We start from the raw sequence: 40,925 nt of genomic DNA on the forward strand, positions 1-40,925 counted from the left end.
ACGGGGTATCAACATATCTGGCGTTGACTTTGGCACGCTGTTGAGTTCTCAAGGAACGGTCGCTTCCTTTGTACTCACCCTCTCGGGCTTTCCTCCGGGCTTCCCTTCGGTCTTGCGTTTCCGACTCTATCAGATCTTTTCTCGATCCGATTTCCTCGGTGCTTTCCAGGTTTCCGCTCTCGCGTTTCCCTTTCCGGCGGTTCCGACTTTATCAGAAGTTCTGAGTCGGAATTTCCACCCGGTCCGGGGCAACCGGATCCAGTCCATGAAGCACTGGGGTTCCCGGTCGGGCAGAGCCGTAAACGTACTGGAGCGGGGTCCCTCGACGCAAATCGAGGGACCCCGCTCCGGTTCGGTCAGACCTCCACGACCACCGGGAGGATCATCGGCCTGCGCCGATAGGTGTCCGAGACCCACTTGCCGAGGGTCCGGCGGATGAGTTGCTGTAGCTGGTGGGGCTCCACCACCCCGTCCTGGGCCGAGCGTTCCAGGACCTCCGAGATCTTCGGCAGGACGGCCGAGAAGGCGGAGTCTTCGATGCCGGAGCCACGAGCCTGCACATGGGGCCCGCCCGTGATCTTGCCCGTGGAGGAGTCGACGACCACGAAGACCGAGATGATGCCCTCGTCGCCGAGGATCTTCCGGTCCTTCAGGGCCGGCTCGCCGACGTCCCCGACCGAGAGGCCGTCGACGTACACGTAGCCCGCCTGGACCTTGCCGGCGATCTTGGCCTTGCCCGCGACGAGATCGACGACGACACCGTCCTCGGCGATGACGATCCGGTCGTGCGGGACACCGGTGAGGGCGCCGAGCTCCGCGTTGGCGCGCAGGTGCCGCCACTCGCCGTGGACCGGCATCAGGTTCTTCGGGCGGCAGATGTTGTAGAAGTACAGCAGCTCGCCCGCCGAGGCGTGCCCGGAGACGTGCACCTTGGCGTTGCCCTTGTGGACGACGTTGGCGCCCCAGCGGGTCAGGCCGTTGATGACGCGGTAGACCGCGTTCTCGTTCCCCGGGATGAGGGACGAGGCCAGGATGACCGTGTCGCCGTCGACGATGCGGATCTGGTGGTCGCGGTTGGCCATCCGGGACAGGGCCGCCATCGGCTCCCCCTGGGAGCCCGTGCAGACCAGGACCACATCGTGGTCGGGCAGGTCGTCGAGCGTCTTGACGTCCACGACCAGACCCGGCGGAACCTTCAGGTAGCCGAGGTCCCGCGCGATGCCCATGTTCCGGACCATGGAACGGCCGACGAAGGCGACCCGGCGGCCGTACTCGTGCGCCGCGTCCAGAATCTGCTGGATCCGGTGGACGTGACTGGCGAAACTCGCCACGATGATCCGCTTGCGGGCACCGGCGAAGACCTGGCGCAGCACGTTGGAGATGTCACGCTCGGGCGGGACGAAGCCCGGTACCTCGGCGTTCGTAGAGTCGGCGAGGAGCAGGTCGATGCCCTCCTCGCTGAGCCGTGCGAACGCGTGCAGATCGGTCAGACGGTTGTCCAGCGGAAGCTGGTCCATCTTGAAGTCGCCGGTGTGGACGACCATGCCGGCGGGGGTGCGGATGGCGACCGCGAGGGCGTCGGGGATGGAGTGGTTGACGGCGACGAACTCGCAGTCGAAGGGTCCGACGCGTTCGCGCTGGCCCTCGGCCACTTCCAGGGTGTAGGGGCGGATGCGGTGCTCCTGGAGCTTCGCCTCGATGAGGGCGAGGGTCAGCTTGGAGCCGATCAGCGGGATGTCCGGCTTCTCGCGGAGCAGGAAGGGGACGCCGCCGATGTGGTCCTCGTGGCCATGGGTGAGGACGATGCCCTCGATGTCGTCGAGGCGGTCCCGGATGGACGAGAAGTCCGGCAGGATCAGGTCGATTCCGGGCTGCTCCTCCTCGGGGAAGAGCACTCCGCAGTCGACGATCAGCAGGCGGCCGCCGTACTCGAAGACGGTCATGTTTCGGCCGATCTCACCGAGTCCGCCGAGCGGGGTGACCCGCAGGGCGCCTTCGGGGAGCTTCGGCGGCGGGGCGAGTTCAGGATGCGGATGACTCAAAAGACTCTCCTCACCACGCACGCCACGTACCGGTCGGGCACGTGGCGTGCGTGACGTTCGTGCATAAGCAGTTGTCGTTGTGTGGGGTGCGGGCACACCGGTGGTCCCGCTTATTCAGTTGTGAAGCCTTGCTGCGCGGACGGCCGCGCAAAGTCTGTTGTCAGAGCTGTACCCCGCCGGCAGCAAGATCGATCTTGAGCTGGGCGATCTCCTCGGCCGAACATTCGACCATCGGGGCGCGCAGCGGTCCGGAGGGCAGTCCCTGGAGGGCGAGCGCGGCCTTGGTCGTCATGACGCCCTGGGTGCGGAACATGCCGGTGTAGACCGGGAGCAGCTTCTGGTGGATCTCCGCCGCCTTCTGGACGTCGCCCGCGACGAAGGCGTCGACGAGGGTCCTGAGATCGGGGGTGACCACGTGGCCGACGACCGAGACGAAGCCGACGGCGCCGACGGAGAGCAGCGGCAGGTTGAGCATGTCGTCGCCGGAGTACCAGGCGAGGCCGGACTGGGCGATGGCCCAGCTGGCGCGGCCGAGGTCGCCCTTGGCGTCCTTGTTGGCGACGATCCTCGGGTGCTCGGCGAGACGGACGAACGTCTCGGTGTTGATGGGCACACCGCTGCGGCCCGGGATGTCGTAGAGCATCACGGGCAGCCCGGCGGCGTCGGCGACCGTCGTGAAGTGCCGGTACAGGCCCTCCTGCGGGGGCTTGTTGTAGTACGGCGTGACGACCAGCAGGCCGTGGGCTCCGACGCGCTCGGCCTGGCGGGCCAGCTCGATGCTGTGCTGGGTGTCGTTGGTGCCGACGCCGGCGACGACGTGGGCACGGTCGCCGACCGCCTCCAGTACGGCTCGTACGAGGTCCGCTTTCTCCGCGTCGCTGGTGGTGGGGGACTCGCCGGTGGTCCCGTTGATGATCAGGCCGTCGTTGCCTGCGTCCACCAGGTGGGTGGCAAGCCGCTGCGCGCCGTCGAGGTCGAGCGCGCCGTCCGCCGTGAAGGGCGTGACCATGGCGGTGAGGACCCGCCCGAAGGGGGTCTGCGGAGTGGAGGTCGGAGCCATGGGTTACACGCTACTCGGTGCTCACGGCGCGGTCTGCCCTCGGGGTGCGGGGAAAGTCCGGACAAATGCGGAGCCCGGCACTGCCTGCTCGGGGGTTCAAGCAGTGCCGGGTCCGTTTGATCAGGCTAGATGAACTTCTCTAAATGCCGCAATACGGACACCTCACGAGGCTGATCCGCACTGACGTGCCAAGCGGAGGCGCCCGAGCCTTGCGCCTACGATGAGACTCCGGCGCCGAAGCGGTGCAACCGCTGCCCGGCCCCTCAGCCAGGCGCAACGGCGTCGACGTGGGAGGATTGCGCCTCTCTGCCCCATTCTGAACTGGAGTGATCACCATGCACGCGGTCGAACCACAGGTGCATCTCATCGGCCGCCCGGAGCTCGACTACGACGAGATCGCGGCGTACCTGCAGGATGTCGGCGGAGAGAAGTGGCTGGAGCGCGTCGACCGCGGTGAGCTGGACGACGCACAGAACCTCGCTGAGTTCGCCGGCCGCATCTGCTACCGCTCCTGGGAGCCCGGCCTCAACCCGAACGTCACGCGTATCCGCGCGGACCAGGAGAAGTACCTCAAGAACATCCTGGCCAGCGCCCACGGATCGGTTCTGGAGCACGTCACCTTCAACTTCATCCTGCACAACGTCAGCCGCGTCGCCACCCACGAGTTGGTACGCCACCGGGCGGGTGTTGCGGTGTCCCAGGAGTCGCTGCGCTTTGTGCGTCTGGATGACCTGCCGTTCTGGTTTCCCGAGTGGGCCCAGCAGGATGCGGAACTCATGTCTCGCGCCGAAGGACTCCTGAAGGAGATGGAGAACTTCCAGCTCTGGATGGCGGACCACTTCGGCCTGGACGAGGAGGGTGTGCCCTTCGGCGAGAAGAAGGCCAAGACCTCCTTCATGCGCAGGTTCGCGCCCGAGGGTCTGGGAACGGGTCTGGTCTGGAGCGCGAACGTGCGCACCCTGAGGCATGTGATCGAGAACCGCACGGCGGCCGGGGCCGAGGAAGAGATCCGCCTCATCTTCGGAAAGGTGGGCGAGCTGATGGTCAAGGAGGCCCCGGCGCTCTTCGGTGACTACACGGTCGAGGACGGCGCCTGGATCCCGGGCTGGCGGAAGGTCTGACGCCAGGTCCCGTTCCACCGCACAAGACGGCCGGGCTCGTCCAGCACGATCGTGCTGGACGAGCCCGGCCGTCTTGTGCGGCAAGGCTCAACGAGACGCCGCCGGCTTCTCCCGAGAGGCTCCCTTCAACACAATTCCGTCGGCCAGAAGATTCGAAGCAGGCTCCTCCACGACCACCTCATACGTCTGCTCGACGCCGTCGCTCGCGATCATCACGACGGTCTGCGGCCTGGCGGCAGCGATCATCCCCGCCCGCCGGGCAAGCCTCTGCTCCTCGGCGTTCTTCACCGCGTGGCATGGCGCACAGATCGGAGACAGGTTGCGCTCGTCCAGCGCTTTCGACAGGTCAAGGACCACAGGAACGACGTGGTCCAACTCCAGCTCCGTCCTGGGAAAAGACAGGCCACACACGTAGCAGGCACCCAAGGGCCTGATCAGGCGGCTCCGTTGCATCGAGGTCCAGACTCCGATTCCTCGGCGCAGGCTGGGAGGGATCGCGGCCTCCGAAGGCCGCGGGACCTTGCCCGCCACCATGACGCGGGCGCCGACGGCCAGATCCTCCGCTCTGCACCAGCCCTCCGGGGTCAAGATCCCACTGCCGGCTCCGCACCTGAGCAGCCTCCCGTTGTCCGTGGCAAGGCGAAGAACAGGCTCCACACCCGCTGCTCGGACATCTACGATCCGGGCGCGCTCCGCCAGCAGTGTCCGTTCGCAGTAGGACCGAGCGTGGTTGCGACGTACTGACGCCAGCAGCCGCTGACGGTGGTTCGGGTTCCTTGCCCGGAACTCCGCGACCGCCCGCTCGGCCGCTTCGCGCTCCTCATGCAGCCCCAGCCACTGCACCTTCCCCCTGAATTTGACCTGCGCCTGCCACTTGCCGGTGCCGCCATGTCGTTGTACGCCGCCCTTGGCCACCGGGTCGGAGTCTCTGACACCTTGATGCCAGAGACGATGCAGCTCTCCCAACTGACGTCGGCGTAAATCCCCCTTCGGATTCGCCAGAGTGATCTCCGTGGCACCTGTAAGTCGCCCACCCGGGCACACGGCCCCCTCTGCGGGCTTGGGCCCCGTGGCTTCCCCGGACCGTGCGCCCATGCCACCGCTCACTTTCCGCTTCCTCCTGATCACCCAAATGGACTCAAGACCCTAAAGCGCCCCACTGACAACCGGGACGTTCGGTGGTTGGGTGCGACATCTTCACCGAACTTCGGTGAAGTTCTGTGAATTCGGGGCAACCGGGCACCTATCGCTTCGTTCGCTCGTCTGTGTCGGTGAGAGCGATTCGTTCGATCCCTCCCGCCCCCCGTCCCCGAGAGGAGACACCCCCGATGTTCAGCAGGCGTGAACCCGTCCCGTTCGCCTTCCTCGCCGAGACCGACAGGTTCCGCAGCAATGTCGCTCCGCCGCCCCGCCAGCGGTCGTCCGTGAGTCAGATAGCCGGGCGGTGGCTGCTCGGGCTCACCCTGGTGGCCGGGCTGGTGGGTGCCCTGGTCCTGGGCGTGCCGGCGCTGTCCACGCCGTCCAGTACGCAGACCCAGCAGTCACAGGCCTCTCAGGGGCACTCCCAGGGGCACTGACCCTTCCGGACCCCCGTGAGTGGTGGGCGGGGACACGGCCGGATAGCCTCACCGGGCACAGCCCACGCATGGATTGAGTGAGGACCAGCCGTGCCCCTGCCCTTCCTGACGGCCGACCGCACCTTCGACGCGGCACCCGACAGCGCGCTGCCGTACGACGACCGCGAGCGCTGGCGGCGCCCCTACCGGCCCGGTCCCTGGCGGGTGGGCGGGGCCGCCCTGTGGCTGCTGCTCGCCTCGTTCGTGCTGTTCGCGGCGGTCGCGCTGGCGCTGACCGACTCGCTCTCCTCCGCCGCCGTGGTGCTCTGCGTCGCGTTGCTGATCATCGCGGCCGCGCTGCGGATACTGCGCATGGGCGTGTGGGTGAGTTCGCGCGGGGTGCGAAAGGTGAGTCTGCTGTACACGCGGACGGTGCCGTGGAATCGGGTCGTCTCGGTGCGCACGGCGCAGCAGCCGGTGCGCTGGCTGGGGCTGCCGCGCACGGTGCAGGGGCAGGCGCTGACGCTCGTACGGAAGGACCGGCCGGCCGATGACACGGCTCCGCTGCTGACCACGCACGGGATGGACTTCGTGGGCCGGTCCTCGGCCTTCGACCGTGCGGCGGATGTCGTGGAGGCGTGGGCGGCCGAGTACCGGCGGAGCTGAGCGCGTGGGCGCGTGAGGCATGAGGAAGGGGCCGGTCCGCGGTGTGCGGACCGGCCCCTTCGCTTCGTCCTCGTCGGCTGGTGCTCGTCGGCTCGTGCGCCGTGGGGCTCAGGCTCCGACCGGCTTGCCGTCGTGCAGGGCGATGGCGCGTTGCATCGCCTTGCGGGCGCGCGGGGTGTCGCGGGCGTCGTGGTAGGCGACGGCGAGCCGGAACCAGCTGCGCCAGTCGTCGGGGGCGGCCTCGGTCTCGGCCTTGCGCTTGGCGAAGACCTCGTCGGCCGAGTCCCGGTCGATGCGGCCGCCGGGCGTGCGCTTGAGCTCGTCCATGGGCAGGCCGCCCTCGGCGTCCAGTTCGGTGGCGAGGGCGTTGGCCTTGCGGACGAACTGGGTGTTCTTCCACAGGAACCACAGGCCGATGACCGGCAGGATGAGCACCGCCACGCCGAAGGTGACGGTGAGGAGCGTGCCGGTCTGGATGAGCATCACGCCCCGGCTGCCGACCAGGACGAAGTAGAACACCAGGACGGCGGCCGTGACGGTGTAGGAGATCTTCGCGCGCATGTCAGGTGGTCTCGTATCAGCCCAGGTCGAGGAAGTTCTCCAGGCCGAAGGTCAGGCCGGGAGTCGTGACCACGCGGCGGGCGCCGAGCAGGATGCCCGGCATGAAGCTGCTGTGGTGGAGGGAGTCGTGGCGGACGGTGAGGGTCTCGCCCTCGCCGCCCAGCAGGACCTCCTGGTGGGCGAGGAGGCCGCGGAGGCGGATCGCGTGGACCGGAACGCCGTCGACGCTGGCTCCCCGTGCGCCGTCCAGGGCCGTGAGCGTGGCGTCCGGGGCGGGCGCGGTGCCGGCCTTGGCACGGGCCTCGGCGATGAGCTGGGCCGTGCGGGTGGCGGTGCCGGAGGGGGCGTCGACCTTGTTCGGGTGGTGGAGTTCGACGACCTCCACCGACTCGAAGTACGGGGCGGCGATCTGCGCGAACTTCATCGTCAGCACGGCGCCGATGGAGAAGTTCGGGGCGATGAGCACGCCGGTCTCCGGGGACTGGGCGAGCCAGCCCTTCAGCTGCGCGAGGCGTTCGTCGGTCCAGCCCGTCGTGCCGACGACGGCGTGGATGCCGTGGCGTACGCAGAAGTCGAGGTTGCCCATCACCGAGGCGGGGGTGGTGAGTTCGACGGCGACCTGGGCGCCGGACGCCTCCAGCACCTCCAGCTTGTCGCCCCGGCCGAGGGCGGCGACCAGCTCCAGGTCCTCGGCGGCCTCGACCGCCTTGACGGCCTCGGAGCCGATCCGGCCCTTGGCGCCGAGGACCGCCACGCGCAGCTTGCTCATCTTCTTCGTTCCTTACCGGTGGTGTGTCAGGCGACGGCGTCGTGCAGGCGTGCGGCCTGTTTGTCCTTCAGCGGGCCGATGACCGACAGCGACGGGCGCTGTCCCAGGATGTCGCGGGCGACGGAGCGGACCTCGTCCGGGGTCACGGCCGCTATCCGGGCCAGCATGTCGTCGACGGACATCTGCTCGCCCCAGCACAGCTCGCTCTTGCCGATGCGGTTCATCAGCGCGCCGGTGTCCTCCAGGCCGAGCACCGTGGAGCCCCGGAGCTGGCCGATGGCACGCCCTATCTCCTCGTCCGGCAGACCGTGCTCGGCGACCTGGTCGAGTTCGTCCCGGCAGATCTTGAGGACGTCGTGGACCTGCGAGGGACGGCAGCCGGCGTAGACGCCGAACAGGCCGCAGTCGGCGAAGCCCGAGGTGTAGGAGTACACGCTGTAGGCCAGGCCGCGCTTCTCGCGGACCTCCTGGAAGAGCCGGGAGGACATGCCGCCGCCGAGGGCGGTGTTGAGGACGCCGAGTGCCCAGCGGCGGTCGTCGGTGCGGGCGAGTCCGGGCATGCCGAGGACCACGTGTGCCTGCTCGGTCTTGCGGCCGAGGAGTTCGACGCGGCCCGCGGTGCGGATCGTACGGCTGCCGTCGCGCGGGGCGACGGGGGCGGCCGCCGCCGTCCTGAAGGCGCCGGCCTTCTCGAAGGCGGCGCGGACCTGTCGTACGACCTTGTTGTGGTCGACGTTGCCGGCCGCGGCGACCACCAGGTGGGTGGGGTCGTAGTGCTTCTTGTAGAAGCGGCGGATGCGGTCGGCGGTGAGGGCGTTGACGGTGTCGACGGTGCCGAGGACCGGGCGGCCGAGGGCGTTGTCGCCGAACATGGTGTGCGCGAACAGGTCGTGCACGCAGTCGCCGGGGTCGTCCTCGGTCATGGCGATCTCTTCGAGGATCGCGCCGCGCTCGACGTTCACGTCCTCTTCGCGGATGAGCGAGCCGGTCAGCATGTCGCAGACGACGTCTATGGCGAGCGGCAGGTCGGTGTCGAGCACGCGTGCGTAGTAGCACGTGTACTCCTTCGCCGTGAACGCGTTCATCTCGCCGCCGACGGCGTCGACGGCGGCGGAGATGTCCAGGGCGGAGCGGCGCGCGGTGCCCTTGAAGAGCAGGTGCTCCAGGTAGTGCGTGGCGCCGTTCAGGGCGGGGGTCTCGTCGCGGGAGCCGACGTTGGCCCAGATGCCGAAGGTCGCGGAGCGGACCGAGGGCAGGGTCTCGGTGACGATGCGCAGGCCGCCGGGGAGGGTGGTCTTGCGGACCGTGCCGATGCCGTTCTCGCCCTTGATCAGGGTTTGGGTACGGGCGACGGCCCGCGCCTCCGAGGAGGTGCGGGCCGTCGCCGTGGAGCTGCTCGACGTCACTTGTCGGTGTCGTCCTTCGCGTCCTCGGAGGAACCTTCCTCGCCCTCGATCACGGGGACGAGGGAGAGCTTGCCGCGGGAGTCGATCTCGGCGATCTCGACCTGGACCTTCTGGCCCACACCGAGGACGTCCTCGACGTTCTCCACGCGCTTGCCGCCGGCCAGCTTGCGGATCTGCGAGATGTGCAGCAGACCGTCCTTGCCGGGGAGGAGGGAGACGAAGGCGCCGAACGTCGTCGTCTTCACGACCGTGCCCAGGTAGCGCTCGCCGACCTCGGGCATCGTCGGGTTGGCGATGCCGTTGATGGTCGTACGGGCGGCCTCGGCGGACGGGCCGTCGGCGGCACCGATGTAGATGGTGCCGTCGTCCTCGATGGTGATCTCGGCGCCGGTGTCCTCCTGGATCTGGTTGATCATCTTGCCCTTGGGGCCGATGACCTCGCCGATCTTGTCCACGGGGATCTTGACGGTGATGATCCGCGGGGCGTTCGGGGACATCTCGTCCGGCTTGTCGATCGCTTCCATCATCACGTCGAGGATGTGGAGGCGGGCGTCCCGGGCCTGCTTCAGCGCGGCGGCCAGGACGGAGGCCGGGATGCCGTCCAGCTTGGTGTCGAGCTGGAGGGCGGTCACGAACTCCTTGGTGCCGGCGACCTTGAAGTCCATGTCACCGAAGGCGTCCTCCGCACCGAGGATGTCGGTGAGGGTGACGTAGTGCGTCTCGCCGTCGATGTCCTGGGAGATCAGGCCCATGGCGATACCGGCGACGGGGGCCTTCAGCGGCACACCGGCGTTCAGCAGCGACATGGTGGAGGCGCAGACCGAGCCCATGGACGTCGAGCCGTTGGAGCTCAGGGCCTCGGAGACCTGGCGGATCGCGTAGGGGAACTCCTCGCGCGTCGGCAGGACCGGCACGAGGGCGCGCTCGGCGAGGGCGCCGTGGCCGATCTCGCGGCGCTTCGGGGAGCCGACGCGGCCGGTCTCGCCGGTGGAGTACGGCGGGAAGTTGTAGTTGTGCATGTAGCGCTTGCGGGTCACCGGGGAGAGGGTGTCCAGCTGCTGCTCCATCCGGAGCATGTTGAGGGTGGTGACGCCCAGGATCTGGGTCTCGCCACGCTCGAACACCGCGGAACCGTGCACCCGCGGGATGGCCTCGACCTCGGCGGCGAGCGTGCGGATGTCCGTGACACCGCGGCCGTCGATGCGCTTCTTCTCCTTGATCACGCGCTCGCGGACCAGCTGCTTGGTGAGCGAGCGGTACGCGGCGGAGATCTCCTTCTCGCGGCCCTCGAACTCCGGGAGCAGCTTCTCGGCGGCCAGACCCTTGACGCGGTCCAGCTCGGCCTCGCGCTCCTGCTTGCCCGCGATGGTCAGCGCGGAGGCCAGCTCCGGGCGGACGGCGGCGGACAGCGCCTCCAGGACGTCGTCCTGGTAGTCGAGGAAGATCGGGAACTCGCCGGTCGGCTTGGCGGCCTTCGCGGCGAGGTCGGCCTGCGCCTTGCAGAGGACCTTGATGAAGGGCTTCGCGGCCTCCAGACCGGCGGCGACGACCTCCTCGGTGGGCGCCTCGGCGCCGCCCTTGACCAGCTGGATGGTCTTGTCGGTGGCCTCGGCCTCGACCATCATGATCGCGACGTCGCCGTCCTCCAGGGCGCGACCGGCGACCACCATGTCGAAGACGGCGTCCTCGAGCTCGGAGTGCGTCGGGAAGGCGACCCACTGGCCGTTGATCAGCGCGACGCGGACGCCGCCGATCGGGCCGGAGAAGGGCAGGCCGGCCAGCTGGGTGGACGCGGACGCGGCGTTGATCGCGACGACGTCGTACAGGTGGTCGGGGTTGAGCGCCATGATGGTGGCGACGACCTGGATCTCGTTGCGCAGGCCCTTCTTGAAGGACGGGCGCAGCGGGCGGTCGATCAGACGGCAGGTGAGGATCGCGTCCTCGCTCGGCCGGCCCTCACGGCGGAAGAAGGAACCCGGGATCTTGCCGGCGGCGTACATCCGCTCCTCGACGTCCACCGTGAGGGGGAAGAAGTCGAGCTGGTCCTTGGGGTTCTTGGAGGCGGTGGTGGCCGACAGCACCATGGTGTCGTCGTCCAGGTACGCCACGGCGGAGCCGGCGGCCTGCTTGGCCAGGCGGCCCGTCTCGAAGCGGATGGTGCGGGTACCGAAGGCGCCGTTGTCGATGACTGCCTCGGCGTAGTGGGTCTCGTTCTCCACTAGCGTTTTCTCCGTTACTTTCGTCTGCGTTACGTCTTTTGTCCCGGTCTGCCCGTGTGGCAGTGGGACGGTTGCGGAGAAGCGCGCCGTGCTGTGCGGGCCGGTCTTCGATCGAAGCACCCGGGGCTCGCTTCCCCCCGGGGGCCACTACCGAGGACCGGCGGCGGCTTGGGTGCGCCTCTCCTTGTTCGTCGTTCCTTGTTCGTGCTGTGTCGTGCGTATTGCGTTGTGCTACCACACTACAAAGCGTGAGTGACACTCCGCACGTTTCCGTACGTACGGCAAAGGGAGCGGCCCCGGGTTTCTCTCCGGGAACCGCTCCCTTCATGGCGTCTTACTTGGCGCCCGCCGCACCGCGGCGGATGCCCAGGCGGTCGACCAGCGCACGGAAGCGCTGGATGTCCTTCTTCGCCAGGTACTGAAGCAGGCGACGGCGCTGACCGACCAGGATCAGCAGACCACGACGGGAGTGGTGGTCGTGCTTGTGGGTCTTGAGGTGCTCGGTCAGGTCGGAGATCCGACGGGAGAGCAGAGCGACCTGGACCTCGGGGGAGCCGGTGTCACCCTCCTTGGTACCGAACTCGCCGATGATCTGCTTCTTCGTAGCGGCGTCGAGCGACACGCGTACTCCTCGTAGTCTGTGTGTTGCCACCGAGTGCTCCCGGTCTGCATCGCGGGAGAGCTTCCGTTACTCGGGAGGCGGGGATCCGCTGGGCGCTGCCTCCAGGGTCCGCGGGGGACTCCGGGGGTGCGTACACAAACGGCCGTCGTCAAGAGTACCAGTGCCGGTGACGGTCTCCGACCGGGGTCCGGGCCGTTGTCCACAGGCCCCGACGAGCGGGTACGACCGCCAGTAGTGTGACGGTCACAGCTTACGGACGTCGGGAAGGGGTCGCCGCGGGATGAGCGAGACGGCTGAGGAGACGAAGGCACGCAAGGAGCGGGAACGGGACGAGCTCTACGCGCTCGACATCTCGGGCGTCGAGTGGCACTGCGCGCCCGGTACCGAGCAGGACGAGGAGCGGGTGGAGATCGCCTACCTGCCCGAGGGCGCGGTGGCGATGCGGTCGTCGCTCGACCCGGACACCGTGCTGCGGTACACGGAGGCGGAGTGGCGGGCCTTCGTACTGGGCGCCCGTGACGGGGAGTTCGACCTGGAGCCGACGGAGCGCAACGGCGGCCTCGCCGCGCAGTGACCCGGCGCCCCCGCCGGCGGGCGGCACGCGCGCGTGCCGCCCGCCGGCGGGGGGTTCAGCCGGTCTCCGCGCCGCCGATGCCGAGCACGGAGAGCACCGCGGCCTGCGGGTGCTTGTCGTCGGCGGCGAGTTCCCGCTTCGCGAAGAACACCCGGCCCTGTTCCACCACGATGTCCGCCTGCGTCGGGTCGGCGAGTTCGCCCTCCTCGTCGGACGGCAGACCGAAGAGCAGGTACGGCGTCTGCCTGCCGGTCCGCGGGTCCCAGCTGAGCACGGCGGACGGCTCGATGTCGCTGAGGCTGGCGCGGAGGACCAGCAGCCGGTCACCGCTCATCCGCAGCGGGACGACGGGTTCCAGGGAGCGCCCGTCGAGCTTGCCCTCGGTCCTGCCGGTCCTCCGGTCGAAAGCGACGATCCAGTTCTCCGGCTGGTCGATCTCGGACTGGTCCTTGCTGGTGACGAAGACCCGGTCGGGTCCGACGACCACGCCGTCGCAGTTCTCGACGTCCCCGAAGAACCCCGCGGAGAAGTAGCGGTCGCCGCACTCGGGGTCGTAGGCGTCGCCGCCCATGGAGATGGTGGCGAGTTTGCCGCCGTCGTCGCCGTCGAGGGTGATGAGGTCGGTGACGAGGGTGTCCCCGGCCGCGACGGCGAGCACCGGCGGGTCGGCGGAGGGCAGGAAGACGTCCTGGACGCCGGCCGCCACCTTGTACGTCCACTCGGGTTCTCCGGTGCGCGGGGTGAGCCGCTGCACCCGGTACGTGGTGTCGGTCCCCTCGCCGCAGCTCTCCAGGGCGAGCAGCGCGCCGCCGCCGGCGAAGCCCTTGTCGACGCACCTGGCGCCGGTCGAGCTGTTCCACAGCCGCTTGCCGTGCGCCATGTCGTACGCCACCGAACCATGGCCCCAGGCCACCGCTACGACCCCCTCGGCCAGCGTGAGGTTCGTGTTGGTGACGTAGGCCTCGCGTGCCGAGGGCATCGTGGCCGTCCACAGCTTCTTGCCGGTGTCCAGGTCGAGGAAGACGACCTCGTCGCAGATGCCGGCGTCCTTGGTGCCCTTGCGCTTGGCGGGCTGCACCACGACCGCCGTGCGGCCGTCGGCGGTCACGTGGCCGGTGGTGGCGCAGAGGTGACCGTCGAGCTGGAGGGTCCAGGCCGTGTCGTCGGCGCCGGGTTCGATCCGCACGCCGATGATCTTCGTGCCGATGCCCTTGGCCAGGATCTTGCCGGTGGCCCAGGTGCCGGGGGCGTAACGCGGGCTGGGATCGCTCTCCTTGGGGAGGTTCTCCTCGTAGTGGTCGACCACCACCTGCCCCTCGGGCGAGGCCGGAGCCTTCTCGACGGTCTGCCGTATCGCGTCCGGGGCCGGGGCGGCGGCCCGCGGGGCGCCGGAGGACGTGCCGCCGCCCCCGGTCAGCAGCAGCGTGCCGCCCACGGCCAGCGCGACGGCCACGGCGGCCGCCAGCACCCCGGACAGACGTCTGCGCCGCTTCCGGCGCTCGCCGTCGGCGGCCAGCGCGGACTGTGTGTAGACGGATGGAGGTGGGCCGAAGCTCACGCCGAACAGTTCCTTCCTTCTCTGCTGCGCGCTACGCGCACGGCAGAACTCCCGGGAAGGTCGCGGCATGTGCCGTGCACACCTCGCACTCCCCCGTCCCCCGTGGCGTCCGCGCGCAATGCCCCGCTTTGCGGGGCCGGTTCAGCTGTGCTCACGCGAACACCCGCTCACCCTATCTCCCGGCGAACCGTCAACTGATGCCCGAACTGAAGGTACTTGCCCGTTTTGTTCATCGATTGTTCGGCAATTCGAAAGCCGCGCAGACCACTTCCGGGCAGGGTGTGACCAGGTGGACGTCCGTCGAGAGGCGGACGGGCCTGCCGAGGTGCGGCTCGTGGTGATTAGGCTTGGAGTGGGGGTGCGACGTCAGGACCGTGAACACGACGTCGGTCCCCCGAGGGGGAGAGCCGGTGGATCGGACTACCTCACACGAATACGGATGCTGAGAACGACACGACACGGTCGTCGCGCCGGCACGGCATGAGGGTGCTCGACCACACCAGGAGGAACTGTGAGCAGCGATCGGGACGGGAACCGCGGGGGCTGGGCCACACCCGGCGACGACCAGCCCGACGCGGAGTCCCTCAACGAGATGACGGGCGAGTTCACGATCGACTACGCGCCGCCCGCCTGGTACACGCAGAACGCCGCGGGGGGTCCCGGCGGCGCCGAGGGCCCCGGCGGTGCCGAGAGTTCCGGCGGGCCGGGGGCGGGCTCCCCGTCCGGTGCCGGTACGACACCTGCCGGTGCCCCTCGTTCGCCGTTCCCGCCGGGGGCGCCGATCCCCGGGCTGACGCCTCCTCCGCATGCCCAGCAGGCGGGCCGGACGCCGGGACCAGGAGTCGCGTTCAACCCGCCGCCGGCTCCGCCCGCCCCGGCGTCCGGGCCGGGAACCGCGCCGTACACACCTCCGCCGACCTCGACTCCGGGTGCGCCGTTCACACCGCCACCCGCGGCGACACCCGGAGCGCCGTTCACACCACCGGCCGCCTCGCATCCCGGCGGGCCCGTGACGCCTTCGGCGGCTCAGGCGGCTCCGGCACCAGGGGCACCGCGCTCGTCCGCGCCCGCGGCGACGCCCGGGGCACCCTTCACGCCACCGCCCGCGTCAACTCCCGGAGCGCCGTTCACACCTGCGCCCGTGTCAACGCCGGGGGCGCCCTTCACCCCCGCGCCCGCGGCGACGCCCGGGGCAGCCTTCACCCCGCCGCCGGCGGCCACTCCGGGAGCGCCCTTCACCCCGCCGGCCACCACGACACCGGCCGCGCCGTTCACGCCGCCCGCGCCGCCGACACCGCCTGCCGGGCCCGTCGTGCCGGCCGCCTCTGCCGTGCCGCCCGCCGGGAGCCCGGTGGCCGTGCCGCAGCTGCCAGTGGGCTTCGAGCCGCAGCGTCCTGCCGCCGAAGAGCAGGGACCTGAGCTCGGACCGGAGGCGGACAACGGCGACCTGGAGAGCGGCGCCACGATGCGGTTCTCCGCGGTCGCCCTCAAGCGTGAGATCGCCGAGGCAGCCGAGCAGCCGGCCGCCGAACAGACCCGGGCCCCCGCGGCCGACACCGAGGACGAAGACGCGGCCGACGCGGCCGAATCCGAGGCCGCCGTGGCCGCACTTCCGGTGGGCGCCCACGACGAGACCGAGAGCGCGGACGAGGACGAGCACGACGAGGACGAGGACGAGGGGACGGTCGCGGGGGCGGCCGAGGAAGCCGAGGCGTCCGAACCCGTCGGCCGGCACGACTCGCTGCGCCTCGTCACCGACGACGTGAGCGACTCCGAGGACGAGCCGTCGGCCGACGCGCGCGACGAGAACGAGGACCCGAGCGACGAGTCCGTCGCCGACGGCGCCCCTGAGATCGCCGGTGGGGCCGAGGCGGACGAGCCCGCCCAGGAAGCCGCCCCGGCCGGGGACGCCGAGGAGGCTGAGGAGACCGAGGAGGCCCACGCGGCGGGGTCGCGGGACGCGGTCGTCGACACCGACGCCGGCACCGGCGCCGAGACCGGGGCCGAGGCCGAGGCCGGGGCCCGCGGTGAAGCCCGCACCGCGCCCGAAGCGGCCGCCGACGGCGACGAACTGGCCGCCGAGCAGTCGGCCGAACCCGAGCCTGTCACCGAGCCCGTCACCGAGCCCGAGGACACCGCGCCGGCACCTCAGAACGCCGTGCCCGCACCCCGGAACGCCGAAGCCCCAGCCCCCGCACCCACCCCCGCACCGCCTGCCCCGCAGGACGCACCCCCGGCCCCCGAGGACGCCGTGCCCACCGCCTGGGCTCCGCCGCCGACGCCGCCGACGCCTCTGACGCCCCCTGCCGCGGTACCGCCGTTGCCGCCGTCGTACCAGCCCGCGGCGCCCGCGCCCGCCGCCCAGTGGCCCGCGCAGCCGGCCGCGGCGCCGGAGCCCACGCCCGGTCAGCCACAGCCGCTCCCCCAGCCCGCCGCCGCGCAGGGCCCCGCGAGCGTGCCCGGGCAGCAGTCGCCGTTCCAGCCGCAGGCGCCGCAGCCCGCACCCGCCGCCTGGCAGCAGCCCCCGGCCCAACAGCCCGGCGCACAGCCCCCGGCCCAACAGCCCGCGCAGCCCCCGGTGCCCCCGGCCCAGCCCGGCGGCTACGGCTTCCCGCAGCCGGGTGCGCCCGTGCCGCCGCAGGCACCGGACGGCTACGGCTTCCCGCCCCCCGGCCGGCCGCAGGCCCCGCAGCCTCCCGCCCCGGAGGCACAGGGAGGCTACGGCTACCCGGGCGCACCCGTGCCTCCGGTCGCCCAGGCCCCCGCCCCGAGCGGCTACGGCTTCCCGCAGCCCGGTCAGCCCGTGCCGCAGGCGGAGGCCCCGGCTCCGCAGCAGCCGCACGCCGCCGCCCAGGACCCGCGCGCCGCCCAGCCCGCTCCGCCGGCTCAGGCGCCGCAGCCCGGGCAGGAGGCGCACGCGCCCCAGCCGCCCGTCGACCCCCGTGCCGGGACCGCCTGGCCGCAGCCCATCCAGCACGACCAACGGCAGATGACCAACCCCGGTGCCGCGCCGCTGGGTTACACCGCCGCCGTGGAGCTGTCCTCCGACCGGCTGCTCAACAACAAGAAGCAGAAGGCGAAGAGCGGCCGGCCCGCCGCCGCGTCCTCCCGGTTCAAGATCGGCGGCAAGAAGGAGGAGGCCGAGCGGCAGCGGAAGCTGGAGCTGATCCGTACGCCGGTGCTCTCCTGCTACCGGATAGCGGTGATCAGCCTCAAGGGCGGTGTCGGCAAGACCACCACGACCACCGCGCTCGGCTCGACCCTCGCCACCGAGCGGCAGGACAAGATCCTCGCCATCGACGCCAACCCGGACGCGGGCACGCTGGGCCGCCGGGTGCGCCGGGAGACCGGGGCCACCATCCGTGACCTGGTCCAGGCCATCCCGTACCTCAACTCGTACATGGACATCCGCCGGTTCACCTCGCAGGCGCCGTCCGGCCTGGAGATCATCGCCAACGACGTCGACCCGGCCGTCTCGACCACGTTCAACGACGAGGACTACCGGCGCGCGATCGACGTGCTCGGCAGGCAGTACCCGATCATCCTCACCGACTCCGGCACCGGTCTGCTGTACAGCGCCATGCGCGGGGTGCTCGACCTCGCCGACCAGCTGATCATCATCTCGACGCCGTCGGTGGACGGTGCGAGCAGCGCGAGCACCACGCTGGACTGGCTGTCCGCGCACGGGTACGCCGATCTCGTCTCCCGGTCCATCACGGTCATCTCCGGGGTCCGCGAGACCGGAAAGATGATCAAGGTCGAGGACATCGTGCAGCACTTCGAGACGCGCTGCCGGGGTGTCGTGGTCGTCCCCTTCGACGAGCACCTGGCCGCCGGCGCCGAGGTCGACCTCGACATGATGCGGCCGAAGGTGCGGGAGTCGTACTTCAACCTGGCGGCGATGGTCGCCGAGGACTTCGTACGGCACCAGCAGATGCACGGTCTGTGGACCAGCGACGGCAATCCGCCGCCGGTGGCCGCCCCGCCGATGCCGGGTCAGCCGATGTCCGGCCCCGGCCAGCAGTACTACGCGCCGGGCCGGCCCCAGCCGCAGCCGTACGCGCCCGGACAGCCGTATCCGCAGCAGCCTGCGCAGCCCTACCCGCCCCAGCAGGGTCAGCCTCCGCAGAGCCCGCCCCCGCAGCAGGAGCTGTACGGCGGCCCGCAGCCCGGCCACCCCGGCGGCCCGCAGCCGACGGCCCAGCCCTACCCGCCGCAGCCGGGTCCGCAGCCGGGCCAGCCGTATCCCCCGCAGGCGCAGCCCCAGCCGGGCTACGGCTACCCGCAGCCGGGCGCTCAGCCGCCCGTTCCTCCGGCCCCGCCCGGTGGCTACGGATTCCCGCAGCCGGGACAGCCCTCGCCGCAGGACCAGGCACCGCAAGCACCGCAGGCACCCCAGCAGCCCCAGCAGCAGGGGCAGCAGGGGCAGCAGGGGCAGCCTCCGCAGCCGGGGCAGCCTCCGCAGCAGTAGCGGGAACGCCGAAGGGCGGCCGGTGTCACGTCACACCGGCCGCCCTTCGGCGTATGTCCAGCCGGACCGCCGCTAGACCTCCTCGGCCTCCTCGGCCGCCACCAGCTCCCGGCAGCGCTTGACGTCCTCGGCCATCTGCTCCAGCAGGGCCTCCAGGGAGTCGAACTTGGCCTGGCCGCGGACGTAGGCCAGGAAGTCCACGGCGACGTGCAGCCCGTACAGGTCGAGGCCGACGCGGTCGATGGCGTACGCCTCCACCGTGCGCTCGGTGCCGTCGAACTGCGGGTTGGTGCCGACGGAGATCGCGGCCGGCATCGCCTCGCCCTGGGCGTGCAGGAACCCGGCGTAGACGCCGTCGGCCGGGATCGCGGTGTGCGGGAGCGTCTCCACGTTGGCGGTGGGGAAGCCCAGCTCGCGGCCGCGCTGGGCGCCGCGCACGACCACGCCCTCCACACGGTGCGGGCGGCCCAGGATCTCGCGGGCGCCCGCCATGTCGCCCTCGGCGACCAGCCGCCGGGTCAGCGTCGAGGAGAACGGCTCGCCGCCACCCGCCTCACCGCGCACGAACAGGTCGACGACCTCGACCTCGAAGTCGTACACCTTGCCCTGCTCGATCAGGAACTCGACGTTCCCCGCGGCCTTGTGGCCGAAGCGGAAGTTGGGGCCCTCGACGACCGCCTTGGCATGCAGCCGGTCGACCAGCACCTTCACCACGAAGTCGGCGGCCGACAGCCGCGAGAACTCGCTGGTGAAGGGGAGGATCAGCACCGCGTCCACGCCCAGCTCCGCCATCAGCTCGGCGCGGGTGTGGTGCGGGGCGAGCAGCGGCGGGTGGCTGCCGGGGCGGACGACCTCGCTCGGGTGCGGGTCGAAGGTGACGACGACGGCGGGGATGCCCAGCTGACGGGCGCGGTCCACGGCATGCCGGATGATCACCTGGTGACCGCGGTGCACCCCGTCATAGGAACCGATGGTGACGACGCTGCGCCCCCAGTCCTCGGGGATGTCCTCCAAGCCACGCCAGCGCTGCACTGTGACCTCTCCTCGAACCTGTGTCCGTTGTCCCTCTTACGCAGGTCTAAGGGTGCCATGTTTGCCGGACTCGGCTCACACCGGCACGGTCGCTGTGACCGGGCGCACGTGTCCGCGGTCACGCGGGGACCCGTACCCCGGCCAGGTTTCCCAGCATCCGGCGGGTGCTCGGACCCACCACCGCGGCCCACTCGTCCGGGGTGTCGGCGAGCCAGCGGGCCATCAGGGCGGCGAATCCGGGCACGTGCCGGCCCAGGTCGACCAGTCCCCGGTCGAAACGGGTCGCGCCGTCCGGGGTGCGGACCAGCAGCAGGCCGGTACGGCGGACCAGGTCGCGCATGCGGTCGCCGTCCTCCCCGCGCTGTGCGGCCGCCGCGTGCAGCAGCGCGTCCAGCACGCCCGGGTCGCGCTCACGGGCGAGCAGGACTTCCAGCAGCTCGCCGCGGAGCGGCCGTGAGACGGGGGGACCGGCCGCTCCGAGGACGGTCGCCAGGGCCGCCCGCACCGGTTCGGGGCCGTCGTCCAGCAGCCCGGTGACCAGCGGCAGCAGGATCGCCCGGGACGCGGCGCCCTGGTTGAGGCGGCGCTCGACGAACCCCGCCACCTGCCCGGCCAGCTCCGGCCGCAGCTCGGCGGCCTCCAGGACCAGCTCGGTGAGGTGCGGGGTGTGCGAGGGCACGGTGACCTCGGCGAGGGTGCGCAGCACCTGTCCGGCGTGCGGACCGCGCAGCCGGGTGCGGAAGGCCGCCAGCACCTCGTCGGGGTGGGTGGCCAGGGCGGGGACCAGGGCGGCGGGGGTGAGCTGGTGGTCGCCGACGGCGAAGTGCCGTAGCGCCGCGGGGAGATGACGGGCTCGGGTCGCCGGGTCGCGGACCAGCAGGGCGAGGGCGCCGCCGTGCAGGGTGCAGTCGGCGGGTCGGGCGAGCAGGGCGAGCGCGGCGTAGCGGAGCAGTTCGCGGTCGGCTTCGCCGCGGACGTGCGGTGCGGTGCGCAGCCCGTGGGCGACGGCGGCCACCCGGCGGGCCGGGCGTTCGTCGTGCGCCCAGCGGTCGACGGCCCGGCAGAGGGCGGACGGCTCGTCCTCGGCGAGCACGCCGAGCAGTTCGTCGCCGCGCCGGTGCGCGGCGTCCACCAGGACTTCGGTCAGCTCGTCCAGCGCACCGTGCCGATGGGTGTGCAGCAGCGCCTGCGCCGCGGTGGCCACGGTGGCGTGCGGCATCGCGGGCAGCGGCCGCTCGTCGTCGAACCACCGCGTGAGGTACGGCTGTACGGCGGTGGGGTCGGCGGCCAGCAGCCGGGCGACGGCGTCCAGGAAGCGTGGCACCGTGCCCTCGGGTTCCGGCGCCTGTGCGGTGGCTCCCGATACTCCGGCCGGCACGGTCGCAACGGCCGGCACGGTCGCAACGGCCGCCGGCCGGGTTCCGAAGCGCCCGACGCCCGCCGTCTCGGGCAGCGGCTCGTCCGCGAGGACCAGCCTGCGCAGCAGCTCGAAACGGTCGGCCTCGGGGAGGGGGAGCGCGATCCAGAACGCGGGCCCGAACTCCTTGGACACCGTGCGCTGCCGGCGCACCACGCGGTCGGCGAGCAGCCTCAGCACCTCGTCGTACGGTGTCGCGTCGGGCAGCCGGAGCAGGGTCTGGGTGAGCAGCCGCGCGGCCCACCAGGAGCCGGGGTCCAGATCCAGGGCGTGCGCCAGCTCCCGCAGTCGTGGCGCGAGCCCGGCGGGACCGTACAGGCGGTCGAGGAGCAGCAGCGCGTGGACCACCGGGCCGATCCGGTGGCGCGGCACGGGCAGGGGGTGGGTGTCCTGAGGGATGTCCTGAGGGATCTCCTGATGGGTGTCCCGATGGGTGTCCTGGGGGGTGCGGCGGCGGTGCACGAGGGCGTGCAGGGCCTCGTCCAGGTCCAGGTGCGTGCCCTGGATCCAGTCCGCCAGTTCCTCGTGGGCGAAGCGGTAGCCGCCGCCGGCGGGGACCAGCAGGCCCTCGGTGAGGACGGCGGAGGCCCAGCCGGAGCCGCCGCCGAGGTGGGCGGGGACGGGCCCCCACGGGAACACCGTCTCGAACGTCTCCCGGTCGAGTTCCCCCTGTCCGGGGCCGAGGCTGCGCCGGGCGGCCTCGTGGACCTGGCCGGAGACCCGGGCGGCGAGCCGTCGTACGGCCCTGCCGCGCAGGCCGTTCTCGGCGGCCAGCCGGACCGCGATGCGCAGGCACATCAGGTCGAGGTAGGCGGCGAGGACGTCGTGCCGGTCGACCGGGGCGGCCTCGGGCGCGCCCGGGAGGGCGGCGCGGACCTCGGAGAGCAGGCGCAGGGTGAGGGGGTGGCGGGCGTCGCGGTCGACGAGGGCGCCCTCGGGCACACCGTAGCGGGAGCGGGCCAGGCGGGCCTCGTCGGGGGTGAGGTCGGTCAGCCGGACGCACGGCGGTTCGGCACCGGTGCCGTGCAGCAGGCCGGGCGGGAACTCGGCGCCGGCGCCCTCCCAGTACTCCTCCCGGCAGGCCACGAGCAGCCGGGCACCGGTGTCGCGCAGCCAGTCGGCGGTGCCCTCGGTCCAGGCGGGCAGCCGGTGGGCGAGGACCGGGGGCATCTCCTCGGGGCCGTCGAGCAGGAGGAGCAGCGGCCGGCCGGTGCGGGCGGCCAGCGCGGCCAGCCGTTCCACGGTCAGTTCGCCCAGGTCGCCGGGGAGCTGGGAGCGGGAGGCGGCGACGATCCGGACCGCGCGCTCCAGGGTGCGGCGGGCGGCGTCGGCGACGGAGGTGTCGGCGGCCTTGAGGTCGGCGCCGCGGAGCCAGAGCGTGGGGGCGGGGTGCGGCGCGCTGTTGCGGCGGGCGGCGAGGGCGGCGAGTTCGGTGGTGCGGCCGGTGCCGGGAGCGCCCACGAGGGCCAGGACTGTGCCGGTGCCGGTGCCGGTGGCTTCGGCGAAGGCAGAGAGTTCGGTGGCGACCGAGGGTCGTTCGATTGGCTGGACGTGGTCCATGTGGTCGGGTGCGGGTGAGTGGGGGCTGATCGCGCAGTTCCCCGCGCCCCTTCGGGGCGCTCCTCCTCGGGGTGCTCCGGAGAGGGTGTCCGGGGGGCCGTCCTGGGCGACCGAGATGGCTGTCAGTTCCAGGATTCCGGCGAGGTTCAGGTCGATGCCGTACGCCGGGACCGTTGCCGCGTTCCGGGCGAGGAGGTCGGCGAGGGGGCCGCTGTGCGGACGGTGCAGAGGGACCGCGAAGCCGACGTCGCGTTGGCCGGACTGGAGGGCCGTGCCCAGGACCGCGAGGACCGCGCCGGTCTCGGCGTCCAGGACCGGGCCGCCGGCCGCTCCGCCGCCGAGCCGCAGGGCGTCCCGGCCGGCCGTGCCGATCGCCAGCTCCAGTGCGTCCTCCAGGAGGTGGAAGCGGTCGGTGGCGGTGTAGGTCACCTGGGTCGCGGCGAGCACCCGGGCCTCGCGCCAGCGGTCGGCGGCGACCCGGACGTACGCGCCGGCCGGGATCCGCTCGCGCGCGGTGATCGGGAGCGGGTCCACGCCCAGACCCTCGGTGCGGATCAGGGCCAGGCCGTGGGCGGGCAGCGGCGTGACGGCGTCCGAGGCGACCACGCAGGTGCGGTCCCCGGCCGCGTGCAGCACGATCCGGGCCAGGCCGTCGACGGCCTCGTGGCTGGTGACGAGCGTTCCGTGGTGGTCGGCAAGGAAGCCGGTGCCGCGCGGGCGCCCGGCGAGGTCCCGGATCCGGACCAGCCGCCCGTCGGGCACCGGTCCCGGATCCGCGGCCCTGTCCGCCTCCCCCACGCCGTCCGCCTCCCCCACGCCGTCCGCCGTCCGGCGACCGCTCCCGGTCCGCGGGCCGCGTCCCGCCATGATCGAACCTCCCCGCCCGTACACCCGTGCCCTCGTTTCCGACGGTAGGCGCGAAATGATCAGCGGGACAGAGCGGGCCGGGAACGCGCCCCCCTCCGCTCCCCCGGTTCACTCCGAGCGCCTGCTCGGTCGGGTGAATAGCCGGGGGCGGGTGGATACACCCTAGGGGTGGGGGAACCGAGGGGGGACCGTGGAGCGGCGGCGGCGTCAAGACCCCGTGGTCGCCGCTCCACGGGCAGGCTCAGGAGAACACGGCGAGGCTCTTGGCCTTGCCCTTCTGCGCCTCGACGAGCGCGAGGAAGCCGCCCTCGGGGTCGAACACGGCGACGGGACCGGCGCCCGCGTACTCGTCGGGCATCTCCAGGCGCACCCCGTTGGTGAGCAGCCTGGCCCGCTTGGCGTCGACGTTCCAGCGCGGGAAGGCGGCGTCCGCCGCGTCGGCGATCGGCATCACGGTCAGCTCCTGCTGGAGCTGGTCGAGGGTGCGCGCCGAGTCCAGCTTGTACGGCCCGACGCGGGTCCGGCGCAGCGCGGTGAGGTGTCCGCCGACGCCCAGGCCGGCGCCCAGGTCCCGGGCGAGGGCCCGGATGTAGGTGCCGGAGGAGCAGACGACCGAGACGACCAGGTCGAGGACGGGGGTGCCGTCCTCGGCGACGGCGTCCCGGACGTCGTACACCGCGAAGGACGAGACGGTCACCGGGCGGGCCGGGATGTCGAAGTCCTCGCCGTCCCGGGCGCGCTTGTAGGACCGTACGCCGTCGATCTTGATGGCGCTGACCTTGGACGGGACCTGCATGATGGCGCCGGTGAGCTCGGCGATGCCGGCGTCCACGGCCTCGCGGGTCACCTTGGAGGCGTCGGTGGACGAGGTGATCTCGCCCTCGGCGTCGTCGGTGACCGTGTTCTGCCCGAGGCGGATGGTCCCCAGGTACTCCTTCTCCGTGAGGGCGAGGTGCCCGAGGAGCTTGGTCGCCCGCTCGATGCCCAGGACGAGGACGCCCGTGGCCATGGGGTCGAGGGTGCCGGCGTGCCCGACGCGCCGGGTGCGGGCGATGCCCCGCATCTTGGCGACGACGTCGTGCGAGGTGAAGCCCGACGGCTTGTCGACGATGACAAGGCCGTCGGGCGGGGTGGGCTTGCTGGTCATTCGGTGGTGTCGTCCGTCTCGTCGGCCGCGTCCTCGCCCGGCTTCCGGTACGGGTCGGCGTCACCCGCGTAGTGGGCTCCCGCGGAGGCCTCACGGACCTTCGCGTCGGACTGGCGTGCCCGGTCGAGGAGGTCCTCGATGTTGCGGGCGGTGTCCGGCAGGGCGTCCGCGACGAAGGCCAGGGTCGGCGTGAACTTCACGCCGGCCGCCCGGCCCACCTCGGACCGGAGGATGCCCTTGGCGCTCTCCAGCCCGGCGGCCGCGGCCTGCCGCTCCTCCTCGTCGCCGTACACCGTGTAGAAGACGGTCGCCTCCCTGAGGTCACCCGTGACCCGGGTGTCCGTGATGGTGACGTGCGAGCCGAGCCGCGGGTCCTTGATCCCGCGCTGTAGCTTCTGGGCCACCACCTCTCGGATGAGGTCCGCCAGCCTTTTCGCCCGCGCGTTGTCGGCCACTGGTCCGCTCCCGTTCTTTCTTCTTGTCGTTCTCAGGTCTAGTCGTCGTCGCCGTGGAAGCGCCGTCGGACCGACAGCAGTTCCACCTCGGGGCGGCCGGCGACCAGCCGTTCGCACCGGTCGAGTACGTCGGTGAGGTGCGCGGCGTCGCCGGAGACCATGGCGAGGCCGATACCGGCCCTGCGATGAAGGTCCAGGTGGTCCACCTCGGCCGCGCTCACGGCGTACTTCCGCTGGAGTTCGGCGACGATCGGGCGGACGACGGAGCGCTTCTCCTTGAGCGAGTGGATGTCGCCGAGGAGGAGGTCGAAGGACAGGGTCCCCACGTACATGTATGTATCCGGTTAACCCGCCGGTACGGGATCGATGGCCCTGACAGGAACGGTACCCCGTCCCTGCCGGGGGCTCGACCGACTTTCCCCAGCCGTCCCGGGGCTCGGCCGCGCCGCCCACCCGTCCAACCGACTCGGTGGGCCGAGAGGTGGCCGGCACGGGGCTCCGCCCCGGTCCCCGGCCTCGCCCGCCCACCGCCCGACTCGGCGAGCCGAGACGGTGCCCTTGCGGGCGAAACCCGCTCGGCGGACCGACGCGGTGGCTTCCTGGCCGGCCGAGTCGGGTGGTGGGTGGGCGAAGGACGGGATCCGGGGCGGAGCCCCGCGGCGGGGCCTCCCGGCCCACCGGGTCCGGCGGGCGGGCCGGAAAAGTACCGGCCGACGGTACCGAAGTCCCGTCGGCCGGCTGTCAACCGTGGGTGTTACACCCGCGGCTTCTCGCGCATCTCGTACGTCGCGATGACGTCGTCGATCTTGATGTCGTTGAAGTTTCCGAGGTTGATACCACCCTCGTAGCCTTCGCGGATCTCGGTGACGTCGTCCTTGAAGCGGCGCAGACCCTCGATGTTGAGGTTCTCCGCGATGACCTTGCCGTCGCGGACGAGGCGGGCCTTCGTGTTGCGCTTGACCTCGCCCGAGCGGATGAGGACACCGGCGATGTTGCCCAGCTTGGACGACTTGAAGACCTCGCGGATCTCCGCCGTACCGAGCTCGACCTCCTCGTACTCCGGCTTGAGCATGCCCTTGAGGGCCGCCTCGATCTCCTCGATCGCCTGGTAGATGACCGAGTAGTACCGGACGTCCACACCCTCGCGCTCGGCCATCTGCGCCGCGCGGCCGGCCGCACGGACGTTGAAGCCGATCACGATGGCGTCGGAGCCCATCGCCAGGTCGATGTCGGACTCCGTGACCGCACCGACGCCGCGGTGCAGGACGCGGATGTCGACCTCTTCGCCGACGTCCAGCTGGAGCAGGGAGGACTCCAGGGCCTCGACGGAACCAGAAGCGTCACCCTTGATGATGAGGTTGAGCTGCTGGATCTCGCCGGCCTTGAGCACCTTGTCCAGGTCCTCGAGGGACACCCGGCGGGTGCGCTTCGCGAAGGCCGCGTTGCGCTCGCGCGCCGCGCGCTTCTCCGCGATCTGGCGGGCCGTACGGTCCTCCTCGACCACGAGGAAGTTGTCGCCGGCACCCGGGACGTTGGTCAGACCCAGGACCTGCACCGGCGTGGAGGGGCCGGCCTCGGCGACGTTGTTGCCGTTGTCGTCGAGCATGGCGCGGACGCGACCGTAGGCGTCGCCCACGACCATCGTGTCGCCGACCCGCAGCGTGCCTCGCTGGACGAGGACCGTCGCCACGGCACCGCGGCCGCGGTCGAGACGGGACTCGATCGAGATGCCCTGCGCGTCCTGGGCCGGGTTGGCCCGCAGGTCGAGCGAGGCGTCCGCGGTGAGGACCACGGCCTCCAGCAGCGAGTCGATGTGCAGACCCTGCTTGGCGGAGATGTCGACGAACATGGTGTCGCCGCCGTACTCCTCGGCCACCAGGCCGTACTCGGTCAGCTGACCGCGCACCTTGGTCGGGTCGGCACCCTCGACGTCGATCTTGTTGACCGCGACGACGATCGGGACGTCGGCCGCCTTGGCGTGGTTGAGCGCCTCGACCGTCTGCGGCATGACGCCGTCGTTGGCCGCGACGACCAGGATCGCGATGTCGGTCGACTTCGCACCACGGGCACGCATGGCGGTGAACGCCTCGTGACCCGGGGTGTCGATGAAGGTGATCTTGCGCTCTTCGTCGTTGACCTCGGTGGAGACCTGGTAGGCACCGATGTGCTGGGTGATGCCGCCGGCCTCGCCCGCGATGACGTTCGTCTTGCGGATGGCGTCGAGCAGTCGGGTCTTACCGTGGTCGACGTGACCCATGACGGTGACGACCGGCGGACGGACCACCAGGTCCTCCTCGTCGCCCTCGTCCTCGCCGAACTCGATGTCGAAGGACTCGAGCAGCTCGCGGTCCTCCTCCTCGGGGCTGACGATCTGAACCGTGTAGTTCATCTCGTCGGCGAGGAGCTGGAGCGTCTCGTCGGAGACGGACTGCGTGGCCGTGACCATCTCGCCGAGGTTCATCATGACCGCGACGAGCGACGCCGGGTTGGCGTTGATCTTCTCCGCGAAGTCGGTGAGCGACGCGCCGCGGGAGAGGCGGATGGCCTCGCCGTTGCCGCGCGGCAGCATCACGCCGCCGACGCTCGGGGCCTGCATGGCCTCGTACTCCTGGCGACGCTGCCGCTTCGACTTGCGACCACGGCGCGCCGGACCGCCGGGACGGCCGAAGGCGCCCTGCGTGCCACCACGGCCACCGGGACCGCCCGGACGACCGCCGAAGCCGGGACGACCGCCGCCGCCACCGCCGGGACCGCCGCCGAAGCCGCCACCGCCGCCGGGGCCACCGCCACCGGGACGGCCGGCGAAGCCGCCGCCACCGCCCGGACGGGCGCCGCCGCCGCCACCGGGACGACCGGCGAAGCCGCCGCCGCCGGGACGACCGGCACCGCCGGGACGACCCGCACCGCCGGGACCGCGACCGCCGCCACCGGGGCCGGGACGCGGGCCGGCAGCGGGACGCTGCGGCATCATGCCGGGGTTGGGACGCGGACCCGCGGCGCCGCCGCCGGGACGCGGACCGCCCTGCGGGCGGGGCATGCCGGACGGGCTCGGACGGGCACCGCCGGGAGCCTGCGGACGCGGACCGCCGCCCTGGGCGCCGGGCGCCTGCGGACGGGGACCGGCGCCGGGGGCACCGGGGCCACCCGGGCGCGGACCGCCCTGCGGGCGCGGGGCCTGCGGGCGGGCCATGCCGGTGGAGCCACCGGACGTGAAGGGGTTGTTGCCCGGACGCGGACCGGCCGGACGGGCACCGCCCGGACGGGGGGCCTGGCCGCCGGGGCGCTGACCGCCCTGGCCCGGACGCGCGTCGCGCTGACCGGGGGCCGGACGGCCACCGGGACGCGGGGCACCACCCTGGCCGGGACGGGGACCGGCGCCGGGGCGCGGACCCTGGCCCTGTGCGCCCTGGGCGGCGGCCGGGCTCTGCGCCGCGGCGGCCGGAGGCGCCGGCGGTGCGGTGAACTCGGGCGCGGCCGGGGCCGGACGCGGCGCGGGCTTGGGGCCCGGGACGGGACGCGGGCCGGAGGCGGCCGGCGCGGGGGTGACCGGAGCCGGAGCCGCGGGAGCCGCCGGGGCCGCGGGTGCGGCCGGGGGCTGCGGGGCAGCCGGACGCGGGGCACCCGGCTTCGGGGCACCCGGACGGGCCGACTGCGCCGGAGAGGGCGCGCCGGGCTTGGGGGCCGCCTTGCGCGGGGCGGGCTTACCGCTGCCGCCGCCCTGGAGGGCGTCGGTCAGCTTGCGTACAACGGGCGCCTCGATCGTCGAGGACGCCGAACGGACGAATTCACCGAGTTCCTGGAGCTTGGCCATGACGACCTTGCTCTCAACCCCGAACTCCTTGGCGAGTTCGTATACCCGGACCTTAGCCACTTCGCTCCTTTTAGGTCCGGGTGCGTCCGGACCGTCGCTACTTCATGGGCGTACTCATCGCGTGCTCATCGAGTGCTCATCGCAATCTCGACCTACTTCCAACTCGCGGGGTACCAGAGCCGCACGGACGTTCCGTACGACGCTTCTTACGGTGTTACTGCTCGACGTACCGGCGCAACGCCTTTACGTCCAGCGGACCCGGGACGCGCAGCGCCCGCGGGAGTGCCCGGCGGCGCACCGCCTGGTCCAGACAGACCTGGACGGGGTGTACATATGCACCCCGGCCGGGCAGCGTACCGCGAGGATCGGGGACGCATTCGTCCTCGACCGCCACGATCCGCAGCAGTTCGGTCTTGGCCGCTCGCTGCCTGCACCCCACACAGGTGCGCTCAGGGCATGCGCGGGCACGCGTCCGGCCAGACACTGCTAAGTCTACCTCCCCGTACCGACCTCACCCCTTCGGGGCAAAGATCGAACGGCCATTGTCGTAATCCAAGCCACCTGCGGCTTGGAACTATTCCCCCCGTCCGGGTGAACTCCGGACGGGACGGGAGCCGTACCCGGTGATCCACCCGGGGCTCGGCCGGTGATCTATTCGGCCACCTGTTCGACATCTGGGCGGATGTCGATGCGCCAGCCGGTGAGACGGGCGGCGAGACGGGCGTTCTGCCCCTCTTTGCCGATCGCCAGCGACAGCTGGTAGTCCGGCACGGTCACCCGGGCGGACCGGGACGCCAGGTCCACGACCTCGACCTTGGAGACCCGGGCCGGGGACAGCGCGTTCGCCACCATCTCGGCCGGGTCGTCCGACCAGTCGACGATGTCGATCTTCTCGCCGTTCAGCTCGCCCATCACGTTGCGGACCCGGCCGCCCATGGGGCCGATGCAGGCGCCCTTGGCGTTCAGGCCCGAACGGGTGGAACGGACCGCGATCTTCGTCCGGTGACCGGCCTCCCGGGCGATGGCGGCGATCTCGACGGACCCGTCGGCGATCTCCGGCACCTCGAGCGCGAAGAGCTTCTTCACCAGGTTCGGGTGCGTACGGGAGAGGGTCACCGAGGGACCGCGGACGCCCTTCGCCACCCGTACGACGTACGACCGCAGCCGCAGCCCGTGCGCGTAGTTCTCGCCGGGCACCTGCTCCTGCACCGGCAGGATGGCCTCCAGCTTGCCGATGTCGACCAGCACGTTCTTCGGGTCGCGGCCCTGCTGCACGACACCGGTCACGATGTCGCCCTCGCGACCGGCGTACTCGCCGAGCGTGGCGTCGTCCTCGGCGTCGCGCAGCCGCTGGAGGATCACCTGCTTGGCGGTGGTGGCGGCGATCCGCCCGAAGTCCGACGGGGTGTCGTCGAACTCACGCGGCTCCTGCCCCTCCTCCAGGTCCTCGGGGTCCTCCTTCGCCCACACGGTCACATGCCCGGTCTCCCGGTCGAGCTTCACGCGCGCGTGTCGGCGGCTTCCCTCGGTGCGGTGGTAGGCGATGAGGAGGGCCGACTCGATCGCCTCGACCAGCAGGTCGAAGGAGATCTCCTTCTCCCGAACCAAGCCCCGCAGGGCGCTCATGTCGATGTCCACGGCTACGCCTCCTCTTCCTTCTCGTTCTTCTCGTTCTTGTCCTTGCGGTTGAACTCGACCTGCACGCGCGCCTTGTCGATGTCGGCGAAGGCGAGTCTGCGCGCGGTGGCCTTGCGGCCCTTGACGCCGGGCACCTCAAGGTCGATGCCCTCGTCGTCCACGCCCAGGATCCTGGCGACCAGGTCCTCGCCCTCGGTGAGCTGGAACTTCACCAGCCGGTCCACGGCCCGCACGTAGTGGCGGTGCTCCTTGAGGAGGCGCTCCGCGCCGGGGGTACCGACCTCGAGGGTGTACTCCCCCTCGCCCATCGCGTCGCTGTCGTCGAGCTTCGCCGAGAGCTCACGGCTCACATCGGCGATCTGGTCCAGGTCGGCCCCGGTGTCCGAGTCGACGACGACGCGCAGCACCCGCTTGCGTCCGACGGAGTCCACGGCGATCTCTTCGAGATCCAGTCCCTGGGAGGTGACGAGCGGTTCCAGGAGCTCTCGCAGCCTCTCGCTCTGGGTGGTGCTCATCCGGGTGACTCCTCGGCCGCGTGTGCTGTTGTGGGATGGGTCGCGTGTCTGGTCAAAGCGTATCGGGTCGTGAGGTGTGTTGCGTCCTGCCCCGGTGCGGCCGGCCGCACCCCCGGACCGCTTGCGCGCGAGGGTGACGAGCCGGTGACGCCGGTTGACCGGATGCGCGGGTAACGTGATCACCGCGGGGTGCCCGCCCGCCCGTGTGTTCGTACGAGCCCCCCGAGGACGTCAGCCGTGCCGTTGCCCCCGTCGTCGCGTACCCGCTCGGGAGTACGCAGAAGGAGCCTGATCGTTTCAGCGGCCGCGGCGGCCGCGCTGGCCGGCTGCTCCACCGGCTCCGACTCCGCCGGCACGGCCGGCACCCCGTCGGTCTCCACGCGGGCACGCGCGCGTGCGGCCCGGGACAGCAGTGCGCTGCTCGCGCGGTACGACGCCGTGCTCGCCGTCCATCCGGCGCTCGCGGAGCGGCTGCGGCCGCTGCGGGCGGAGGTGGCGGCACATGCGGCGGCGTTCGCGGAAGGGTCCGGTCCGGCAACGGCCACGGCATCCACATCGGCGTCGGCAACGGCGTCGGCAACGGCGTCGGCGTCGGCGTCGGCAACGCTCCCGGCAGCCGGTTCTTCGGCGGCGCCGTCCGGCGCGGCCTCCCCCGCGGTACCGGCCGACGCGAAGGCCGCGCTCGCGGCGCTGGCCACCGCCGAACGGACCCTCGCCGACCAGCGGGCCAAGGCGCTCCTGGACGTGCCGGGCGAGCTGGCGCGGCTGCTGGCCGGCGTGGCGGCGGCCGGGGCCGGGCACGCGTATCTCCTGACGAAGGGTGACAAGTGAGCGACGAGGCCAGGGCGGGCGTGCTCAAGGCGCTCCAGGCGGCGCTGGCGGCCGAGCACGCGGCGGTGTACGGCTACGGCGTCGTCGGCGGCCGGGTAGGCGCGCAGCGGCTGGCCGAGGCACGTGCCGCCTACGACGCGCACCGGTCCGGCCGGGACGCGCTGGCCCGCGAGGTGCGGGACCTGGGCGGTGAGCCGGTGGCCGCGAGCGCCGCGTACGCGCTGCCGTTCGCGGTGAGCGACGCGGCGACGGCCGTACGGCTCGCCGCGGAACTGGAGGACCGGGTCGCCGACGTGTACTCCGACCTGGTCCGGGCCTCCTCGGGCACCCGGCGCGGCTCGGCGGCCGGGGCGCTGCGGGAGGCCGCGGTGCGGGCGGTGCGCTGGCGCGGTGAGAGCGTAGCCTTCCCTGGGCTCGCCGAGCGGAGCGCGCCGCTGGGACAGGCCGGCGGTTCGGCCTCGCCCACGGCTTCGGCGACTCCCTAGCACCCCCCGGGGCGCCCCTGCGCGCCCTGGCACTGACTGGCGCGCACCAGCACCGACTGGCACCTCCCCGCACAACCGGGGCTGATGGCCACTTACCGGCGCAACTGGCACTGACTGGCACTTCTCGGCACAGAGGAAAGGAATGACTCGCATATGGCTTTCGAACCGCCGCGGCGCTTGGTGAAGGCGCTCGGTGAGACGGCGCCGGACGGTGACAAGTGGCTGGCAGAGCTGCCGAGCGCGGTGGAACGGGCCGTCACGCAACGCGAGTTGACCGTGGAACGGGTGCAGGTGCCGGGCGGCCGCAGCAGTCTCGTACTGCTGGTGCGGCGCGCGGACGGGACACCGGCGGTGCTCAAGCTGGCGCCGCGGCGGGGCCGGCCGGAGAGCGAGGCGGCGGCCCTCGCCCACTGGGGTGGGCTGGGGGCGGTACGGCTCCTGGAGGACGACGCGGCCGCGGGCGTGCTGTTGCTGGAGCGGCTGCACCCGGAGGTGTCGGTGCGGTCGCTGGCGGAGGCGAAGGCGCTGCTGGAGGCCGCCGGGACGTTGCGGCGGCTCTGGGTGGAACCGCCGTCCGGGCACGTGTTCGAAACCGTGGCCGAACGCACGGGACGGCAGGCGGCGGCGATGGCCGCGGCGGCCGGGGACGCGGACGTGGCCCCGCTGGTGGCGGCGGCGCTCGCCGCCCGGGAGGAGCTGCTGGCCGCCGAACCGGAGCGGCGGTTGCTGCACGGCACGTTCCGGCAGAGCAAGGTGCTGGCCGGGGAGCGGCTGCCGTGGCTGGCGGTGGGGCCGGATCCGGTGGTCGGGGAGTGCGCGTTCGATCTGGCGCGGCTCGTGCGGGACCGGGTGGAGGATCTGATCGCCTCGCCGTCGGGTGCGTCGATCACCCGCCGGCGGATCAAGCGGCTCGCGGAGTCGCTGGAGGTGGATCAGGAGCGGCTGCGGGGGTGGACGCTGTTCCGGGCCGTGGAGTCGGGAGTGCGGGCGCGGAGGGTCGGGCGGCCGACGGACGCGGAGCTGTTGCTCGAGTTCGCCGGGTGGGTCTGACGGTTTCAGGTGAGGGGTCGGGTGCGGGTTCGGTGGGGGCTGGTCGCGCCCACGCGGCGGAGCCGCACATCAGATACAGCCCCGCGCCCCTAGCGGGGCGCTCGCTCCTCCGTCAGTTTCAGAGCCAGGACCGGGCAGTCAGCCGCTGCTCTGCGAGCCCGTTTGCGGGTGCGCGGCGGTATCGGGCGGCCGTCGACGAGGGGGTAGCCCCATTCGTCCAGGGTGATGTGCTCGGGCAGCAGCTCCGCGCACAGGCCGTGGGCCTGGCAGGACGTCCAGTCGATGGTGATGTGCTGGTCCATGTCAGACCTTCTCGGCGGGTACGGGCAGGAGAGGGGTGCGGTCGGTCGCGGTGCAGTGGCCGTTCGCGTGCGCGTCGATTTCCGTCGCGAAGGTCGTGAGCGCGCTGCGGACCAGGCGGGTCGTGCCGTCGGGGTGGTGGCAGGCGCCCCGGCCCTCGACCAGACCCGCCCAGCGGGAGATGTCGGTACGGGCGCGGCCCTGCGGGCCGGGTCCGGCCAGAATCCGGAAGGCCTCGGCGATGCGCGGCAGGCCGTTGAGGCAGGGGCCGCACCGGCCCGCCGACTGGAGCGCCAGGTAGCGCACGACCCGGGCCGTCTCGGTCACGCCGCAGCGGTCGGCGGGGAGGGCGGCCAGCACACCCGCGCCCAGGTAGGCCGGGGAGAGCGGGACCCGGGCGGCCTCGGCCGCCGGGATCCAGGTGCCGTGGTAGCCGCCGACCAGCACCGCGGACGCGCCGTCCAGCGGCAGGAGCCGGCCCACCGGCATACCGAACGGGGCCTCCACCACCCGGACTTCACGGCCCGCCGTGTGCAGGGTGCACAGCGCGCTGCCGGGTTCCGCGGGGGTGCCGGCCGAGCGGAACCAGTCGGCGCCGTAGCGGGCGACCAGCGCGAGGTGGGCCAGGGTCTCGACGTTCTGGACCAGGGTGGGGGCCCGGCCCACCCCGCGTTCACGGACCGGCGGGACCGGGTGCGTGGGGCGGGCCGGGCCGCCGGAGAGGTACTGGACGAGGGCCGAGGCCTGACCGGAGAGGAAGCGGGCGGGCAGTCGTACGACCCGCACGCGGAGCGGGTCGCGGCGCTGGGCGAGGGCCGACTCCAGGTAGGAGGCACCGTCCTCGACGGCGAGGTACGCCTCCTCCGCGCCGACCGCCTCGGCCGCCAGCTGGATTCCGTCCAGGACCAGATGGGGTGAGAGGCGGAGCAGGGTCCGGTCCTTGTGGCTGGCCGGCTCGCTCTCCGCGCCGTTGGCGACGACGACCGGCGGCCGCCCGGTGCGGCGAGCCGCGTCGGCGACCGCGGCGAACTTCCGGTGGGCCGGGAAGCCGGCCCCGCCGCGGCCGGTGAGGCCGGATGCGGCGAGCGTGCGCAGGACCGTGGCCGGATCGCCGTACGAGAGCGGTCCGTAGCGCTGTTCGTGGGTGCTGAGGTCGGCCGGGGTGCCGCCGGGGGCCAGCAGCCGCGGGGACATGTAGACGTCGGTGAAGAGCGTGGTCATCAGTGGGCCCCTTCGGTGTGCAGAAGCGCTGCGGGGGTCTGGCGTGAGGCGCGGACGGCATGGGCGGTGCGCACGGTGAAGGCGGTGATCACCGTCACCACGCAGGCCACCGTCAGCCAGGTCATCCAGTCGGTGCCGGCGTCCGTGCCGATGCCGATACCGTGGATCAGGGCGACCGGCCAGGAGGCGTACGCCAGCCAGTGCACCGCCCGCCAGGCACGGTGCCCGAGGCGGTCGCGGAGGAGGCTGGTGACCAGGACCGCGAGCAGCAGGTCGAAGGCGACGGTGCCGAGGCCGAGCCAGAGCGGCTGGTACTCGGAGACGAAGGGGACGAGGGCGTCGGCCACCGTGATGTTCACGTAGCCGTCGACGACCGCCACCGCGATGTGCAGGACCAGGAACGCGGTGGCCGACAGGGAGAGCGTGCGGTGCAGCGAGACCGTGCCGAAGCGCGGCAGGCCGGGGAGGCGGGCCCGGAGGCGGACGGCGATGCCGAGCAGGACGACCACGGTGAAGAGGACCAGGCAGACGGCGCCCGTGGCCCGGTTGGCGTACCAGAGGGTCTCCGAGGTCATGCCGCGGCCTCCGGTGCGACGGCGGAGGTGGGCCAGCCCGGGGTGGTGACGACCGTGCCGTCGTGCGCGACCAGGCGGGCCGGCAGTCCGAGCCGGGTCAGCCAGCGTTCCGCGCCCGCGCCCTTGACCAGGGCCGCCGTGGTCGCCGCGTTGGCGTCGGCGCAGTCGGCGGCGGCCACCGAGACGGTGCGCCACGGGGAGCGGACCGGCAGTCCGGTGCGCGGGTCGACGATGTGGTGGAGGTGGTGACCGCCGCGCCGCCAGCGGCGGGCGGCGGTACCGGAGGTGGCGAGGCCTCCGGAGCGCAGCCCGACGGTGTCGTACGACCCCTCGGCGGGCGTTTCGTCGACCGCGCCGGTGACGTCCTGGACGCGGATCTGCCAGCCGCCCGCCGGGGCCTCGCCCGCGACGGCGGTGTCGCCGCCGAGGCTCACCAGCACCCCGCAGCCGGCCGCTCCCGCCAGCATCCGCACGGCACGGTCGGCGGCCCAGGCCTTGGCCGTGGCGCCCAGGTCGAGGCGGACGCCCTCGGGGACGGTGACCGTGCCGGTGGTCCGGTCGAGGGTGACCGCGCGCCAGCCGGGGGCGCGCCGCACCCGCAGGGAGACCGGGCGGTCGTCCTCGCGGACGAGGGTGAAGTCGCGGTCGTAGCCGATCGCGGTCATCGCGGAGCCGATCGTGGGGTCCACCGCGCCGTCGGTCGCCTCGGCGGCGCGCAACGCAACCGCGAGTGCCTCGGCGAGCAGCGGGCTGACCCGGACCGGGCGGCCGTCGGCGGTGTCCAGGGCGGCGAGTTCCGAGTCGGTGCGGAACCGGCTACAGGCCGCGTCCACCTCGGCGAGCTGCCGGGCGAGGAGCAGGTTGCAGGAGTCCAGCAGGGCCGGGTCGGTGACGACCAGGCGGACGGTGGTGCCGAGAGCGCGCCAGTCGGCGGCGGCCGTGGCGCGCGCGGTGCGGGTGGTCATGACGCCCCCGAGGTGGCGTCGGCGGAGCCGCCGCCGGAGGTGAGACCGCCGGAGGAGGACTGGAGGTCCGAGGACGACGACGAAGACGAAGACGATGATGAGGACGACGAGGACGACGAGGACGACGACGTGGAGGGTGAAGTGCTCGTCGAGTCGGTCGACTTGGAGCTCGACGAGGACGAACCGTCCGAGCCGGAGCCGGAGTTCGAGCCTGAACTGCTCGACGTGGTGCCCGTGTTGCCGCTCGCCGTCGTGTCGGCGTCCGCCTGCATGGTGCCGACCAGGGCGAACACCCCGGCCGCCGCGGCGAGCGTGACCGCCGCCGCCAGCGCCGCCGTACGCCGGGTGCCGCGGCGGACCGCCGCGGCCGCGCCCCGGTCCCCCGGCCGGTCCCCCTGCTGACTGTGCTGTGCTCTCCCGGTCATGACCGATCCCCTCCCACGTGACTCTCTGTCACGCATCACGTTCGGGGACCACCCTGAGAGAAACCTGTGAGGCAGCCCTAGGGATCGGAAGAACTGTCTGAGACGTTCCTGAAAAGCCGCGAGGGCCGCCGGTGGGTCACACCGGCGGCCCTCGCGGGACGAGTCGGGTCAGACGGCGGTCAGGCGGGCGATCGCCTCGTCGACCGTCAGCTCCTCGCGCTCGCCCGTCTTGCGGTCCTTCAGCTCCAGCACACCCTCGCCGGAGCGGCGGCCCGCGACCAGGATCTGCGGTACGCCGATCAGCTCCGCGTCGGTGAACTTCACGCCCGGGGAGACCCCGGCGCGGTCGTCGACCAGGACGCGCAGGCCGGCCTCCCGCAGCCGCTCGGAGACGTCCAGGGCGAGTTCGGTCTGGAGGGCCTTGCCGGCGGCGACCACGTGCACGTCGGCCGGCGCGATCTCCCGGGACCACACCAGGCCGTGCTCGTCGGCGGTCTGCTCGGCGAGCGCGGCGACGGCGCGGGAGACGCCGATGCCGTAGGAACCCATGGTGACGCGGACCGGCTTGCCGTTCTGGCCGAGGACGTCGAGCTTGAGGGCGTCGGCGTACTTCCGGCCGAGCTGGAAGATGTGACCGATCTCGATGGCACGGTCCAGCCTGAGGCCGGTGCCGCACTTCGGGCAGGGGTCGCCCTCCAGCACGACGACGACGTCGACGTACTCGTCCACGGTGAAGTCACGGTCCGCCACGACGTTCTTCGCGTGCGTGCCCGGCTTGTTGGCACCGGTGATCCAGGAGGTGCCGGGGGCCACCCGCGGGTCGGCGATGTACTTGACCTTCTCACCGAGGCCCTGCGGGCCCACGTAACCGCGGACCAGGTCGGGACGGCCGGCGAAGTCGGTCTCGGTGACCAGCTCGACGGCGGCCGGGGCGAAGTGCTCCTCGACCTTGCCCATGTCGACCTCGCGGTCCCCCGGGACTCCGATGGCCACGATCTCCCCGTCGACCTTCACGAGGAGGTTCTTCAGGGTCTCGGAGGCCTGGACGCCGAGGTGGGCGGCGAGGGTCTCGATGGTCGGGGTGTCCGGGGTCGGGATCTCCTCCAGCGCGGGCACGTCGGTGGCGTCGACCGGCTTCAGCGAGTACGAGATCGCCTCGGTGTTCGCCGCGAAGTCGCAGTTCGGGCAGTCGGCGAAGGTGTCCTCGCCGGCCTCGGCCGGGGCCAGGAACTCCTCCGACTTCGAGCCTCCCATGGCGCCGGCGGTGGCGGCGACGATGCGGTAGTCGAGGCCGAGGCGCTCGAAGATCCGCTGGTAGGCCTGGCGGTGCAGGGCGTAGGAGCGGGCCAGGCCGTCGTCGTCCAGGTCGAAGGAGTAGGAGTCCTTCATCAGGAACTCCCGGCCGCGCAGGATGCCGGCCCGCGGACGGGCCTCGTCCCGGTACTTGCTCTGGATCTGGTAGAGGATGACGGGCAGGTCCTTGTAGGAGGACGCCTGGTCCTTCACCAGCAGGGTGAAGATCTCCTCGTGGGTCGGGCCGAGCAGGTAGTCGCCGCCCTTGCGGTCCTGGAGGCGGAACAGCTCGGCGCCGTACTCGTCCCAGCGGCCGGTCGCCTCGTACGGCTCCCGGGGCAGGAGGGCCGGGAGCAGCACCTCCTGGGCACCGATCGCGTCCATCTCCTCGCGGACGACCCGCTCGATGTTGGACAGCACCTTCAGGCCGAGCGGCAGCCACGACCAGATGCCGGCGGCGGTGCGGCGGACGTAGCCGGCGCGGACGAGGAGCTTGTGGCTGAGGACCTCGGCGTCGGCCGGGTCGTCACGCAGCGTCTTCGCCAACAACTGGGACATGCGTTGGACCGGTGCGTTCGCCATGTTTCCTGTGCTCCTGCCGATGGGGGTCCCCCGCTCGGGCGGGCCCGGGAGCGAGGGAGGTGTATGGCAGGAGGTTAGCCGGGCTTGCTGTGCCGGTGGAAATCCGTTAACGGCGACGGAGTGGCAGGGGGGCGCCCATCACGGCGTACGGCTTGGCGGCGCTGGGGAAGTGGACCTGGCGGGCGAGGTCGGCGTAGCCGAGGGAGTGGTACAGCCCGCGGGCCGGACTGTCGGTGTCGATCGCGGAGAGGATCGAGCGGGGCTCGGCGGCGCCGTCGGTGATCATCGTGATCAGGCGGCGGCCGACGCCGCGGTTCTGGTGGAGCGGGTGCACATGGAGCTCGGTGATCACGAAGGAGTCGTCGAGCCAGTCGGCATGGCCCTGGGCGCGGAGGTAGGGCTCCACGACGGTGGACCACCAGTGCGCGCGGGAGTTGGGCATGCCGTAGACGAACCCGACGAGCCGGCCTTCGGCCGTCGCGCCGAGGGCCCGTGCCCCGGGGTACTGCATGTGGCGGAGGACGATCTGGCGGCGGACCGCCACCTCGTCGGGGCCGAGACCGAAGGCGACCGCCTGGACTGCCAGGGCCTCGTCTACGTGGGAGGGGAGGTCCAGGGGGCCGATCACGAGGGTCATGTGGGGGAGGGTACAGGGGGGTCGGCGGGACTGCCGGAGGGGAGCCGTCAGAACAGCACGCTCATGAACGCGCCGACCTCCTGGAAGCCCACCCGCAGATAGGTCCTGCGCGCGGCCGTGTTGAAGTCGTTGACGTAGAGGCTGACCAGCGGGGCCACGTCGGCGAGCGCGTAGCGGAGCACAGCTGCCATCGCGGGGGCCGCCAGACCCTGGCCGCGGTACTCGGGGGCCACCCAGACGCCCTGGATCTGGCAGGCCTCGGCCGTCGCCGCGCCGATCTCCGCCTTGAAGACGACCTTGCCGTGTTCGTCGAGGCGGGCGAACGAGCGGCCGGAGCCGACCAGTTCGGCGACCCGCGCCTGGTAGAGGAGGCCGCCGTCACCGGCCAGCGGGGAGACGCCCACCTCCTCGGTGAACATGGCCACGCAGGCAGGCATGATCGCCTCCATCTCGTCCTTGCGGATGCGTCGGACGTACGGATCCGGGGCGATGTCGGCGGGCATGCGGTCGGTGACCATCAGGGGCTGGTGGGCGCGGACGTCGCGGGCCGGGCCCCAGTGCGGTTCCAGGAGGCGCCACAGCTGGCCGGTCGACTCGGCGGGACCGACGATGGAGGAGCAGCGGCGGCCCGCCCTGCGGGCGCGGTCGGCGAAGGAGCGGATCGCGCGCGGGGTGGCGCAGATCGGGACGAGGTTGGCGCCGGCGTAGCAGAGGGACGTGAGCATGCCGTCCTCGTACCAGCCCCACATCTCGCCGCCGAGGCGCCAGGGGTCGAGGCCGGCCACCTGGACACGGGAGGTCACGAAGGCGTTCGCGACCGGCTCGCGGTCGAGTACCGCGAGCGCGGCGTCCAGGTCGCTCGGTTCGAGCACCCGTGAGGTGGTCTGCGTCAACACGTGCGGGGCCTCACGCTGAGGGGTTCTGCTTGATCTCCGCACTGTACCTGCGGAAGCTGAGCGGTGCCGCCCCGGTGCGGGTTGCCGTTGGCTTGTTGGTGCCGTCAGCCGTGGTGGCCTGCTTGAGCGCCTACGAGCCCGGGGGAGAACGGGTGAGCACGCGGGTGCGGGGGTGCCTGGCTGGTCGCGCAGTTCCTCCCCCGGCCTTCGGCCGGGGGACCCCCAGCGCCCCTTTCGGGGCGCGTCCGCTCCCGGCAGAGTCAGTCGGCCACCGAGACCGACGGCTCGCCCGAGGCCACGCCTTCCGCCTCCATCTGTTCGGCCAGCTTCATGGCCTCTTCGATGAGGGTCTCCACGATCTTGGACTCGGGGACCGTCTTGATGACCTCGCCCTTGACGAAGATCTGGCCCTTGCCGTTGCCGGAGGCGACGCCGAGGTCGGCCTCCCGGGCCTCGCCGGGGCCGTTGACGACGCAGCCCATGACGGCGACCCGGAGGGGGACCTCCATGCCGGTGAGGCCCGCGGTGACCTCTTCGGCGAGCTTGTAGACGTCGACCTGGGCGCGGCCGCAGGACGGGCAGGAGACGATCTCCAGGC

Annotated in this window: 34 protein-coding genes and 2 pseudogenes; 10 read left to right on the forward strand and 26 right to left on the reverse strand. The window is 72.1% G+C overall.

The genetic code is table 11. The features are described 5' to 3' along the window. Positions 1-356: 356 nt before the first annotated feature. Positions 357-2,042, reverse strand: a complete 1,686-nt coding sequence (locus AAW13_RS15260; RefSeq protein ID WP_046733648.1) for a ribonuclease J — start codon at positions 2,040-2,042, stop codon at positions 357-359. A gap of 160 nt (positions 2,043-2,202) precedes the next feature. Next, positions 2,203-3,102 (reverse strand): 4-hydroxy-tetrahydrodipicolinate synthase, encoded by a 900-nt coding sequence (gene dapA / locus AAW13_RS15265; protein WP_046733647.1) that lies wholly within the window; start codon positions 3,100-3,102, stop codon positions 2,203-2,205. 335 nt (positions 3,103-3,437) lie between these two features. On the opposite strand from dapA, the gene thyX reads away from it, so the two are divergent. Then, entirely contained in the window at positions 3,438-4,223 is a 786-nt protein-coding gene (gene thyX / locus AAW13_RS15270) for an FAD-dependent thymidylate synthase (protein ID WP_046733650.1), read from the forward strand. An 87-nt stretch (positions 4,224-4,310) separates the two neighbouring features. Here thyX and AAW13_RS44170 read toward each other — a convergent pair whose 3' ends face one another. Further along, positions 4,311-5,138 (reverse strand): HNH endonuclease, encoded by an 828-nt coding sequence (locus AAW13_RS44170; RefSeq protein ID WP_167391713.1) that lies wholly within the window; start codon positions 5,136-5,138, stop codon positions 4,311-4,313. A 413-nt stretch (positions 5,139-5,551) separates the two neighbouring features. On the opposite strand from AAW13_RS44170, the gene AAW13_RS15280 reads away from it, so the two are divergent. Then, positions 5,552-5,800, forward strand: coding sequence for a hypothetical protein (locus AAW13_RS15280; RefSeq protein ID WP_046733646.1), 249 nt, complete (start codon positions 5,552-5,554; stop codon positions 5,798-5,800). A 90-nt stretch (positions 5,801-5,890) separates the two neighbouring features. After that, positions 5,891-6,445, forward strand: coding sequence for a phage holin family protein (locus AAW13_RS15285; RefSeq protein ID WP_046733645.1), 555 nt, complete (start codon positions 5,891-5,893; stop codon positions 6,443-6,445). A gap of 108 nt (positions 6,446-6,553) precedes the next feature. On the opposite strand, the gene AAW13_RS15290 is transcribed toward AAW13_RS15285, so the two are convergent. From AAW13_RS15290 to rpsO, 5 genes are all read right to left on the reverse strand, one after another. Beyond that, positions 6,554-7,006 (reverse strand): tetratricopeptide repeat protein, encoded by a 453-nt coding sequence (locus tag AAW13_RS15290; protein WP_046733644.1) that lies wholly within the window; start codon positions 7,004-7,006, stop codon positions 6,554-6,556. 16 nt (positions 7,007-7,022) lie between these two features. Further along, a complete protein-coding gene (gene dapB / locus AAW13_RS15295) occupies positions 7,023-7,775 on the reverse strand; it encodes a 4-hydroxy-tetrahydrodipicolinate reductase (RefSeq protein ID WP_046733643.1) in 753 nt (250 codons plus the stop codon). 26 nt (positions 7,776-7,801) lie between these two features. Then, entirely contained in the window at positions 7,802-9,181 is a 1,380-nt protein-coding gene (locus AAW13_RS15300; RefSeq protein ID WP_046733642.1) for a M16 family metallopeptidase, read from the reverse strand. After that, positions 9,178-11,400, reverse strand: a complete 2,223-nt coding sequence (locus AAW13_RS15305) for a polyribonucleotide nucleotidyltransferase (protein WP_046733641.1) — start codon at positions 11,398-11,400, stop codon at positions 9,178-9,180. Before AAW13_RS15305 ends, AAW13_RS15300 begins: the two co-directional genes overlap by 4 nt. Before the next feature lie 334 nt (positions 11,401-11,734). Further along, on the reverse strand, positions 11,735-12,022 hold the full coding sequence (gene rpsO, locus AAW13_RS15310; protein ID WP_030177470.1) for a 30S ribosomal protein S15: 288 nt from the start codon (positions 12,020-12,022) through the stop codon (positions 11,735-11,737). A gap of 280 nt (positions 12,023-12,302) precedes the next feature. Here rpsO and AAW13_RS15315 point away from each other — a divergent pair, with 280 nt between their 5' ends. Continuing rightward, positions 12,303-12,596, forward strand: coding sequence for a DUF397 domain-containing protein (locus AAW13_RS15315; protein WP_071659561.1), 294 nt, complete (start codon positions 12,303-12,305; stop codon positions 12,594-12,596). A gap of 55 nt (positions 12,597-12,651) precedes the next feature. Here AAW13_RS15315 and AAW13_RS15320 read toward each other — a convergent pair whose 3' ends face one another. After that, positions 12,652-14,154 (reverse strand): outer membrane protein assembly factor BamB family protein, encoded by a 1,503-nt coding sequence (locus tag AAW13_RS15320; RefSeq protein WP_046733640.1) that lies wholly within the window; start codon positions 14,152-14,154, stop codon positions 12,652-12,654. 511 nt (positions 14,155-14,665) lie between these two features. Between AAW13_RS15320 and AAW13_RS47960 the strand changes: the two are divergent. Next, positions 14,666-14,794 (forward strand): annotated as a pseudogene (locus AAW13_RS47960) (SCO5717 family growth-regulating ATPase); the annotation flags it as partial. An 825-nt stretch (positions 14,795-15,619) separates the two neighbouring features. Then, positions 15,620-18,625 carry a nucleotide-binding protein gene (locus AAW13_RS15325; protein ID WP_107483335.1) on the forward strand — a complete coding sequence of 1,002 codons (3,006 nt, stop codon included), beginning with the start codon at positions 15,620-15,622 and terminating at the stop codon, positions 18,623-18,625. Positions 18,626-18,697: 72 nt separating this feature from the next. Here the strand turns inward: AAW13_RS15325 and AAW13_RS15330 are convergent, their stop codons facing one another. The 9 genes from AAW13_RS15330 to rimP all read right to left on the reverse strand — a co-directional run bounded on the left by AAW13_RS15330 (position 18,698) and on the right by rimP (position 31,067). Continuing rightward, positions 18,698-19,657: a bifunctional riboflavin kinase/FAD synthetase gene (locus tag AAW13_RS15330; RefSeq protein ID WP_046732587.1), complete on the reverse strand. Its 960-nt coding sequence runs from the start codon at positions 19,655-19,657 to the stop codon at positions 18,698-18,700. 118 nt (positions 19,658-19,775) lie between these two features. Further along, complete coding sequence (locus AAW13_RS15335; protein WP_046732588.1) at positions 19,776-23,501, reverse strand: trypsin-like peptidase domain-containing protein; 3,726 nt, start codon at positions 23,499-23,501, stop codon at positions 19,776-19,778. A gap of 241 nt (positions 23,502-23,742) precedes the next feature. After that, positions 23,743-24,648, reverse strand: coding sequence for a tRNA pseudouridine(55) synthase TruB (truB, locus tag AAW13_RS15340; protein ID WP_046732586.1), 906 nt, complete (start codon positions 24,646-24,648; stop codon positions 23,743-23,745). After that, positions 24,645-25,103, reverse strand: coding sequence for a 30S ribosome-binding factor RbfA (gene rbfA / locus AAW13_RS15345; protein ID WP_046732585.1), 459 nt, complete (start codon positions 25,101-25,103; stop codon positions 24,645-24,647). The genes truB and rbfA overlap by 4 nt, the downstream gene beginning before the upstream one ends. Positions 25,104-25,141: 38 nt before the next feature. Continuing rightward, the gene (locus AAW13_RS15350; RefSeq protein ID WP_046732584.1) at positions 25,142-25,435 is read right to left on the reverse strand and encodes a DUF503 domain-containing protein; all 294 of its coding nucleotides are present in this window, start codon (positions 25,433-25,435) and stop codon (positions 25,142-25,144) included. A gap of 422 nt (positions 25,436-25,857) precedes the next feature. After that, positions 25,858-28,974, reverse strand: a complete 3,117-nt coding sequence (gene infB / locus AAW13_RS15355; protein ID WP_071659562.1) for a translation initiation factor IF-2 — start codon at positions 28,972-28,974, stop codon at positions 25,858-25,860. 154 nt (positions 28,975-29,128) lie between these two features. Continuing rightward, the gene (locus AAW13_RS15360) at positions 29,129-29,398 is read right to left on the reverse strand and encodes a YlxR family protein (RefSeq protein WP_071659563.1); all 270 of its coding nucleotides are present in this window, start codon (positions 29,396-29,398) and stop codon (positions 29,129-29,131) included. A 167-nt stretch (positions 29,399-29,565) separates the two neighbouring features. After that, positions 29,566-30,552: a transcription termination factor NusA gene (gene nusA, locus AAW13_RS15365; protein WP_046732582.1), complete on the reverse strand. Its 987-nt coding sequence runs from the start codon at positions 30,550-30,552 to the stop codon at positions 29,566-29,568. Between the two features lie 2 nt (positions 30,553-30,554). Beyond that, positions 30,555-31,067 carry a ribosome maturation factor RimP gene (gene rimP, locus AAW13_RS15370; RefSeq protein WP_046732581.1) on the reverse strand — a complete coding sequence of 171 codons (513 nt, stop codon included), beginning with the start codon at positions 31,065-31,067 and terminating at the stop codon, positions 30,555-30,557. Between the two features lie 237 nt (positions 31,068-31,304). On the opposite strand from rimP, the gene AAW13_RS15380 reads away from it, so the two are divergent. From AAW13_RS15380 to AAW13_RS15390, 3 genes are all read left to right on the forward strand, one after another. Beyond that, positions 31,305-31,898 carry a hypothetical protein gene (locus AAW13_RS15380; RefSeq protein ID WP_046732580.1) on the forward strand — a complete coding sequence of 198 codons (594 nt, stop codon included), beginning with the start codon at positions 31,305-31,307 and terminating at the stop codon, positions 31,896-31,898. Further along, the gene (locus AAW13_RS15385; protein WP_046732579.1) at positions 31,895-32,383 is read left to right on the forward strand and encodes a ferritin-like domain-containing protein; all 489 of its coding nucleotides are present in this window, start codon (positions 31,895-31,897) and stop codon (positions 32,381-32,383) included. The genes AAW13_RS15380 and AAW13_RS15385 overlap by 4 nt, the downstream gene beginning before the upstream one ends. Positions 32,384-32,536: 153 nt before the next feature. Continuing rightward, positions 32,537-33,433 (forward strand): aminoglycoside phosphotransferase family protein, encoded by an 897-nt coding sequence (locus AAW13_RS15390; RefSeq protein WP_046732578.1) that lies wholly within the window; start codon positions 32,537-32,539, stop codon positions 33,431-33,433. 89 nt (positions 33,434-33,522) lie between these two features. Here the strand turns inward: AAW13_RS15390 and AAW13_RS15395 are convergent, their stop codons facing one another. From AAW13_RS15395 to AAW13_RS15410, 4 genes are read right to left on the reverse strand one after another with little or no spacing between them, the layout of a single operon-like run. Then, on the reverse strand, positions 33,523-33,735 hold the full coding sequence (locus AAW13_RS15395; RefSeq protein ID WP_046732577.1) for a ferredoxin: 213 nt from the start codon (positions 33,733-33,735) through the stop codon (positions 33,523-33,525). 1 nt (position 33,736) lies between these two features. Next, positions 33,737-34,954 (reverse strand): NADH-ubiquinone oxidoreductase-F iron-sulfur binding region domain-containing protein, encoded by a 1,218-nt coding sequence (locus AAW13_RS15400; RefSeq protein WP_046732576.1) that lies wholly within the window; start codon positions 34,952-34,954, stop codon positions 33,737-33,739. Further along, positions 34,954-35,529: a ferric reductase-like transmembrane domain-containing protein gene (locus AAW13_RS15405; RefSeq protein WP_046732575.1), complete on the reverse strand. Its 576-nt coding sequence runs from the start codon at positions 35,527-35,529 to the stop codon at positions 34,954-34,956. Before AAW13_RS15405 ends, AAW13_RS15400 begins: the two co-directional genes overlap by 1 nt. Beyond that, entirely contained in the window at positions 35,526-36,494 is a 969-nt protein-coding gene (locus AAW13_RS15410) for an FAD:protein FMN transferase (protein WP_046732574.1), read from the reverse strand. The genes AAW13_RS15405 and AAW13_RS15410 overlap by 4 nt, the downstream gene beginning before the upstream one ends. 39 nt (positions 36,495-36,533) lie before the next feature. On the opposite strand from AAW13_RS15410, the gene AAW13_RS15415 reads away from it, so the two are divergent. Further along, positions 36,534-36,896, forward strand: coding sequence for a hypothetical protein (locus tag AAW13_RS15415; RefSeq protein WP_240528627.1), 363 nt, complete (start codon positions 36,534-36,536; stop codon positions 36,894-36,896). A 191-nt stretch (positions 36,897-37,087) separates the two neighbouring features. Here AAW13_RS15415 and AAW13_RS15420 read toward each other — a convergent pair whose 3' ends face one another. The 4 genes and pseudogenes from AAW13_RS15420 to AAW13_RS15435 all read right to left on the reverse strand — a co-directional run. Continuing rightward, positions 37,088-38,794: a proline--tRNA ligase gene (locus AAW13_RS15420; RefSeq protein ID WP_046732573.1), complete on the reverse strand. Its 1,707-nt coding sequence runs from the start codon at positions 38,792-38,794 to the stop codon at positions 37,088-37,090. Between the two features lie 106 nt (positions 38,795-38,900). After that, positions 38,901-39,431, reverse strand: a complete 531-nt coding sequence (locus AAW13_RS15425; RefSeq protein ID WP_046732572.1) for a GNAT family N-acetyltransferase — start codon at positions 39,429-39,431, stop codon at positions 38,901-38,903. 47 nt (positions 39,432-39,478) lie between these two features. Continuing rightward, positions 39,479-40,327, reverse strand: coding sequence for a GNAT family N-acetyltransferase (locus AAW13_RS15430; RefSeq protein ID WP_046732571.1), 849 nt, complete (start codon positions 40,325-40,327; stop codon positions 39,479-39,481). A 260-nt stretch (positions 40,328-40,587) separates the two neighbouring features. Next, a pseudogene (locus AAW13_RS15435) lies at positions 40,588-40,925 on the reverse strand (flavodoxin-dependent (E)-4-hydroxy-3-methylbut-2-enyl-diphosphate synthase); the annotation flags it as partial.

Source organism: Streptomyces humi (assembly GCF_001005085.2).
GTDB classification, from domain to species: Bacteria; Actinomycetota; Actinomycetes; order Streptomycetales; family Streptomycetaceae; genus Streptomyces; species Streptomyces humi.

Bases quoted from the DNA above. Each gene is read 5' to 3' on its own strand.
- dapA (WP_046733647.1), bottom strand. From the start codon at position 3,102: ATGGCTCCGACCTCCACTCCGCAGACCCCCTTCGGGCGGGTCCTCACC.
- thyX (WP_046733650.1), top strand. From the start codon at position 3,438: ATGCACGCGGTCGAACCACAGGTGCATCTCATCGGCCGCCCGGAGCTC.
- AAW13_RS15280 (WP_046733646.1), top strand. From the start codon at position 5,552: ATGTTCAGCAGGCGTGAACCCGTCCCGTTCGCCTTCCTCGCCGAGACC.
- AAW13_RS15290 (WP_046733644.1), bottom strand. From the start codon at position 7,006: ATGCGCGCGAAGATCTCCTACACCGTCACGGCCGCCGTCCTGGTGTTC.
- dapB (WP_046733643.1), bottom strand. From the start codon at position 7,775: ATGAGCAAGCTGCGCGTGGCGGTCCTCGGCGCCAAGGGCCGGATCGGC.
- AAW13_RS15315 (WP_071659561.1), top strand. From the start codon at position 12,303: ATGAGCGAGACGGCTGAGGAGACGAAGGCACGCAAGGAGCGGGAACGG.
- AAW13_RS15325 (WP_107483335.1), top strand. From the start codon at position 15,620: ATGCGGTTCTCCGCGGTCGCCCTCAAGCGTGAGATCGCCGAGGCAGCC.
- AAW13_RS15335 (WP_046732588.1), bottom strand. From the start codon at position 23,501: ATGGCGGGACGCGGCCCGCGGACCGGGAGCGGTCGCCGGACGGCGGAC.
- truB (WP_046732586.1), bottom strand. From the start codon at position 24,648: ATGACCAGCAAGCCCACCCCGCCCGACGGCCTTGTCATCGTCGACAAG.
- AAW13_RS15350 (WP_046732584.1), bottom strand. From the start codon at position 25,435: ATGTACGTGGGGACCCTGTCCTTCGACCTCCTCCTCGGCGACATCCAC.
- rimP (WP_046732581.1), bottom strand. From the start codon at position 31,067: ATGAGCACCACCCAGAGCGAGAGGCTGCGAGAGCTCCTGGAACCGCTC.
- AAW13_RS15390 (WP_046732578.1), top strand. From the start codon at position 32,537: ATGGCTTTCGAACCGCCGCGGCGCTTGGTGAAGGCGCTCGGTGAGACG.
- AAW13_RS15395 (WP_046732577.1), bottom strand. From the start codon at position 33,735: ATGGACCAGCACATCACCATCGACTGGACGTCCTGCCAGGCCCACGGC.
- AAW13_RS15400 (WP_046732576.1), bottom strand. From the start codon at position 34,954: ATGACCACGCTCTTCACCGACGTCTACATGTCCCCGCGGCTGCTGGCC.
- AAW13_RS15405 (WP_046732575.1), bottom strand. From the start codon at position 35,529: ATGACCTCGGAGACCCTCTGGTACGCCAACCGGGCCACGGGCGCCGTC.
- AAW13_RS15410 (WP_046732574.1), bottom strand. From the start codon at position 36,494: ATGACCACCCGCACCGCGCGCGCCACGGCCGCCGCCGACTGGCGCGCT.
- AAW13_RS15420 (WP_046732573.1), bottom strand. From the start codon at position 38,794: ATGGCGAACGCACCGGTCCAACGCATGTCCCAGTTGTTGGCGAAGACG.
- AAW13_RS15425 (WP_046732572.1), bottom strand. From the start codon at position 39,431: ATGACCCTCGTGATCGGCCCCCTGGACCTCCCCTCCCACGTAGACGAG.